Source organism: Psychrobacter communis, from assembly GCF_014836505.1.
Taxonomy (GTDB): Bacteria; Pseudomonadota; Gammaproteobacteria; order Pseudomonadales; family Moraxellaceae; genus Psychrobacter; species Psychrobacter faecalis.
On record NZ_JACSQR010000001.1, the window covers coordinates 173,014 to 230,684 of the forward strand.

At 44.2% G+C, this 57,671-nt stretch carries 46 protein-coding genes and 2 tRNA genes (2 of these 48 only partly in view); 24 read left to right on the top strand and 24 right to left on the bottom strand.

The genetic code is table 11. The features are described 5' to 3' along the window. The 3 genes from gyrA to H9653_RS00675 form a co-directional block, all read right to left on the bottom strand. A protein-coding gene (gyrA, locus tag H9653_RS00665) for a DNA gyrase subunit A (RefSeq protein ID WP_068404598.1) crosses the window boundary here: on the bottom strand, nt 1-2,364 show its 5' portion. Its footprint begins 402 nt before the window's first position; 2,364 of the gene's 2,766 nt are visible here — the first part of the coding sequence; the start codon lies at nt 2,362-2,364; its stop codon lies beyond the left edge, outside the window. A gap of 339 nt (nt 2,365-2,703) precedes the next feature. Next, a complete protein-coding gene (locus tag H9653_RS00670) occupies nt 2,704-3,405 on the bottom strand; it encodes an IS1 family transposase (protein WP_191689715.1) in 702 nt (233 codons plus the stop codon). A 146-nt stretch (nt 3,406-3,551) separates the two neighbouring features. After that, nucleotides 3,552-5,156 (bottom strand): alpha/beta hydrolase family protein, encoded by a 1,605-nt coding sequence (locus H9653_RS00675; protein WP_191689717.1) that lies wholly within the window; start codon nt 5,154-5,156, stop codon nt 3,552-3,554. Nucleotides 5,157-5,347: 191 nt separating this feature from the next. On the opposite strand from H9653_RS00675, the gene H9653_RS00680 reads away from it, so the two are divergent. Then, on the top strand, nt 5,348-6,241 hold the full coding sequence (locus tag H9653_RS00680; RefSeq protein ID WP_191689719.1) for a methyltransferase domain-containing protein: 894 nt from the start codon (nt 5,348-5,350) through the stop codon (nt 6,239-6,241). Nucleotides 6,242-6,287: 46 nt separating this feature from the next. On the opposite strand, the gene H9653_RS00685 is transcribed toward H9653_RS00680, so the two are convergent. The 8 genes from H9653_RS00685 to H9653_RS00720 all read right to left on the bottom strand — a co-directional run bounded on the left by H9653_RS00685 (nt 6,288) and on the right by H9653_RS00720 (nt 18,335). Then, entirely contained in the window at nt 6,288-7,757 is a 1,470-nt protein-coding gene (locus H9653_RS00685) for an ABC transporter ATP-binding protein (protein ID WP_191689721.1), read from the bottom strand. Between the two features lie 165 nt (nt 7,758-7,922). Continuing rightward, nucleotides 7,923-9,605: an ABC transporter permease gene (locus H9653_RS00690; protein WP_191689723.1), complete on the bottom strand. Its 1,683-nt coding sequence runs from the start codon at nt 9,603-9,605 to the stop codon at nt 7,923-7,925. A gap of 97 nt (nt 9,606-9,702) precedes the next feature. Further along, nucleotides 9,703-10,842 carry a Fe(3+) ABC transporter substrate-binding protein gene (locus H9653_RS00695; protein WP_068404606.1) on the bottom strand — a complete coding sequence of 380 codons (1,140 nt, stop codon included), beginning with the start codon at nt 10,840-10,842 and terminating at the stop codon, nt 9,703-9,705. A 225-nt stretch (nt 10,843-11,067) separates the two neighbouring features. Next, a complete protein-coding gene (locus H9653_RS00700; protein ID WP_068404609.1) occupies nt 11,068-11,835 on the bottom strand; it encodes a 16S rRNA (uracil(1498)-N(3))-methyltransferase in 768 nt (255 codons plus the stop codon). A gap of 8 nt (nt 11,836-11,843) precedes the next feature. Then, nucleotides 11,844-13,421, bottom strand: a complete 1,578-nt coding sequence (locus H9653_RS00705) for a 3-deoxy-D-manno-octulosonic acid transferase (RefSeq protein WP_068404611.1) — start codon at nt 13,419-13,421, stop codon at nt 11,844-11,846. A 157-nt stretch (nt 13,422-13,578) separates the two neighbouring features. Next, nucleotides 13,579-14,886: an RNA-guided endonuclease InsQ/TnpB family protein gene (locus H9653_RS00710; protein ID WP_191689725.1), complete on the bottom strand. Its 1,308-nt coding sequence runs from the start codon at nt 14,884-14,886 to the stop codon at nt 13,579-13,581. 203 nt (nt 14,887-15,089) lie between these two features. After that, nucleotides 15,090-16,568 carry a tetratricopeptide repeat protein gene (locus H9653_RS00715; RefSeq protein ID WP_068407418.1) on the bottom strand — a complete coding sequence of 493 codons (1,479 nt, stop codon included), beginning with the start codon at nt 16,566-16,568 and terminating at the stop codon, nt 15,090-15,092. Nucleotides 16,569-16,682: 114 nt separating this feature from the next. Further along, nucleotides 16,683-18,335: a cardiolipin synthase gene (locus H9653_RS00720; RefSeq protein ID WP_156508529.1), complete on the bottom strand. Its 1,653-nt coding sequence runs from the start codon at nt 18,333-18,335 to the stop codon at nt 16,683-16,685. A 305-nt stretch (nt 18,336-18,640) separates the two neighbouring features. Between H9653_RS00720 and H9653_RS00725 the strand changes: the two genes are divergently transcribed. Then, a tRNA-Val gene (locus H9653_RS00725) sits at nt 18,641-18,716 on the top strand. 51 nt (nt 18,717-18,767) lie between these two features. Further along, a tRNA-Asp gene (locus tag H9653_RS00730) sits at nt 18,768-18,844 on the top strand. Nucleotides 18,845-18,990: 146 nt separating this feature from the next. Here the strand turns inward: H9653_RS00730 and H9653_RS00735 are convergent. Then, the gene (locus tag H9653_RS00735; RefSeq protein ID WP_068407421.1) at nt 18,991-19,428 is read right to left on the bottom strand and encodes a CopD family protein; all 438 of its coding nucleotides are present in this window, start codon (nt 19,426-19,428) and stop codon (nt 18,991-18,993) included. 60 nt (nt 19,429-19,488) lie between these two features. Between H9653_RS00735 and H9653_RS00740 the strand changes: the two genes are divergently transcribed. Then, nucleotides 19,489-19,968, top strand: coding sequence for a hemerythrin domain-containing protein (locus tag H9653_RS00740; RefSeq protein WP_068407424.1), 480 nt, complete (start codon nt 19,489-19,491; stop codon nt 19,966-19,968). 174 nt (nt 19,969-20,142) lie between these two features. On the opposite strand, the gene orn is transcribed toward H9653_RS00740, so the two are convergent. Continuing rightward, nucleotides 20,143-20,730, bottom strand: coding sequence for an oligoribonuclease (gene orn, locus H9653_RS00745; RefSeq protein ID WP_068407427.1), 588 nt, complete (start codon nt 20,728-20,730; stop codon nt 20,143-20,145). A gap of 227 nt (nt 20,731-20,957) precedes the next feature. Here orn and rsgA point away from each other — a divergent pair, with 227 nt between their 5' ends. The 4 genes from rsgA (at nt 20,958) to secB (ending at nt 23,897) form a co-directional block, all read left to right on the top strand. Beyond that, entirely contained in the window at nt 20,958-22,061 is a 1,104-nt protein-coding gene (gene rsgA / locus H9653_RS00750; RefSeq protein ID WP_068407430.1) for a ribosome small subunit-dependent GTPase A, read from the top strand. A gap of 164 nt (nt 22,062-22,225) precedes the next feature. Further along, a complete protein-coding gene (locus H9653_RS00755) occupies nt 22,226-22,681 on the top strand; it encodes a rhodanese-like domain-containing protein (RefSeq protein WP_144297732.1) in 456 nt (151 codons plus the stop codon). Between the two features lie 294 nt (nt 22,682-22,975). Continuing rightward, nucleotides 22,976-23,239 carry a glutaredoxin 3 gene (grxC, locus tag H9653_RS00760; RefSeq protein WP_144297733.1) on the top strand — a complete coding sequence of 88 codons (264 nt, stop codon included), beginning with the start codon at nt 22,976-22,978 and terminating at the stop codon, nt 23,237-23,239. Between the two features lie 205 nt (nt 23,240-23,444). Continuing rightward, the gene (gene secB, locus H9653_RS00765; RefSeq protein WP_068407439.1) at nt 23,445-23,897 is read left to right on the top strand and encodes a protein-export chaperone SecB; all 453 of its coding nucleotides are present in this window, start codon (nt 23,445-23,447) and stop codon (nt 23,895-23,897) included. A gap of 203 nt (nt 23,898-24,100) precedes the next feature. Here the strand turns inward: secB and adk are convergent, their stop codons facing one another. The 6 genes from adk to H9653_RS00795 form a co-directional block, all read right to left on the bottom strand. Continuing rightward, nucleotides 24,101-24,757 (bottom strand): adenylate kinase, encoded by a 657-nt coding sequence (gene adk / locus H9653_RS00770; RefSeq protein ID WP_068407441.1) that lies wholly within the window; start codon nt 24,755-24,757, stop codon nt 24,101-24,103. A gap of 228 nt (nt 24,758-24,985) precedes the next feature. Then, the gene (gene ccmI / locus H9653_RS00775) at nt 24,986-26,266 is read right to left on the bottom strand and encodes a c-type cytochrome biogenesis protein CcmI (protein WP_191689727.1); all 1,281 of its coding nucleotides are present in this window, start codon (nt 26,264-26,266) and stop codon (nt 24,986-24,988) included. Further along, nucleotides 26,263-26,805 carry a cytochrome c-type biogenesis protein gene (locus H9653_RS00780; RefSeq protein WP_318242137.1) on the bottom strand — a complete coding sequence of 181 codons (543 nt, stop codon included), beginning with the start codon at nt 26,803-26,805 and terminating at the stop codon, nt 26,263-26,265. The genes ccmI and H9653_RS00780 overlap by 4 nt, the downstream gene beginning before the upstream one ends. Nucleotides 26,806-26,891: 86 nt before the next feature. Next, nucleotides 26,892-27,560, bottom strand: a complete 669-nt coding sequence (locus H9653_RS00785) for a DsbE family thiol:disulfide interchange protein (protein WP_102077371.1) — start codon at nt 27,558-27,560, stop codon at nt 26,892-26,894. A 1-nt stretch (nt 27,561) separates the two neighbouring features. Beyond that, complete coding sequence (locus tag H9653_RS00790; protein WP_191689729.1) at nt 27,562-29,571, bottom strand: heme lyase CcmF/NrfE family subunit; 2,010 nt, start codon at nt 29,569-29,571, stop codon at nt 27,562-27,564. A gap of 249 nt (nt 29,572-29,820) precedes the next feature. Then, complete coding sequence (locus tag H9653_RS00795) at nt 29,821-31,155, bottom strand: hypothetical protein (protein WP_068407450.1); 1,335 nt, start codon at nt 31,153-31,155, stop codon at nt 29,821-29,823. Nucleotides 31,156-31,747: 592 nt separating this feature from the next. Between H9653_RS00795 and mrdA the strand changes: the two genes are divergently transcribed. From mrdA to scpB, 8 genes are all read left to right on the top strand, one after another. Next, on the top strand, nt 31,748-33,730 hold the full coding sequence (gene mrdA, locus H9653_RS00800) for a penicillin-binding protein 2 (protein ID WP_191689731.1): 1,983 nt from the start codon (nt 31,748-31,750) through the stop codon (nt 33,728-33,730). Between the two features lie 50 nt (nt 33,731-33,780). Then, nucleotides 33,781-34,467, top strand: coding sequence for a 16S rRNA (guanine(966)-N(2))-methyltransferase RsmD (gene rsmD / locus H9653_RS00805; protein WP_191689733.1), 687 nt, complete (start codon nt 33,781-33,783; stop codon nt 34,465-34,467). A gap of 211 nt (nt 34,468-34,678) precedes the next feature. Next, the gene (gene rplM, locus H9653_RS00810; RefSeq protein WP_068407459.1) at nt 34,679-35,107 is read left to right on the top strand and encodes a 50S ribosomal protein L13; all 429 of its coding nucleotides are present in this window, start codon (nt 34,679-34,681) and stop codon (nt 35,105-35,107) included. 10 nt (nt 35,108-35,117) lie between these two features. Beyond that, nucleotides 35,118-35,504 carry a 30S ribosomal protein S9 gene (gene rpsI, locus H9653_RS00815; protein WP_191689735.1) on the top strand — a complete coding sequence of 129 codons (387 nt, stop codon included), beginning with the start codon at nt 35,118-35,120 and terminating at the stop codon, nt 35,502-35,504. Nucleotides 35,505-36,037: 533 nt separating this feature from the next. Continuing rightward, a complete protein-coding gene (locus tag H9653_RS00820; RefSeq protein ID WP_444428285.1) occupies nt 36,038-37,024 on the top strand; it encodes an LpxL/LpxP family acyltransferase in 987 nt (328 codons plus the stop codon). 158 nt (nt 37,025-37,182) lie between these two features. Then, entirely contained in the window at nt 37,183-38,262 is a 1,080-nt protein-coding gene (gene trpS, locus H9653_RS00825) for a tryptophan--tRNA ligase (protein ID WP_191689739.1), read from the top strand. A 126-nt stretch (nt 38,263-38,388) separates the two neighbouring features. Next, nucleotides 38,389-39,237 (top strand): segregation and condensation protein A, encoded by an 849-nt coding sequence (locus H9653_RS00830; protein ID WP_191689792.1) that lies wholly within the window; start codon nt 38,389-38,391, stop codon nt 39,235-39,237. Between the two features lie 24 nt (nt 39,238-39,261). Continuing rightward, nucleotides 39,262-39,807 carry an SMC-Scp complex subunit ScpB gene (gene scpB / locus H9653_RS00835; protein WP_191689741.1) on the top strand — a complete coding sequence of 182 codons (546 nt, stop codon included), beginning with the start codon at nt 39,262-39,264 and terminating at the stop codon, nt 39,805-39,807. Nucleotides 39,808-39,926: 119 nt separating this feature from the next. Here scpB and lolA read toward each other — a convergent pair whose 3' ends face one another. The 3 genes from lolA to rplU all read right to left on the bottom strand — a co-directional run bounded on the left by lolA (nt 39,927) and on the right by rplU (nt 41,624). Beyond that, nucleotides 39,927-40,613, bottom strand: a complete 687-nt coding sequence (gene lolA / locus H9653_RS00840) for an outer membrane lipoprotein chaperone LolA (protein WP_191689743.1) — start codon at nt 40,611-40,613, stop codon at nt 39,927-39,929. A 350-nt stretch (nt 40,614-40,963) separates the two neighbouring features. Continuing rightward, complete coding sequence (gene rpmA, locus H9653_RS00845) at nt 40,964-41,221, bottom strand: 50S ribosomal protein L27 (RefSeq protein ID WP_055123782.1); 258 nt, start codon at nt 41,219-41,221, stop codon at nt 40,964-40,966. Between the two features lie 91 nt (nt 41,222-41,312). Further along, nucleotides 41,313-41,624, bottom strand: coding sequence for a 50S ribosomal protein L21 (rplU, locus tag H9653_RS00850; RefSeq protein WP_144297745.1), 312 nt, complete (start codon nt 41,622-41,624; stop codon nt 41,313-41,315). A 752-nt stretch (nt 41,625-42,376) separates the two neighbouring features. Here rplU and H9653_RS00855 point away from each other — a divergent pair. The 5 genes from H9653_RS00855 (at nt 42,377) to hemB (ending at nt 51,734) form a co-directional block, all read left to right on the top strand. Beyond that, complete coding sequence (locus H9653_RS00855; protein WP_200661691.1) at nt 42,377-43,306, top strand: polyprenyl synthetase family protein; 930 nt, start codon at nt 42,377-42,379, stop codon at nt 43,304-43,306. A gap of 681 nt (nt 43,307-43,987) precedes the next feature. Next, nucleotides 43,988-45,382 carry an efflux RND transporter periplasmic adaptor subunit gene (locus tag H9653_RS00860; RefSeq protein WP_191689747.1) on the top strand — a complete coding sequence of 465 codons (1,395 nt, stop codon included), beginning with the start codon at nt 43,988-43,990 and terminating at the stop codon, nt 45,380-45,382. 34 nt (nt 45,383-45,416) lie between these two features. Next, nucleotides 45,417-48,665, top strand: coding sequence for an efflux RND transporter permease subunit (locus H9653_RS00865; protein ID WP_191689749.1), 3,249 nt, complete (start codon nt 45,417-45,419; stop codon nt 48,663-48,665). Beyond that, complete coding sequence (locus tag H9653_RS00870; protein ID WP_191689751.1) at nt 48,662-50,476, top strand: efflux transporter outer membrane subunit; 1,815 nt, start codon at nt 48,662-48,664, stop codon at nt 50,474-50,476. The genes H9653_RS00865 and H9653_RS00870 overlap by 4 nt, the downstream gene beginning before the upstream one ends. Nucleotides 50,477-50,726: 250 nt before the next feature. After that, the gene (gene hemB, locus H9653_RS00875; protein WP_068406053.1) at nt 50,727-51,734 is read left to right on the top strand and encodes a porphobilinogen synthase; all 1,008 of its coding nucleotides are present in this window, start codon (nt 50,727-50,729) and stop codon (nt 51,732-51,734) included. A gap of 94 nt (nt 51,735-51,828) precedes the next feature. Here hemB and H9653_RS00880 read toward each other — a convergent pair whose 3' ends face one another. Continuing rightward, nucleotides 51,829-52,806 carry a glutathione S-transferase family protein gene (locus H9653_RS00880; RefSeq protein WP_191689753.1) on the bottom strand — a complete coding sequence of 326 codons (978 nt, stop codon included), beginning with the start codon at nt 52,804-52,806 and terminating at the stop codon, nt 51,829-51,831. Between the two features lie 425 nt (nt 52,807-53,231). Between H9653_RS00880 and H9653_RS00885 the strand changes: the two genes are divergently transcribed. Next, nucleotides 53,232-54,005, top strand: coding sequence for a sulfite exporter TauE/SafE family protein (locus H9653_RS00885; protein WP_191689755.1), 774 nt, complete (start codon nt 53,232-53,234; stop codon nt 54,003-54,005). A 37-nt stretch (nt 54,006-54,042) separates the two neighbouring features. On the opposite strand, the gene H9653_RS00890 is transcribed toward H9653_RS00885, so the two are convergent. Further along, nucleotides 54,043-54,768, bottom strand: a complete 726-nt coding sequence (locus H9653_RS00890) for a GntR family transcriptional regulator (RefSeq protein WP_191689757.1) — start codon at nt 54,766-54,768, stop codon at nt 54,043-54,045. Between the two features lie 297 nt (nt 54,769-55,065). Between H9653_RS00890 and H9653_RS00895 the strand changes: the two genes are divergently transcribed. Continuing rightward, a complete protein-coding gene (locus H9653_RS00895; protein ID WP_191689759.1) occupies nt 55,066-56,355 on the top strand; it encodes an SLC13 family permease in 1,290 nt (429 codons plus the stop codon). Nucleotides 56,356-56,655: 300 nt separating this feature from the next. Continuing rightward, nucleotides 56,656-57,671, top strand: the 5' portion of a protein-coding gene (locus tag H9653_RS00900; protein ID WP_191689761.1) for a Bug family tripartite tricarboxylate transporter substrate binding protein. Its footprint extends 22 nt past the window's final position; 1,016 of the gene's 1,038 nt are visible here — the first part of the coding sequence; it begins with the start codon at nt 56,656-56,658; its stop codon lies beyond the right edge, outside the window.

Sequence of the window (57,671 nt, forward strand, 5' to 3'; positions counted from 1 at the left end):
GGTTTTGATAGCAATGACACCGCCACCGCCGCGATTTTGCGTATTAAACTCTTCGACAAAGGTACGTTTACCAAAGCCGTTTTCACAAGCAATGAGGATTTCGCGCACATCATCTTCGATAACCACCAGCGATTTGATAAATTCATCGGCGGCCAGACGCATACCGCGCACACCTTTAGCAGTACGGCCCATCACGCGCGCGTCGTTTTCATCAAAACGAATGGCTTTACCGCTCGAAGCAAATAACATCACTTCTTGACTGCCATTGGTAATACGGGCGCTGACCAATTTATCATCATCTTCTAGGCCAACGGCAATCAAACCGTTCGAGCGAATATTGGCAAACTGTTCAAGCTCAACACGCTTAACCGTACCATTTGCCGTGGCAAAGAAGACAAAATGCCCACTCACATCCGCGGTATTTTGCGGTATTGGCAATATCGTGGTGACCGTTTCATCAGCATTTAAACCAATCAAATTCACTAACGGACGACCACGCGAACCGCGGCTGGCAATCGGCACTTCAAAACCACGTAAGCTAAATACACGGCCTGTGTCGGTGAAACACAATACCGTTGCGTGCGTTGAGGTCACGACTAAATGATCGATCACATCATCTTCTTTCATCGCGGTTGCAGATTTGCCTTTACCGCCACGCTTTTGCGCGACATAATCATCAATCGGCTGCGTTTTTGCATAGCCCGTACGCGATACTGTCATCACAACGGTTTGCTCTGGGATCAGATCTTCACGATTAAAGTCCATACGGGAATCAATGATATCGGTACGACGCTCATCACCGAAGTTTTCACGAATCTCGATCATCTCATCAGAGATAATGGTCATTAATTTATCAAAATCACCAAGAATTGACTCTAAATGAGCAATTTCACGTAATAAATCTTGATATTCTTCGGTCAATTTATCTTGCTCAAGACCCGTCAGACGATGCAGCTGCATGTCTAAAATGGCATTGACCTGCTCAAGGGATAAGCGATAGCTTTCTTGATTGTCAATCAGACCAAACGGCGCTTTTGGGTCTTCGCCTTCGATAAAGTCTGGACGTACCGACTGGCTACCTGCCGCGGTTAGCATCGCAACGACGCTACCTGAACCCCATGTATTATTGAGTAAGTTTTCACGAGCAAGGCCGCGGTTTGCAGAGGCTTTAATCGTCGCAATAATCTCGTCAATATTGGCTAGAGCAACGGTTAAGCCCTCTAATAAGTGACCACGAACGCGGGCTTTATTTAGCTCAAAAATGGTACGGCGCGTCACCACCTCTTGACGGTGACGGACAAAGGCAGCGATGAGCTGGCGTAACGTCAACAGCTTTGGCTGCCCGTTATCGAGCGCCACCATGTTGATACTAAAGCTAGATTCGAGCGGCGTTTGCAAGAATAAATTATTAACGATCACTTCTGCCGTTTCACCGCGGCGCAAATCGATGGCGATACGCATACCGTCTTTATCAGACTCGTCACGAATCTCGGTAATGCCTTCGATTTTTTTATCGCGTACCAGCTCAGCAATACGCTCAATCAGTTTGGCTTTATTGGTTTGATAAGGCACTTCAGTAAAGACAATGCGCTCACGGTCACGGTTGACGCCCGTATCGCTCATTGGCTCAATGATATAGCGACCGCGTACATGCAAGCGGCCTTTACCCGTGCGATAAGCGTCTAAAATACCCGCCCGACCATAAATCACACCGCCGGTAGGAAAGTCAGGCCCTGATATATGCGACATCAACTCTTCGGCTGATATTTGCGGGTTTTCGGCATACGCTAAGCAGGCATTAATCACCTCAGTCAGGTTGTGCGGTGCCATATTGGTCGCCATACCAACCGCAATACCGGTTGCGCCATTGACCAATAAGTTTGGAATACGTGCAGGCAAGACGCTTGGCATACGCTCAGAGCCATCGTAGTTGTCTTCCCAGTCAACCGTATCTTTATCCAAATCCGCTAGCATTTGGTGGGTCAGCTTGGTCATACGCACTTCGGTATAACGCATCGCCGCCGGTGGATCATCATCAATCGAGCCAAAGTTACCTTGCCCATCAACCATCGGATAACGCAAGCTAAAGTCCTGCGCCATCCGCACAATTGCATCATAAACTGCACTATCACCATGTGGGTGATATTTACCGATGACATCACCAACCACACGTGCTGATTTTTTATACGGTTTGTTATAATCATTAGACAATACATGCATCGCATACATCACACGGCGATGCACTGGCTTAAACCCATCACGCACATCAGGCAGCGCGCGCGAGACGATCACGCTCATCGCATAATCCAGATAGGACTGCTTTAATTCATCCACGATGGCAATAGGACTGATCGAGTCGCTCATATACACTCCTTTATTTACATTCTTTTTCTAGTATTTGGCTCGGTTAAAAATGCTGATAGTTGTACAAAAATAAAGGCGCTAAAAAGCGTCAATATCCATGATGTACAGACTATAAAAAGCGTTATCAAACAGGCTAAACAATAGGAAAATGGCGATACGGTTTTTGTTAAAAATAACGTTTAATTAAAGAAGCTATTTTAACACATTTTTGTCTATTTAGGGGATTGTAGATGCTATTAAAATCAAGCAAAACAGCTGATTAGCACATGTTTTTATCTTTAGTGATAACGATAAAAACGACTTTAATAATTGGGTGGTGTTCTAAAAAGTATGCCGGCATCAGACGTAACCATAATTGATGTAAAAGAACACCATATCAAACACTTTGAAGTGATTATCAAGCTTTTTTGAGAAGCAACAAGTCTTTCTAACCGCTCGACGTAATCGGTGTCTCAAGCGACAGTTATTACCTTCTATACCTACCGTATGCTGTTTGCCAACTCGCTTATGATCTGGTTTAAAAGCCGTTATAAAGCTATCCCAATTCTCCATACTAATAGAGTCATAGCTCACTTTAAGTTGCTTAAGACGTGCTCTTAACTTCTTAGCCGTTTTTAGGTCACGTTTGCCCCAGACATAAGCGACAATCTCATTAGTAGCACGGTCATAAGCATAAATAAGCCAGACTTTACGTTTCTTGCGATACACGTAAGTCCAGAACTCATCAACTTCTAAGCGTTCATAGTAGCTCTGCTTAGGCGCAATCTTATATACGGATGAGCTTATGGTGCTTAGCACTTTACCAATGCTAACTGAGGCTATAATAGCAATGTCTCTAATGCCACAGCCTCTCACTGTCATTAGCCGTATTTTATCTTCTATTCTAGAGTGACAGCCGTTATAAGTTAAGGCATGATCACCAATGAACTGACGCTTGCAGGCTTTGCATTGGTAGTTTTGCTTGCCATAGCTTTTTTTGCCATTTTTCTTTAAACTGGGACTGTGACAGTCGGGGCAATTGATCTGTATTTGTGTCTTCATAACCTCAAATATATCATCTTGCCTCGGCTGTCACCCTTCCTTTATTACCCCAGCATACTTTTTGATACACCATCCATAAAAAAACTGTATCCAAGGGATACAGTTTTCATTATTAGTATGAATATTAGACTCAAACTTAAACAATCTTACGATTGGTTAAAATTTTGCTCAAAGAATTCACGAGTAGCCTCAGTACAAGAAGTAGCCACTAGACCACCGTGATAGCTAGATAAAAAGCTATTGCCAGCATCGGTAACACTATCGTTAAAGCGAGTTTGGATATTAGGAATAGTACTGTTCTGCAACCATGGATTAGCTAGGGCCGACTGACTCAAAGGTGCAATAGTAGGCACTCCTCTATTTGCTTCATCGCTATTATCAACATCTAATACCGTTATATTTAGATTAGCTGCTGAGTTATTATCGTTATATTGCTTTAAAATAGCTAACATTGACCCTGTATTTAAATCGTAATACACGGTTGGATCACGATGACCACCGCATAATAATGTTGGCACCTTAGGTTTATAACCACGAAGATCATTATCTTTTAATGCTTTACGAATATTACTTTTTGGATTGGCAGCGGGCATTCCCGTCGGTGTTGTCGACGTTAGACTATCAGGGTTTCGTAACGCATCTGCCATGTACATAGCTCGAAAATCAGTTTTTATCAAATATTTTTCAGCAGCGAATCCTAAAAAGGCAAAAGGCAGTTCACTATCGGGTAATTGATTTAGTAAAGGGTCACTAGTAGGTTTGGCTTCAAACAAGGCAAATCTAGGAAGTTGTCCAGCTGCGACTAACTCTTCAAAATTTAGTAAACTTGGAAATTGAGTATTAGCATAATCAGCACTGAATATCTCTGATCGACTGCTATAAATATTAGGATATTTTTTCTGTAATCCTATCGCTAATAGTGGTGCAAAACGAGTTGCGCCAAGATTGACATTACCTGCAAATATAAAATCACCAAACGCTGCTAAAGCGTAAGGGCCTGATGCTGGTGCCATGGCAGTAATAGGTTTACCTTGTTGCTCTAGCTTACGTGCGGTCGCCATAGCGACGTGCCCACCTTGCGAATAGCCACTCAAAAACAGCTTACCCGAATCATCAATTTTGCTGTAATTGGGATCATTGGCGCGTTTTTTGCGTTCGATAATGTTACGCGCGCTGTCTAGCGCATCAACCATGTCGGTTGACTGCTGCTGGGCTACCAAATAAGGATGGTAGTCAAGCTTCGACTCATCGTAGCCTGCATAGTTAGGTGCGACGACGATATAACCTTGGGCGGCAAAGTTTGCGGCGATTAAGTTTGCTTCTCCTACTGCTGGATTTTTAGCATTGCCGACTTGGGCAAAGTCATAGCCTTTATCCGTTGTCGTACCATGCGCGTATAATAAGACAGGACGATCACCTTTACATTCGGCCGCGTCGCCAGTCGGTAGCATCAAAGCGGCTGTAGCATTGGTATCTTCATCGGCAGCGCCTTTGGTATCATAAGTGACTTTTTCTATGGTAACACCGCACTTAGCAACAGGCGTTGCTGTACTTCCCAAACCAATACTGCTATTGATATCATTTGCCGTAAAGGTTTTTATAAATTTAGCGCTAGCAGACGGCGCTGAAACGTAATGATCATTATCATCGTCATTACAACCAACAAGCAATAAGCTACTGGCAATGGCGATCGATAATAGACCACGCGTCATGGCGGGTTTGTTTATAATGGATGAATTGGGTAAGACCATGATTGCTATCCTTAGCAGTAATAAACAGAAAATTGCCTAAAATCCTAGGCAATGGACAAGTGCAGCTTAGTTAAGATACTTTAATAAAAGACTATGCTTCAACCCTATTATTTATACGCTAAAACCCTATTAAAATCCAATAAAAGTTATAAACAACCCCTGTAAATATTTTAGATAAAACAGAGCACTTTATGAAACAAAAAGAGAGCCAAGCAAGCAGTCCATCCATTCATCACGCAACTAGCCAGCCAAGCAAACAAGCTATCACACCGCCCATTGCACAATCTGATACGCGCACAGACCGCAGCTTTGAAGCGATTGCCGACCACTTTGAAAAAAAAGTCTACGGCGGCTTAAAGGGCGACATTCGTCTGGCTGTATTGCGCCGTGATATTTTTGCCTATTGTGCACAGATGAGTCAGACGCTTGGGCGACCGTTACGGATACTAGATGTCGGCGCAGGGTTGGCACAGATTGCCATTGAGCTTGCCAGTCAAGGACATACGCTGGTTATCAATGATATTTCAGCCAATATGCTGGAGAAAGCGCAAGCAAACGCTGAAAGCGTCGAAAAGGATTTAGATATTAGGTGGTATATTTGTCCGTATCAAGCGCTTGAAGAAAAACTCGCGAGTAACACGGAAAAGTTTGATTTGATTATGTGTCATGCGCTGCTTGAATGGTTGGCAGAGCCTGCTGCGGTGATGGATTTTTTTGATAAGCACTTAACTGAACATGGCGCGCTCTCGCTGTGCTTTTATAATCCGGCGAGTTTTGATTATCGCAATCTTATTATGGGTAATTTTAACTTATTAGATAACAGCGAGTATAAAGCAGACAATAAAAAAAGCCTCACGCCCAACCATCCGGTCGCTAAAGAAGAAGTCGACTCTTGGCTAAATTCGCATGAGTATCAAACCATACTTGCCAGTGGCTTGCGCGTATTTCACGATTATGCGCCGCTCAAACGTGGCGGTCACAATGACCCTGAAGCCGTTATACGTATGGAGCTACGCTACTCACAACTCGAGCCGTATAAATGGCTTGGGCGCTATTTGCATATATTGGCAACGCGCCAAGTTTAAGGCTCTCGCTACGCTTAAAGAGCAGCGTTAACTTTAAAACTGCTAACTATCTGATTTCTTCCACGCGCTCGGATCTATCGTACTCTGACCAGGTGGTAGCATTGATGTCTTTTTCATCAAACACTACTACATGCTCGAGGATAGGCAAGATACCAATTTGCGAGCCAATCTCATGGTTATGATGACTGGCAACTAAGGACAATACGGTTTGACCGTCGGCAAGCTGTAAGCGATATAGATAGTTTGCCCCGCGAAAGACGCGTCCGACGACCAACGCCGTCTGCGTACTTTCATCATCATGGACGATATCATCAGGCCGTACCAAGACCTTAATCGGTGTGCCGTTTGGATAATCGTACTCGCAATATAGTGGCTGCCCTAACTCGTCATAGACTTCCATGCGCCGATAAATATCACCAAGTGCGGTTTCGACATGACCTTCTTTGATGATGCCGTCTATCATTGCCCCTTCGCCGACAAACTCAGCGACAAACGGGCTGATTGGCTCATGATATAGCTCACTTGGCGTGGCCCACTGGACCAATTTACCTTTATTCATGACCCCGACTTTATCCGCTAAAGCAAAGGCTTCGTTTTGATCATGGGTGACCAAAATAGCGGTGGTATTGGTACGTTTAAGGATATCACGGACATTCATCGCCAGTGATTCACGTAGTACCACGTCCAAATTGGAAAACGGCTCATCAAGCAGCAAGAGTTTAGGCTTTGGTGCCAATGCACGCGCCAATGCCACGCGCTGCTGCTGACCACCCGATAGCTCGTTAGGACGTTTATCGGCATGTTCCGTCAATTCGACAAGCTCTAGCATTTCTTTAACGCGGGCTTTTTTATCGGCCGCCGACCACTTATTAAGACCAAAAGCGATATTTTTTGCCACGCTTAAGTGTCCAAATAACGCATAATCTTGAAAGACCATGCCCATACCGCGCTTTGCTGGCGCGACCGCAAATTTGGTGCGCGTTGTCTGCTCGGTCAGACGTTGATTGCTTAAGCGAATTTTGCCACCGCGGCTTTGCTCTAAACCGGCAATTGCCCTTAATGCCGTAGTTTTACCGCAGCCGCTATAACCTAAAAAACAGCCAATTTCGCCTTGCTGTAAATCGAGCGTCAAACCATTAACAATAATCGTATCGTCATAGCCAACGATTAAATCTTGCACGCTAAAATAAGCGTCATCAGCGCTCGTGTTGTTAGTCGATGCTTTAATAGCTTGGTTATCTTGCGAGTGGTTTTGTTCTGCTGCTTCTTGATTTAAGACAGACTGATTTATAACGCTTTGATTTAAAGTGCCTTGTTTTGATATGCTTTGTTTTAATATATTTTGTTTTGCTGTATTTTTAGGCAAGCTTCTATCTGCTTGCAGCTTTGCTACTTGAGCTTTGGTTAATAAAGTCGTCGGTGGTTTTTTCACATGCTCCGGTCTTGGCTTGCCGCCCACCTTAACGGATTTAGACGCTGCTGGATTGGTTGAATCGTTCATCAAGTCAGTATACATAGACGGTACCAGTAAGCTATTAGTGAATAAAACCTTTTATTGACGCGGTTTTTAATAGGGCTTTTTAAAATACTTCTGTTTTAACTAGACTGTTTAACTAGGGCTTTTTGATTAAGGCTCTTTGATCATAGCGCTTTGATTATGGTTGCTTAATGATAAAGGCGTTTAACCTTGTTTATCACTTTGACGCAGCAATACCCAAACAGGGATAAGACCAACCAGCACAATCAACAAACTTGGCAAGGCGGCGCGTCCCCACATGCCTTCACTGGTCATCTCAAATACTCGTACTGCCAGCGTATCCCAGCCTTGTCGCCGCGTCATCAAAGTAATCGGCATCTCTTTCATCACTTCGACAAAGCCCATTAATAACCCAGTCAACACCCCAGGGCTAAGTACGGGTAGCATCACTTGCCGCCAGCGCTGATATGGGCTATCACTGAGTAATTTCGCTGCCGCTTCTTGATTGACGGTCAAGCGTTGTAGCTGACGGTCGACCGGCTGAAAGCTCACGGTCATAAAGCGTGTCGACAAGGCGAGCAGCATCACAATCACGCTGCCAGAAAAAAACTGCGTTGAGGTAATACCAAAAGCTATCAGCTGATTATCAAGCCACGCAATCGGAATAAAGATCCCAACCGCCAAGACCGTACCCGGCACCACATAGCCCAAATTGGCTAAGGTAGTCATGAGTTTGGTCGATTTATCTGGATATTGACGCTTGACCCACGCAATAATAATTGCCAAAAATGCGATAAATATGGTGGTCATACTGGCAACCATAAGACTATTGCTAACAAAATCAATATAACGCGCATCGAAGTCTTGCTGGAAATTTAAAGTGGTCCAATAAAGCAGCTGCAAAAACGGAATCAAAAACGCTATCGAAAACACCAGTATACAAAGTAGCGCCATGCCCCACTTCGCAGGCTTACTGGCTTCAAAACGCTTACTGCTACCCTGAGTGATGGTATTGCCACGCTTGGCTTGCCAATACTGCTCAAACAAGACGACGATAAAGACCACGCCGATTAATAACGCGGCCAACTGCGCAGCAGTGGTTAAACTAAAAAAGCCAAACCATGCTTTATAAATCGCCGTCGTAAAAGTATCCACATTAAAGACTGATACTGCGCCAAAATCTGCAAGCGTTTCCATACTGGCAAGTAACAAGCCGCCAATGACCCACGGTAGCGCTTGTGGTAACGCCAGCCGAAAAAACACCTTGCTACGACTTAAGCCGAGCATTTGCCCCGCTTCAATCGCTCGCCTACCTTGCGATAAAAACGCTTGGCGCGCCAACAAATAAACATAAGGATAAAATGCCAATGACAATACTAAACCTGCACCCCACACATTACGCACCGATGGGATAGCGGTGGTAAAGCCTGACTCTCTTAAAGCCGTTTGCAGCGGTCCGCTAAAATCAACGATACCGACGGTAACAAATGCTAAGACATAAGCGGGCATCGCTAATGGCAACATCAGCGCCCAGGCAAAAAACCGCTGTCCAGGGAAGCGGTACATACTGGTGACCCACGCAAGTGCGGTCCCGATAATGCCGGAAATCACCGTCACCATCAGCAATAGAATAACGGTATTTTTTAACACTTGCGGCAACACATATTCGCGCATGTGGGTCCAAATATCAGCGACCGGCTGCGTCCACGATAATAGTACGATTAAAATCGGTACGAGCATAAACAACGAAATCAGTCCTAAGACTGATTTTGAGAGGATACGTTTGCAGACGACATGGTCTTGACTGATAGACGGGCTATTATTGTCGTTATTAGCTTCATTGACAGTATTGTCTTGTTTAGCAGACGCTTCTGGCATTGTTATCATAAGTTGTTACCGTGTCATACGCATAATGACGCGATTAGATGCTAGATGACTAAACATCTAATCGCTAAAAACCAACCGCTTAGCGACTGACAGTCTGTTATTTATAACCCGCTTTATCCATCATTTGAATGGCTTGGGTTTGTAGCTCACCAAACTTCTGCACGCTGATACTGTCTTGTTTAAACGGACCCCAAGATCTGAGTAGCTCTGACTCATCGATACCTACTTTTACAGGATACTCTTTATCAGAACTGGCATAAAGACCTTGCGCCTCATCAGAAGATAACCACTCCATCAATTTAAGCGCGCCATCTGGATTGTCTGAGTTAGCGATAACCCCAGCGCCAGAGATGTTGACATGAGTACCAGTCGTACCTTGGTTTGCCCAAAATATTTTTACAGGGAAGTTTGGTTTTTCATCAAGCAGGCGACCATAGTAGTAACTATTGGCAATACCCACTTCACACTGACCAGCGGCAATCGCCTCTAACATACTGGTATCATCACTAAAGACGTCCGTTGCTAAGTTAGCTACCCAACCACGAATAATTTCTTCTGTTTTTTCTTCGCCCAGATTTTCCATCATGCTTGCAACCAATGATTGGTTATAAACAGCTTTTGATGAACGCAGACAAAGTTTGCCTTTCCATTTTGGATCGGCCAAATCTGCATAAGTAGATAGTTGGTCGGCGCTAACTTTGCTTGGATCATAAAAAATTGTACGCGCGCGCAAAGACAGACCTGTCCACTGACCTTTTGGGTCACGGTATTTAGCAGGAACATTGGTTTCTAAGATAGTAGAAGACACAGGCTGCAATAAGCCTTGCTCTGCTGCTTGCCATAAGTTACCCGCGTCAACGGTTAATAACATATCTGCAGGCGTGTTTTTACCTTCCGCTTGCAGACGCGCCATCAATGGACCAGTTTTATCGGTGACCAGCTCAATTTTAACGCCTGTTTTTTCGGTATATTTATCCAATAACGGTTTAATCAACTGCTCATTACGTGATGAGTAAATCGTAACCGTCTGCCCACCAGCGACCGTTGCGTCATCATTTTTCGCCACTTCTTGCTCAGCGCCAGATTGTTCAGCAGTGGTTGTAGTGTCAGCATCCACGTTTTCTTCTGGCGTCGATGAATTACTACAGCCCGCAAGACCTAACATCATGCCAAATACAGCAATGGGTAAAGTAAGCTTACTAGAAGATAGATTTGCACTGATAGCAGTTAATGACATGGCATTCCCCATAATGGTGCTACGGATAAGTGAGATAAGGCGACATTAAAATTATTAATAAATAATTGAATAGCGGGATAACGGGATTAATAAGACCTTAATGTCTAAGAAACATTATACTAATAGAAATGAGATTAATTATCAATAAATTTATCTAGCCCTGCTGTGCCGATAAACTGGTCTAATTTTTAACAAGATATCAATGATTTATGTATCTGCCTGAGCTTAATCCTGACCTTCTAGTAACCACTGCCCTAAAATGACATTGACTGCGGCTTCGGTACGTAAGATGCGTGGCCCGATATTAACTGGCGTACATCCTTGCTCAGCGAGCAGCTCAACCTCATAATCAATCCAGCCACCTTCAGCACCGATAAAGACCATACTTGGCAACAATGAATTAACTGACCTATGAGCTGGTTCAGTATTTTCTAGGTTTTGCCTATATTGGGCAAATGACAGCGCACTATAAGGATGAGCAACGATAGCGCGATTGGTGATTAAGCTTGCAAGCTCATCTTCGACAAAGGGTTTAAAGCGTTTTTGTAGACTGATGCGCGGCGCAATCGTATCAATTCCTTGTTGCAACCCTTCTAACACAAACTCGTCAAGGCGAGCTAGCATTGGACTTTGCCAATAGCTTTTTTGCGTGCGGTAGCTGTTGATAAGGATGATATCGTTAACACCAAGCGCGGTCATATCCATGATTAAACGGCGCAATACCTTTGGCCTTGGCAATGCCAACACCACTGTAAGATTAAGCTTCGCTGGCGGATTGATGGTTAGCTGTATATCACTTAGTTGAATACTATCGGAGGTAATGGCTTTAATGATAGCGCTACCAAGCTGCCCACCAAGCTGACCAATTTTTAACCCATCGCCTACTTGGGCATTCAGTACTTTATTCACATGGGCAATTTGCGCCAAATCATTGATATACGCAGACGCGTTATCATGTTGAAAGCTGGTCTCTGCCAGTAATATACAGTTCATAGCGTCACTTATATCCGCTCTTGATTCAGTTCTGGACTGAAAGGTGGTTTTGCGTATTGCTGAATCACATCTTCAATCATTGATAACTGCCGATGTAAGACTGCTTGCTGCTGCTCAGTTATTTCTGCACCCGCTTGCCCTGCTTGTTTTGCCAATTCCAAATGACTAAGCCAAAACTGTAGCTGCTGAAAAAGCAAACTATCATCATCGCTAGATGGCGGATTGCTCGCAATTTTCTGCTGCTGAGATAGCTGCTCATCAGTACCAATAGCGCTATAGAAAGCATTGTTTGGTTGATATAACGCCCCAACACTAGCGAGCTTATCAACCACGCTTTGGCAAGATTGGGTATAACTGCCCATCAATACCGGCGTCGCCACACTTGCCGGCTCAACGGGATTATGCCCACCAATATCGACCAATGAGCCACCCACCAATGCCACATCTGCAAGCGCATACCATTTCATCAACTCACCCATACTATCAGCGAGATAAACTTGGGTATTTGGACTGATTGCATCCTCATCACTACGACGCGTCATCGTTAATCCTGACTTTTCAATCAGTTCTGCTACCTCATCGAAGCGCTCAGGATGCCTTGGAACGATAATTAACAACGTATCCGCTAATAGAGGATGAGAGATGATTTGCTGCTGCCATGATAATACTGTCTTTTCTTCACCGCTATGGGTACTTGCTGCCACCCAAATCGGGCGACCTGCTACGCCTAAATCTAAGTCCAAGTCTGCGCCATCGCTTACTATTTCAGCTTTTTTGGCACCATTATCATCATTCAGCTTCGGGGTATTAATGACCCATTTCAGCGAGCCTGCCACGCGGATTTGCGCACTATGAGCGCCCAATTGCCGAAAACGTTTTGCCGATTCATTATCCTGGGCAATAATCAAATTCACATTTTTCATCATACTGGCACTGACCGCACCAATTTTTTGATAACTTTTAAAAGAAGCAGCCGACAGCCGACCATTGACCAAAATACTTGGGATATGATGCTCGGATAACTTGGTTAAGATATTTGCCCAAAGCTCCGTTTCTACAAACATTGCCGCAACGGGTTGTACATGCGCTAAAAACGTTTCAATCACCGCAGGACTATCAACAGGAACATAACTATGGCTTAAGCGACCTTGGGCAATATCATCGGCAAAGCGACTGGCACCGCGCGCAAACCCTGTCTGCGTGGTATTGGTCAACCATATCTGATAGCCTTTTGCTAATAGCGCATCAAGCAAGGGCGCGACGGTATTGGTCTCACCTAAAGATACCGCATGGCACCAAATGACTTTTTTGCCATTGCTATCTTTATAATTAGCATTTTCGTTGGCATTCGCATTAGATTTAATATTTGCATCAGGCACGGGCGGCGCAGGATAGCGCTTACCAAAACGCTGCTCCACTTCTTGCTGATAATTATCACGCTTATGCGAGCGACGCCACACTTGCATACGATATAGCGGTTTTAGCAAACCAATCGTCACCTGATAGTAAACAGGTGGCTTATAAACGGCTCGGCTTGGCTGAGTCGACTTATCAAAAGAGGGTAAGGAATTATCAGAAGATGGCATGAAGAAGCCCAGATTAGTAATGGATCGGACGATAGGAGGTGACGTTATAAAATGACAATAAAAAACGCGCCAATTCTACCTGAATTTAATGCTAAACATTGACATACTCCCACCACTTTCGCCAAGCTCAAGTGGGGAATTCTAAAAGCAAACGCTCTTAGGCGACTTTCTCACGAATGTCACAAGTTTTCTGTTTCAACGGGCGACCTTTACCGCATCCTCCCTCCGCAGACAAAACGGCATGTCCTGCCGCAAGAATATTTTTAGCTGCATTCACATCAGCATTTGCTTTATGCCCGCATTTGACGCACTCAAATTTAGCTTGAGTGCGTCTATTTTCCTTGGCGATATGCTTGCACTCAAAGCAGGCTTGGCTGGTATATTGCGGATTGACTTTGACAAGTAATCCGCCTGTCCAATGCTGCTTGTACTCAATCATATCGACCATCATACCCCAACCTTGATCTAAGATAGACTTGTTCAATCCTGACTTAGCTTTGACGTTGCGCCCATGCTGAGTAGCAGAGCCACTAGCAGATTTCGACATATTGGCTACTTTTAAGTCCTCACAAGCAATCATGGCGTGGTTTTTGCTGATTGTGGTGGTGATTTTATGCAAGTAGTCATGGCGGATATTGGCAATATGATGGTGTAATTTTTGAATCTTACGGTTCTGCTTTTTCCAGTTTTGACTGAATAAGACTTTTCTACTTAATTGGCGCTGTAATGCGGCCAGTTTAATTTGATTGGCTTTAAAGCTGTTTTTGGGTTTGATGTGCTGACCGTCTGAGGTAGTAATCAGTTTAGTGACACCTAAATCAATACCTATGGCGCTTGTAGAGGGGTGAATTGGGTTTTGATCCAGTTCTCGCTCACACCCAAAAGACACGTACCAGTGCCCTAGTTTCTTGCTAATAGTGACGTTTTTGATGGTGCCGATGATGTCTTGTGATTTTCTAAATTTCACAAAGCCCACGCCATTAGGTAGTTTGACGCGATTACCCTCAACACGGCAATATTTATCAAACTGAACAAGCCTGATTGAGTCGCAGCCATCGGATTTACGTTTAAATCTTGGCATCAGTTGTCGTAGTTGAATCTCTGTGCCATCGCTTAGCTTAAAGAACTTGGGTTTTCGGAGCTTCTTTTTATTTTCTTTGAGCCTAGCATGAACTTTAGGGTCGAAAAATCGTGACCAAGCAGAGGCGAGATCACGTACTTTTTGTTGTAAAGATACGGCGTTGGCATGGGTTCTTAAGAAGTCAAAATCAGGATTGTTCTTTAGATCCATGATTTTATTAACCAAGTTGGTGGCATTAATAAATTCATTTTTGGCAAACATCTCAAATGAGATCGCTAGTATTTGATTCCAAACAAAACGTGCAGAGCCGACAAGACTATTTAGAATAATCTGTTGCTCTGCATTAGGCTCAAGCCTAAATTTATATGCTTTATTGATTTTCATGGAATAGTCTTGGCGAGTTTATTAATATAATAATGCTTAATAAGCATACCAAATTCACGGTCAGGATTTGTAAATAAACAGTAACAATGAGGCGAAATTCACCTCCACCCTAATGTCGGATGGAGTCCTCTTTCGCGGTTTGATAGTTTTAAAGCACTCGCTATTAGAAACGAAAATTTAAAACCAGAATTTGACATAAACGGCTAGACAATAATGAATATTAATATAGCAATAACGATGATTACCGCAAACAATAACTGATAACGTTTAAGACTATGCTGCTCTTGCTTTTGTGTGCTAATCAACGCCTGCGCTTGCTGCCATTGACTGACCAAACTGGCCGCTTCTGCATGACCGTTTTCGGCCGCTTGCTCAAGCCAATATTTGCCATTGGTCATATCTTGCGGCACGCCAAATCCTTGATAGTAGAGCTTACTTAATAGGCGCTGGGCACGGCTGTCGTTTTTGCTCGCAGCTTGCTTCACCCATTCTACGCCTACTTCCATACCAGCCACTTTATCCGTATATATTCCTTCGCCAAGTAGCTCATACATCGCCAAACGTAGCATCGCCGCGCTATTACCTGCATGGGCCGCGTCTTGCAGTTTTAACAGGGCTTGCTGCTTTGCTGCCAAATGTTTTGCTGAAAATATAACTTGCGCGCGCGGTTTCTCTTGCTTAGCAATATGCTGCTCAAATTGATCCAAGACTTTACGAGCTTGCTCATATTCTGTCTTGCCAGCGCTTTGGGCGACGTCTATTTCTTCAAGCTCTATAAGCAATTGAGTAAAAATCTCTGGAGTTGGCGCGAGTTTTACTGTTGTTTTTACTGCAACTTCTTTTAACGCTGCTTGTGAAGATACTACTGACGCAGTTTCTGCCGTTATAGTTTGTACAGTGGAGCTTTCTAGTGAAGCGGTCGATAAATTAGGCTTTGCTAATACAGTATCTGCTTTAACAGGTTCAGGTGTTGATTGCAGCCCGTTATCAGAATCATTATTAACAGTATATGTCTGAATATCTTGTCTGCTATGCTGCGTCACACCTACTTCATTCACGTTTTTATCAGCAGGTGGTGCGCTGTCTACGGGTAATGTATGACTATTATCAATGGCGTTTGGTAGCCTTGCAGTTACTGCTTGGTATAGCCCACTTGCCACCTGACCGCCTTGCACTGCTTGAAACGCTCTATCAATATGACCAAACAGCCGCAGTCCTATCGGCTCTAAAGCAAAAAATAGCGAGTCAGTCGTATTAAACTGATTATTAACCTCACTATCATCGCGATAAACCACGGCCATATGCTGATAAAAATCATCGGTCAGCAGCGGCAGAGCAGGATAACGCTTACGTAGCTCAAACTCACCGAACCAATGCGGCGTATTGTGCCATTGCTGTGCCAATACTCGCCCGGCATAAAATGCCAAAAATACCATAAAATTACGATAGCGCTCATCTGCTAACAGCGCCGCTTCATCCCAGCTGCCCGACTTAACCATGTCGCGGCGTATCTGCGACAGCAAAGTATCTACGCGCTGTAAACTTGCCAGCGATTCATCGAGTGTGCATCGATGCAATTCCGCTTCATAAGCCATGCCGCCAGCGACAAAACGGCTAGCTAAGAAATCTTGCCAATAGCCTGCTGCGATGTAATCAAGCGGTGTTAAGGGCGATGCAGACATAAGGCGAGCCTATCCTTTAAAAATTGAGCGTTTTGAAAACCAACATTTCAAATCATAATAAAAATAAGATGGTAATAAAAATAAGTAGTTTACCTTAACCTAAAATCAAAAGCGCTACAATAAAGGACTAAATAAGCGCACCACATTATCAAATAAGCGCTCTGCTCCGTGGCGCTCTTGCCATTCTTCTAAACTTAAAAACCGACAACTTTGCAAGTAAACCTCTTGGCAATCCGCAACCTGAGCGACCATTTCTGGCGTATAAATCGCTAAGCTGACCTCCATATTTAAATAAAAACTGCGCATATCGATATTCACTGTGCCAAACAGGCAGTAATCATCGTCAATAACCACGGTTTTAGCATGCAGCAGTCCACCTTTAAATAAAGCAATGGTCACCCCGGCTTCGAGTAGCTCTTGATAGTACGCTTGCGAGGCATGCTGCACCAAAAATGAATCTACCTTTTCGGGCACAATAATCGTCACCTCAACCCCACGTTTAGCCGCCGTAGTCAACGCCCCTGACAAGGCTTCATCGGGGACAAAATACGGCGTAGTAATGCGAATGCGTTTATTGGCGCGATGAATCACCGTCACCAAGGTATTATAAATCACGTGTGCCGTCACTTGCGGCGCCGAAGGTATCAGCTGCGCTAACACATTCTCAACGACTGGCATACGCGGTATCACAATCGATGTCGACCCAATCTCGGGTAGCTCATCTGTATCGCTAATCTCGTCTAACACTTTAACGCGGCTATTGATATCATTGATGGTCGGATTCATGACATAAAGCTTACGCGTATAATTATTCACGCGGTGATTGAGCGCATCGAGATTGTCTTTATTTTCCGCGCCAATATCGGTGACCACTACTTTTGCCATCGCTGTGGCAATATTTATCGGTTGTTGACTGACGCTGCGTATCGCCACATCAATCCATTGACCGACATTTTTATTTTGTTTAAAAAACTTTGGATCTACCAAGTTAAAGCTACCGATATAGCCTATATGTTCGTCAATGACGATAATCTTGCGATGATTACGTAAATCTGAGCGTTTAAATAGCGTCTTAAACAAACCAACCGGTAGCGACTGGTGTACAAAAACCCCAGCCTCTTCTAACAACCGATGCTGTTTGCTATTAAAAAAGCTAAAACTGCCCACACTATCCGCCAAAATATGACACTCGACGCCGCGCTGTACCGCTGCCATCAACGCGTCCATGACGTCGAGTATCTGACCTTTTGGATAAATAATATAAAACTCCATCAGAATAATGCGCTGAGCGGCATTAATATCTTCAATCAAGCGCCCAAAGATAGCATTCGGCGTGGTCAATAATTGCATTTGATGATTAGGAAACACCCCAAACCCTGTCCAGCGTGTACCGATTTTACTGACACCGCGATAATTATCGGGTAGCAGCTCTTGACCTTCATCAAACACGAGCTTCTCACGTTTTGCCATATCATTCATCAGTAGCCGCGCCTGATTCATGCGCGCACGATAACGTCGCCCAATCATCGGCTCACCCAATAAGATATAAGCGATAAAACCAACCAAAGGCAAAGTATAAAGCACGGCAACCCAAGCAATCGATACCCCGATATTGCGCTGTACCGAGACGATACGCAGGGTCATGACGATCATCAAAATTACGTGTAATACCAAACCCAATCCCGCAAAGTCTCCTACCGACCATGTCGTAAAGTAGTCTTCAATAGACAGAGCTTCTATATTAAAATTATCTATGCTCACCTCCATGACCCTATATCACTCAAATCATTCATCTATTTATTAGTTATTGGTTATTAGTTATTAGTCCGCTGTTTTATTAAGTAGACGCCCTATAAGTAGACGTCTTGTTCGTTAGATGCAAAAAGCCTTATCAGTATAGTGACTTTTAGCAAGCACGCAATAGCCAGCAATATAGCGGCTATATAGTCTATCATCACCTTACATACGGCTTAGTTTGAGCGGTAAGTAAGTTTATTAGCCATAATTTTAAAAATACTTAAAATAATATTTGACAGCCATGTGTAAATGTATATAATACACACCCACAGCAAGGGTGATTAGCTCAGTTGGTAGAGCGTCTGCCTTACACGCAGAATGTCGGCGGTTCGAATCCGTCATCACCCACCACTCATTTAGCGAGTGGGTCTTTTAGAAGACGAAATGCTAAAGACGACCTAAGCAGCGGTAGTTCAGTTGGTTAGAATACCGGCCTGTCACGCCGGGGGTCGCGGGTTCGAGTCCCGTCCGCTGCGCCATATTTAAAACTTGGTTTTTAATTGCATTATTAAGTACAAAGTTTCAACCTCAAGTATTCATTTACTTGAGGTTTTTTTGTGTTTGTTGATTTGTATTAGCTATTAATTGCTACTTAGCCTATATCATTTTATCTAAAAACTTCTCTTTAAAATCCCGTACGGAACAGCGTACCAACCACGACGAACGCCACTGAAAATAACGTCACCAGAATAATATTGATGGCAAACCCATTCAAATTATTAGCGGATAAGCGTGGTATGACCCAAAAGCGCGCATGCATCGCGACTAGTGCCGTCAGTAATAACAAACTCAGCTTTATACCAATCAAGACACTGATGTCATTATCAAAGGCAAACCACATCTCTATGTTAGGTAATATCTTATATACCATCCATAATCCAGTGATGATTTGAATGGCTAATGCCGGCATACCAATTTTTTCAAACTGCCCCTCAAATTGTAACAATGCGTCTAAATTACGTGAAGATAGCACTTTTGGCAACACCACTAATGCTAGTATTAAATGACCACCTGTCCAAATTGCAGCCCCGAGTAAATGCAAAATTAAAAGATAGTTGAACATAGAGTATTACTCCAAATAATTAATCAATCATGACTTCTCGAAGCATTAAGGTATTTAATTATGAAACGCGCCAATCAATTGCAGCCGCTGTCACGCCAACACCATCTTGGGCTTAATCTGTCTCGCCATGCCAAAGAAAGCTTGGATGAACCCAAAGAAATTGCCAAACATTGGGACAATCTCACCTCTTATATTAACGATATGGCTTATCACTTCCAAATTGAAGACAATTTAATTGCTAATGCGCTAGAGCCGTACCGCGCTACTGAATCCGATGTGGCGTCAGTACTCAATACCCTTGATGGACAGCATAAGCAATTACATCAACTGATAAATATGGTCGAACAATCGCAAAAATCTGGCAATAAAGAGGTCAGCGTGGCACAAGTTCATGAGCTTGGCACCCTATTATACGACCATATTCGCTTTGAAGAGCGCGAGTTATACCCGACGGTAGAAAAATATTTGTCGGAAGCAGAATTAGATGCGGTTTATGAAGCCAGCCCTGATAGCATTAAGCGACCTGATGAGAGTCGCTAATATACTCTTAAAGGATTATCCCAATAAGCTTTCATTCAAAGTATCATTGAAACAAAAAGCCCGCAAAGAAACGAGCCATATTTCGGCTTTCGTTTCGTTAACGGGCTTTTTACTTGTTCTTAAATGGTTATTTCTAAAGATTGATTTTTAAGGCACCAATCTTTAAACATGACGTTAAGGCATCAACTTAAAGAAATGCTGACGATAATGTTTTAGTTCGCGAATAGAATCGCGAATATCATCTAAGGCTAAATGGCTGCCGCCTTTTTCAAAGTTCCTTAAAATATCTGGACGCCAGCGGAAACACAGCTCTTTAATCGACGACACATCAAGGTTGCGATAATGGAAGAAGCGCTCAAGCTCGGGCATTTGGCGGGCTAAAAAGCGGCGATCTTGGCAGATTGAGTTACCACACATCGGCGACTTGCCACTATCGACCCATTTATTCAAAAACTTAATGGTTTCCGCTTCTGCTTCTGCTAAGGTCACGGTACTACGGCGCACGCGGTCGACCAAGCCTGACTGGCCATGCTGCTTGGTATTCCAGTCATCCATTTTATTTAACACTTGATCGGATACCTTGATTGCGAAAACAGGTCCTTCGGCAAGGACGTTTAAATCCTCATCGGTCACTACGGTCGCAATCTCGATAATCTCATCATTTAAGGTATCAAGTCCGGTCATTTCTAGGTCAATCCACACCAACCCTTTTTTACCTTGGTTTTTGATTTTAATTTTATTGGGATGGTCGTCGGTACTCATAAAATATCCTATGGTCAATAAACTTTGGCACAACTTGTGAGCCTTGTTAATCAATTAAACTGACTCTAAATGGTCAGGCTAAAATCATATGCTTTGCACTTGGTTGGCTATAATGCCTAATAAAACGAAAACATTACAAAACCACTATCTGCTAGCGGCGCTTTAGGCTGTATGTTAGCAAATTTTCACGCTACACTTAGCAATATTTTTCTAATAGGTCACAACCCATGGCATTAATCCGGCAACGCAAACTGACTAAACAACAGATTCGTCGCATCGACAAACAACAGCTTGATAGCCAAGACAGCATCGATGACAGTTTGATGGATGGCGTGGTCATGGCGCATTATGGTAAGCAGCTAGAAGTACAAGTGACCAGCTTGCCGGCAGTAATTCCTGTGCAGCCGGAGATTGCGCCTGATGATCCTGAGCCGTTTTGGCAGGAATTAACGTTAGGCGATATTTGGCGCTGTCATGTGCGTACCAATCTGCCCATGCTAGCAGCGGGCGACCAAGTACGCTGGACTGCAGACCCTAATACCGGCTTTGGACGTATCGAATCCGTCAAGCCCCGCACCTCGCTCGTTTCGCGTCCTGACCGTTATCATAAGCTCAAACCTGTCGCCGCCAATGTTGATATTTTGGCCATTGTATTTGCACCCTTGCCTGCCGCTGCGCCGACATTGATTGATCGCTATTTGGTCGTTTGTCATCATGCGGGCGTAAAGCCACTATTGGTACTTAATAAAGCTGATCTACTGGCGCAAGAAAACGGCGTCGATACCAGTGAATTATTGGCACAATACGCGGCGCTTGGTTACGAGAGCGTACTGACCTCGGTTGCATGCCCTGAAAACATCGCTGATAGTGACGAGCAAAAAGGGCTTGATGAGCTAAAGCGCTATATCGATAAAAAACTGGTTATTTTTGCTGGTCAGTCAGGCGTCGGTAAAAGCAGCTTAATTAATGCCTTATTACCTGAATCAGCACAAAGCGTCAATATTATCTCTGAAAACTCAAAGCTCGGTCAACATACCACCACCACCAGTCGCTTATTACCATTTAATCCAGATGACTTAACCCAAGGCGGCATTGTCGACACCCCTGGTATTCGTGAGTACGGTATTTGGCATTTAACGCCTGATGATATTATCTCAGGCTTTATCGAGCTTGCGCCACTGGCAGGTGATTGCCAGTTCCGCGATTGTCGCCATACCCATAACAGTAAAGGCTGTGCCTTGTGGCAAGCGGTTGCGGACGGCGAAGTGTTGCAGCGCCGGGTCGAAAACCTTGTCACGCTAACAGAAGAGGCGGATACTAAGCCTTATTAGCAGATATGTCTAAAGGTTACTGATAAAGGAACGACGAGATAAAGTAACGACGAAGCCATCGCCCGTTTACTATAGATGACCTTATCGGTATAATAGCGCCTTGTTCACCATCGTTGGGCTGTTATCTCAGTTTGACCGAACACTTATATTTTTGGAGGTATGGTTTGGATCGTGCGCTGGAATTTGTGGGCAACCACCCGTTTTTATTTGGTATATTAGCCGTGCTTGCCGTGCTGTTTTTTGCTATTGAAAACAAACGTAGTGGCAGAAAAATATCGCCCAACACCTTGGGTATGATGGTCAACTCGCAAAATGCGCAGCTGATCGATATTCGCGCCAAAAAGAAATTTGAAACTGGTTATATCCAAGGCAGCCGCAACATACCTTTTACTGAACTCAAAGACCGCATTGAGGAAATTCGTGCGATTGAGCAGCCAGTCATCATCGTCTGTGATATGGGTATCCAAGCAGGTGCTGCTGTCCAAATGATTGGTAAAGACAATGTCTATCGCCTAGATGGCGGAATCGGCGGCTGGCAAGGCGCTGGTATGCCATTGGTTGGCATAAAAGATACTAAATCTAAAAATAAAGGTAAAGCCAAGCCAAGTTTGCATAAGTAAGACAAATCCTATTAGCTGGTCTTATTAACCAGCAGTACCAATCAAAAAGACACCTTTTTATCAGGTGTCTTTTTTTATACGCTAACTATGCTACCGTCAGCACTTTTTAACCAACACTGCTTGAATTTGCCATAGCCATCCCCACTTTATACGGAGGAGCAGCAAATATAGGGGTTATTTACGTATTGATAACGGATTATATTAATGACTACCCTATAATTTTTTTATCTTACTATTTATCCTATTACTTATAACAAAATTGCTCCCCCATAAATTTATAAATAAGGAAAGACCATGACTGTACCTGTGCAAGTTTATACCACTCCAATGTGCCCATACTGCTCAAACGCTAAGCAATTATTACAATCTAAAGGTGTTGATTACGAAGAAATCGGCATGCATGACATCAGCCGCGAAGAGCGCCAAGCTTTGATGCAAAAGACCAACAACTATCGCACTGTGCCGCAAATTTTCATCGGTGATATCTTTGTCGGTGGTTTCGACGAGCTTAACCAAATGAACCAACAAGGCAAACTTGACGAGCTATTAGCCGGTTAATCTGCTATTGTCCTTTTCTGTCTATTTTTATTGGTGTAAAAATAGACAGCGTTAAGAATAAAGCTTTGTGATAAAAAACATTTAAAAAAACTGCGTAAAAGACCTTGAGATAAATCTCAAACCTTAGTTTGCATTTATATTACAATGATATGTTGTTACAATGACAATCTGCCCTATTATTTGATTAACTTTTAGAGGAATGACCATGGCTGAAGAGCAAGCACAACCACAATTGGCACTAGAACGCATTTATGTAAAAGACATGTCACTTGAAGTCCCAGGCGCCGCTGTATTTACTAAAGAGTGGAACCCTGAGCTTGATATCAATCTATCGAGCAACGCTGAAAAGCTTGATGACGATCATTATCAAGTGGTATTAACGGTCAGTGTCAACGCTAAAAACGCTGAAGAAGCGGCATTTATCGCTGAAGTGCATCAAGCGGGCATTTTCTTATTAAAAGACATCCCAGAAGATCAAATCGGTCAAATCTTGGGTGCTTACTGCCCGAACGTATTGTTCCCGTATGCGCGCGAAGTGATCAGCGACATCGTAACGCGTGGTAGTTTCCCGCAGTTATTGCTTGCACCAGTCAACTTTGACCAAGCATATGCGCAAAGCCAACAGCAAGCGCAAGTTGATGCCCAAGGTAACGCGTAACTTTTTGCTAAAGCATTAGCTAAGCTGCATTTAAACAATAGTAGCTAAAAGCCGTTTACTGAATTTAAGTAAGCGGCTTTTTTATTGGTACTGGTTAGCATTTATTTTTAAGCATTAAAAAACCCTGCTGCTATTAATAACAAGCGGCAGGGTTTTGAATATAAAGGTTAATCAACACGTCTATCGGCGACGTTTAAAAAGTTTTAGCCTTTTAGTGCCGATAAGATTTGCTGTTTAACATCATCAATGCCTTGGGTGCCATCGAATTTGTCATATTTAGGGGCATCGCCGCCCTCAGCTGCTTTTTCTTGATAGTAACCAACCAAGGCAGAGGTCTGCTGTTGATAGGTCGCTAAACGATCACGAATGGTCGCTTCTTTATCGTCCTCGCGCTGAATCAACGGCTCACCCGTCACATCATCGATACCTTCGACCTTAGGTGGATTGTGGTCGATATGATAAACACGACCAGAACCAGCATGCTGACGACGGCCTGATAGACGCTTGACGATTTCATCATCAGGCACGCTAATTTCAATCACATGGTCGATTGCTACGTTGGCATCAGCAAGCGCTTGGGCTTGTGGAATGGTACGCGGAAAACCATCTAAAATGCAGCCGTTGACACAGTCAGGCTTGGCGATGCGTTCTTGCACGAGGTTAATGATAAGATCATCAGAAACCAAACCACCAGCGTTCATCACATCTTTTGCTTGTTTGCCAAGTTCAGTACCTTCTTTGATGGCGGCACGCAGCATATCACCTGTTGAGATTTGCGGGATATCATACTCTTTAGAGATGAACTGGGCTTGGGTACCTTTACCGGCGCCTGGTGGACCTAGCAAAATAATACGCATCATTATACGACTCTCCTTAATAGATAGGATTTTGGGACTAATAAAACTTAGGGATTGGTGGGTTGCAGAGCTTACCTTACCTTGTGGCTTTCAAAAGCTCAAGTATTTTTAGTCTTGATGCGGCAAGTTACGATGACTTATCTGTTCATCAGATAAGATTGTGCGGGTTGTGCGCCGCCAAAAATATGACGGCGCGCATTTATTAAGTATTCAGTTTTTACAATATATCTATCAAGGAACTTGTTGATTAATAGCCACATTGACCTGATTTTGGTCGGCGCTAATCACCACAGGATTGCCGGTTAAATCACCGGATTCAGCATCGGCGGTCCCGCTATGGCTAATACGCGCAATGACAGCAAGCTGGACTTTATCACCGCGAGCAGACGCAAGCGTACGTTCAGGCATCATGGCGTCTAAATCACTTAGACTAATAGTCGCCTCTCCTTGTTTAATGACGCTAATCGGTAAACGCTTGGCAGCGAACGGTGGCCCACCTTTGACATCACGAATAGCGACAAACAACACATCGTCTGCTTTTACTAATGGTAGTAAACTTGCATTAATAGAGACGGTGACCTCAACGCCCTCAGATGCCTGCTGCTGCTGCGCGCTGACGTTGGCACTCAATTCATCAAGGCTTGCCAGCGCTTGGCTATGGTCGCCCGGTTTGGCAGCAATACTGGCGCGCAAACGCTTAATCCAGCCTTGTGCCTGCTCAAAGTTATTGCCACGCGCCTCGCCCATTGCCATCAACATTTGAGCGCCTTCATGCTTTGGATTTTTTGCTAGTACGTCTTGTAAGACGCGGCGGCTATTGGCATCGAGCTGGCCTTTATTGGCAAAAAAACTGATTTGCGCATAAGTGGTGGCGATCTCTTCATTGCCTGGCGACAAACGATAAGCACGCGATAAGGCTTCAAGCGCTGAGTCGGTTGCTTCTAATGACAAAAACAGCTCAGACAGACGCATCCAGCGATCAGGATCATCAGCATGACGATAGACGTTGGTCTGCATCGCACTGATTAGCTGCGTACCATCTTCAATCGCCCAAGCAGGCGGCTGATCGATTTTACCAGTCAATAAGTCATCTGCCACTTGTCCGACTTTATCTTCAGCTACCCATAAGTCAAATACTGACGTACGGTCACTGATTAAAAAATAAGCCAATCCTGCCAATACCGGCACCCATATCATGATAATCAAACGACTTTTGTAACTTGGCGCTACCATGGGTGTGACTGTGCGCTGCGCGTCCAGTAATTGGCGCTCAAGCTCGAGCTTTTGATTGCGGTAATGGACGTCATCAATGGTGCCGCTGTCTTTATCGGTTTGCAGCTCTGTTAGACGCTCACGGAATACAGCAACGTTGATGTCTAGCAGTTGGTTGTCAACGGGCTTGTCGCGCAAGCGTGACGCGCGTAGCCATGGCATGATAGCAATAACGGCCAGTAACAGCGCAATAAATAAGCTTAGGGCAATAAATAAGCCAAAAGTAGAAAATAGGGTCATTTTTTGTCCTCTGTACTGGTGATAACAGCTTCGCTTTTAGCATTGCTATTGCTACGAGACAATAAACGATCAAGCTCCGCTTTTTCTGCCGCCGATAACGCTGCGGCGCTGTCTACATTAATCGCACTTTCACCGCGCGCCACGCGCTGGCTACGTTTACTTTGCCAAAACCAGCCAATGATTAGCACAATCAATAATAATGGCGGAAAAAACCACAGTATCCAAGTCGATGGGCGCACAGGCGGCTTGTAAGTAATAAAGTCGCCATAACGCTCTTGCATATAAGCGCGTATCTCAGCATCACTACGACCCTCTTTGATCATGTCGTACGTTTTTTGCTTTAAATCTTGTGCGATGGGCGCATCAGAACCTGCCAAATTTTGGTTTTGGCATTTGGGGCAACGCAGCTCCTCGATAAGTCCGCGATACTGCGCTTCTTGCTGCGGCGAATCGAAGTCATAAACGTCAATGGCAGCATGCGCACTGAAACTGAGGATAAAACTAAGCAAGCACGCAAGCATTAAGCCGGCTAACTTTATTATAAAATTTGCTGGTTTTATGCTTTGTGCTGACAGGCTTTTTGATGACGTGCTTTTTGATGACATCACTGTTAAAGGTATGGCGTTCATTTACACACCTCCTGAACCTGACTAGGATCGGGACTGACATTTTTCTTATCCGCTTCATTGAGCACCATCAGACAGGGCATGATGCGGCTTTGCCAGTTGCTTTCATTAATCTCACCAACAATATGCTGACGAATAATACCTTGCCCATCAACCACAAAGGTTTCAGGCGCGCCAGTTAAGCCTAAATCTAAAGCAAATTGCCCAGATAAATCCTGAATAGACATGGAGAATGGATCGCCGCCACGATTTAAATATCCTAGCGCATCACCGATGTCATCTTTGTAATTAACGCCAACCAAATTGACCCCGCGTTCCTCTAATTGCATTAAAAAAGGATGCTCAATGATACAAGTTGGACACCACGAGCCCCAAATATTCATCAAAAATGGTTGTTCGGGCAAATTGTCATTGGTCATCATACGGCTAGTATCGGACAATAATGGCAACTCAAATGACGGTACCGGCCGCTCAAGCGCAGTATTGGTGACGATATCCGTCGGCTGACCCAAACGCAGGTACAGCATAATAATAAAACCAACAAACACAATCAGCGGAATCAAAAACCATATCTTTATTTGGCTTTTTTTCATGGTCTTGGTCGTTTTGTGGTTTGCATCACCTTTATTGTCAGGCGCTTTTTGGGAAGAATTATTTGACTGACTCATGTTACTTCTCCCCTACGTGAGCTTCGGTAATAAATCCTGCTTTGTTGGCTGCCGTTTGCGTTGATGCCTTAGCCTTTTTAAAACGATAACGGCTATCGAGCATACTTAGCAGACCGCCTAAGGCCATGATAATCGCCCCAAGCCATATCCAGCGCACCAGCGGCTTGACATAAATACGTACCGCCCACTTATTACTGTCTTCTGCGATAGGCTCGCCCAGCGCTATATAGACATCACGCATGAGACTGGCATCAATTGCCGCCTCGGTCATTGGCATACCACTAATAATATAAGTACGTTTTTCCGGATACAAAGTTGTCACCGCGCGACCTTCTTTGGTCACCTCAACCTGTGCTTGCATACCATCAAAATTGCTGCCCCTGACTTCATGAAAATCTTTGACCTCAAAGTCGTAGCCTTGTACGTGCACAGTTTCATTTTCACCCAATGCCACATCGCGCTCGACACTCAAGGTGCTGGTAAACGCCACCCCGATGACGGCGACGATTACGCCAATATGAGCAGTTTGCTGCCCCCAGTAGCTCAAACGTAGCTGACGTAGTCCTTTAAAGAAACTTTGGGCGTTTTTGGTTTTGTCTTTAAAATCGACTGCCATCCAAAGTAAAACCCAAAAGCTAACCGCCAGCGTCACGCCAATATTTAACATATCAGACGGGCTAACAAAGTAGGCAATAATCGCTGCTAATAATAAACTGCTGACCGCAATGACCATACCGGCGCCTAAGAGCGGACGGCTGTCTTTTTTCCAGCGAATATTAGAACCCATGCCCATCGCTACTAATAACAGCCAAGCCAAAGGTACAAATAGCGCATTAAAGTACGGAGGACCAACAGAGACCTGACCTAAATTAAAGGAGTCAGCGATGATAGGATATAGCGTACCAAGCAGTACGACTAAGGTTGAGATTAAAATAATCACGTTATTAATGACTAAAAATGATTCACGCGATATCAGCTGATACTGACTTTCAACCGTCAGACGCCAACCGCGTACGGCAAACATCAACAGCCCGCCACCGACGATAATACCCAGAATGACTAAAATAACCAGACCGCGCGTTGGGTCGGCAGCGAACGAATGCACCGAAGTAATGACGCCTGAGCGCACAAGGAAGGTGCCCAAAAGACTCAAGGCAAAAGCAAAAATGGCCAGCATAATGGTCCACGCTTTAAAGACCCCGCGCTTTTCGGTCACGGCTAATGAATGCAGTAAAGCTAAGCCAGCTAACCAAGGCATCAATGAGGCGTTCTCTACTGGATCCCAAAACCACCAACCGCCCCAGCCAAGCTCATAATAAGCCCACCAAGAACCAAGTGCGATACCAACAGTCAAAAAGCCCCACGCCGCCAGTGCCCATGGACGCGACCAGCGGGTCCAGACAGCGTCCAAACGTCCTTCCCATAATGCTGCCATACAAAATGCAAATGGCACAGCCATACCCACATAGCCCATATACAGCATCGGCGGGTGGATAACCAAACCAAAATCCTGTAGCAGAGGGTTTAAATCGGCGCCATCGACGGGTAAATTTGGTAAAGTGCGATCAAACGGTGATGAGGTAAAGATTAACATCGCCAGCATCATCACTTGCACGCCAGCCAATATTACCAGTACGCGGGCGCGCATGGTCAATGGTAAGCCACGGCTAAAGTAGGAGACCAGCGCACACCAAGTGGCCATAATGGTCATCCATAGTAGCAGCGAACCTTCATGTCCGCCCCACGTCGCCGACAATTTATAATACCAAGGTAACAAGGTATTAGAGTGCTGGGTGACATAAACCAAGCTAAAATCATTAAAATAAAAGCCTGCCATCAATGACCCAAACGAGACAATCATGGCCGCAAACTGCGCCCACGCTAAACTCGGAGCAAGGCGCTGCCAGGCAACGTGGTCGTTCATGACACCCATGGTTGGTAATACCACCTGCAAAATCGCCAATACAAAGGCGGCCAGCAAGGCAAAATAACCCAATTCTGTGATTAACATACGGTCTAACCTTGTTTACCTTAATACGGTCATTGTTTATTTTAGAAAGCAGTATTTTTAATGCGTCTGAGAATAGTCAATAGTCGTTACTTTTAGACATTACGCCGTCATTGTCATGCTTTTTTCTGCATCTGTAGCTATCAGCCATTGTAGCTTAGAAGACTTACAGCATGGTACATTAGCGTCAACTTGTCACGTTTCTGTATCCACTCTGTAGGCGATATGTGTAAAGAACATAAAAACCCTTTCTCACTGCATGGCAGGGAAAAACACCAAGACCAGATGCAACCAACCTGCCAAGAAACCTGTCAAACCGCCGAGTATAATCAGCGTCATCTCATCTTCGCGAAAAGCGGGACGCAATAGGTTTTGAAACTCATCAGGGGATAGCGCGCGAATACGATCGCGAAATAGCCCAAATATTTTACTGGCACGGCTTTCATTAAGTTCAGGGTCTCGCAGTGGCACCATAGTCGCGACGATGGATTTGTCGATAATGGTATTTTTCAATTGCCCAAACTCGCGGCGACCCAGTCCAACCCGCAATGTGGTACTAATGACCGGCGATTCTAACACTTTATACAAATGCGATTTCATCAACTCACGCGTTTCGGCGGCGCGGTCACCATACATCATCTCATTCATGATGTTTTCTAAAGTGACCAAATCTTTGACCACAATCTCAGCAAAAACTTCAGACACTTCCTCTTGGCGCTTCATAAAACCGCCTTGGAAACGGTACTGCGCGATATGCGGCAGTTGCGGCTTAATAAATGGGAAACGGCTTTGTAGCACAAAAAACTTCACATACGGAATAAAACGTGGCTCAACTGGGTTAAACACCATCCAAATCGCAATCCAGTTGGTCAAAAATCCCCAAATAGCGGCAAAAAACGGTACCGTCCAATGCTGCGGTACCACCAAAAATATAAACATTTGGATAATACCGAATACAAGGCCAATCAAAGCACTGATATGCCAGATAAAATCAATCTCTTTTTGCCCAACTTTTAAAAACATATTGACCATCAAACGCCGGTCACTTTCCATTTTATTGACAATCATTTTGCGCATATCGACCAAGTCTTCGACGTGATAGGTCAAATCGGTCACCAAGGATTGCATGATATTTGGCAACTCTTGATGCGCTTGGGCATAGACGCGGCGCTTTAACGCATAAGGCAGATTGCCCCACAGCGCTGGCGAATGGTCAAGCATAATCTCATCAATCAAACTCTCAAGGTTTTCATCGACCGTATCGGTGATAAATACCGCCATCTGTTCTGGCTCCATCGCCTGAAAAAACTCATCGAGCGAACCCAGCTTTGAGAGCGTCTGATCAACAATCACGCCCGATATCTTGCCTGCCTTACGTGGCACAATCCCTTGCCAACCCAATCCCGGCAAACCAAAGAATGGAAAGTTTGGAATCCGAATACCCCAAAATTTAATCGGATAAAATAGCATCTTGAGTGCCATCCACACGTGTATCCAAGTGACAAATGCAGTCACTGGTGGAATGGTCAACATAGCAAAAAACTCGGGGTGTTCCGCTATCGTCTGCCACAATGAATTTGCATCCATGACTCTAATTATCCTTGAGGTGATGATGGTCGTTGTTAAGCAAATATCCTTAGTCGATTAAGAACGCTCAATAAAAACGCTCTATCCTCAATAACCACTAAATTAAATAACGCTATAGATGCGATAAGTGGCTAAAATAAATCGCCTGATTTTAGCATACTTGCTATTTATTAGCACATATCAAGCCTTGGCAAGTTGTGACTAGCGATGACACGTTTTGCGCCCTACTCACCACCCTAAACCTTTACTATCATTTAATGATGTTAAAAACACCTAAAGAACACTGTCGATCATGGCAATAACGATCCTCACAAAATAGACGACTGCCTACTGCGCGCAAGTGTTTGTTCTGTTATAATTTGCGGTTGCTTAATGCTACTGGCTAGCTGAAGACGGTAAGTAAATTATTTGACCTTTTTATTGATAAATCATCGCGCTATGTTATTGAAATACTTTGTCTTATCCTTTATGCTCACCCCGCTTTAGATAAACAAAAAAATGACTGTATCTTTCTTGGCTTTATTTATCTGTGCTTAATCAACCATCACTTTATCAACGACCGTTTTACTGATCGTCTGGGTACTGACTTTATATGAACAAACCGCTCGCGTCCGATACTGAACAGGTCAATCGTATTTTTACCAGCCGCATTATTATCCTTGGGCTGTTTATGTTTGTGGGCTTGTTGGGTTTGATCGCGCGGTACGGTTATCTGCAAGTGTATGCTCATGATAAGTACACTACCCAAGCCGATAACAATCGCATCAAGCTCATCTCTGCGCCGCCCAGTCGCGGTTATATTTACGACCGTAACGGTGTGATTCTCGCTGACAATCAGCCCGTATTTACCGCTATGCTCAGCCCTGACGAAGTCGAAGATCCAGAGCGCACGCTAAATCTGCTCGCGCCCATTTTTGATCTTACCGAAAAAGACATTACCGATATTTTGGCCCGCGTTAGCAAAACCAAAAATGACCCAGTGACAATCAAAATTGATTTGACCGAAGCGCAATTGGCGCAGTTTAGTGAACGTCAGCCTTTTTTTCGTGGTATCAGTATTCAGAGTAAACTCACGCGCTCGTACCCTTACGATGAGCTATTTGCCCATGTGATTGGCTATGTCGGACGTATTAACGATAAAGAATCCAAGCAAATTAATAAGGATCGCTACGCAGGTACTGATCTTATTGGTAAAATTGGTATTGAAGATTTTTATGAAGATATCTTGCTCGGACAGCCCGGTTATCAGTCAGTAGAGACCGATGCTCATGGCAATATTCTACGTCAACTTGATACCAAAGCGCCCATTGCGGGCAATGACATCACGCTTAGTCTAGATTATGGCTTGCAAACCATTGCGCAGCAGCAGCTTGATGGTCGCCGCGGCGCGATCGTCGCTATCGACCCAAAAAACGGCGATGTTTTGGCTTTTGTTAGTAACCCAAGCTACGATCCCAATCCTTTTATTTCGGGTATCTCTTTTAAGGACTACGGCGCTCTGCGTGATGATGTCGATCAACCCCTTTATAACCGCGCGCTACAAGGGATGTATCCGCCCGGCTCAACCATTAAACCTTTTGAGGGTTTGGGCGGTATTCATTACGGCCTACGAGATTGGGAAACGACCATTTATGACCCGGGTTATTTCAGTCTACCCGGCGATTCGCATCGTTTTCGCGACTGGAAACGCGGTGGTCACGGCACGGTAGATTTAAAGAAATCCATCATGATGTCGGTAGATACCTATTATTATAAGTTGGCGTATGAGATGGGGATTCAGCGCCTTCATGACTGGATGGTGCGCTTTGGTTTTGGTGAGCAGACCGGTATTGACTTACCCAATGAAAAATCAGGCGTTATGCCGTCACCAAAATGGAAAAAAGACACCTATGATAAAGGTTGGTTACCAGGTGAAACCATCTCTGTCAGTATCGGCCAAGGGTATTTTTTAGCCACGCCATTACAGATTGCCAATGCCACCGCCATGACCGCTAATAAAGGCTATCACATCACCCCGCATTTATTAAAAAGCAGCGATGGCGCGGCGGCCGTTAACGTGATTAGCAAGCCTGATGGCAAAATTGACTACAATGGTAAACCGTCAGATTGGACGCGTATGCACGATGCGATGGAACAAACGGTTAAGGCAGGTACAGCGCGTGGCATTTATACACCGCGCTATCGCATCGCTGGTAAAACCGGAACGGCGCAGGTCAAATCTATCGCTCAAGGTAAAAGCTATAATAAAGCGGCACTCGATAAACGTCACTGGGATCATGCTTGGTTTAATGGTTTCGCGCCTGTAGAAGAGCCAGAAATCGCCCTGTCGGTCTTGGTCGAAAATGGCGGCGGCGGTAGTGCCGTTGCAGCGCCTATTGGTCGCGCCTTATTTGATTATTGGATGCTACAGCGTAAAACCGACCCTATTTTGCCACCAACTGCCGATGAGCTAAGGGCCATCAAACGCCAAAAGGCTTTTGAAAAGGCCATGCGCGACGCCTTACGTGATAAAGAGCAAGCGCTAGCGGAAAACGCCGAGGCGCAAGCTGCCGAGAACGCAGCCACATCTGAATAAAATATATAAAACAAAATGCACCGAATAAAAGGCTATAGATAAGAGACGCTATGAAGAAACTCTCAAATTGTCGCGAACAAAAGAAAAATCATAAAGCAAAAAACGCAGTAGCGGGTGATGTGCGTATCATTGGCGGGCAGTATAAACGCCGTATCGTCAGCTTTATCGATGCCGAAGGCTTGCGCCCGACTCCTGACCGCCTGCGTGAGACCTTGTTTAATTGGTTAATTGCCGATATTCATGAAGCTAAAGTACTTGATAGCTGCGCCGGTAGCGGCGTTTTAGGCTTTGAAGCCTTATCACGGGGCGCTGCTCATACCACCTTTATCGAAGTAAGTCCGGCGCAAGTCACTATGCTGCGCCAAAGCGCCGAGCAATTACGCTTAGATGCCAGTGACTATCAGATTATTCAAGGCACAGCTGAGCAGGTTTTGACGCAAAATCAAACAATACAGCGGCATTTTGATATCGTCTTTATCGATCCGCCCTATGCGCAAGATTTATGGCAGCCGATTTTGACAGCACTCATTAAACAGTCTCTAATCACCACAGAAACGCTGATCTATTTAGAAGCGGATAAAGATTTAACCCTACAACTGGACCAACTGGTAGCAAGCATTAACGAAAGCGCTGAGCCGCCCGCAGAGATAACGCAAGGCTTGATACGTTTTGAATGCCTAAAACAGACCAAAGTTGGGCAAGTTGTCGCTGGACTTTATCAGCTTTCAGCGTCATAATTGTCGGGTTAATAAAAGCCATTAACAAAATTTACAAATGTTTAAAACCGCTAAAAAACTGGCCAACGCTGCAGTTTAATGTATATAAGGCGAAAATAAACCCCAATGCAGCTTGCAAGCGTAGGCGCTACTGCTTATAATGTGCAGTCTGTTTTTTGAGAGCCCCGTTCCCAGCTAAACTCTCAACGAATTCTAATTTTAAGGTTTTATCATGAAAACACTTAGTGCAAAACCAGCTGAAGTGACCCATGACTGGTATGTCGTAGATGCTGACGGCAAAACCCTTGGTCGCTTAGCTACTGAAATCGCTAGTCGCTTACGTGGCAAGCACAAGACTTGTTATACGCCGCACGTAGATACTGGTGATTTTATCGTTGTTATCAACGCAGAAAAAATCGCGGTAACGGGCAAAAAAGCGCAAGACAAAAAGTACTATCGTCACAGTGGTTACCCAGGTGGTATTAAAGAAACCAACTTCACCAAGCTGATTGCACATAAGCCTGAAGATGTTCTACATAAAGCGGTTAAGGGTATGCTTCCAAAAGGTCCTCTTGGCTACGCGATGATCAAAAAGCTGAAACTATATGCGGGTACAGAACATCCACATGAAGCTCAGCAACCTAAAGAACTAGACATCTAAGGATATACTTATGGAACGCAATTACGGAACTGGTCGTCGCAAAACTTCTACCGCTCGTGTCTTTTTAGCGAAAGGTACTGGTACTATCGTTGTTAACGGCAAACCACTTGATGAGTACTTCAGCCGCGAAACATCGCGCATGGTTGTTCGTCAGCCTTTAGAACTCCTTGAATCACCTACTGCTTATGACCTATACATCACTGTAAAAGGTGGCGGTATCAGTGGTCAAGCGGGCGCAATCCGTCACGGCATCACGCGTGCATTGATTGAGCTTGACGAAGCCAACAAACCTGCTCTAAAAGCAGCTGGCTTTGTTACTCGTGACTCACGTCAAGTTGAACGTAAGAAATTGGGTCTACGTAAAGCACGTAAACGTCCACAATTCTCAAAACGTTAATCAAAGCTATCTCTTTGGCTTTTACTGCTGGCGTCTTTTTCTCAGAGTCGCTGCAGCCGTATTAAGCAAAAGAGTAGATTTGCAAAACCTTATAAGCTGGTCACAGTTTATAAGGTTTTTTTATGGCTGTTTTTTAGCGCTGCTGTTTTAATTCTATAGTGAGTGAAAAGTAATATCGATACATCATGCCCTGCTGATATCAATTTTTCTTGCTTGCTGTGCCTGCGCAGACAGAGGCTAAAAAAAATTGATATCAGCAGTACCGTAGTGTTTTTAGGATATTTTGACTATATTGTTTAAATGCCTAATAGTTTAAAAGTCCTTAGCTCTCGTTGTCGTTAGTTTATTAAAACTTGCTTGCAAACTTGGACGCGCTCCCCCATCATAATAATAACTTTTATTACACTGTGCTCATTATGAAAGCCCCCGAACAATACGATCCTAGTAACCCATCAAAAATGGGTATGCCGCCGCCTACAGGTAAGCATGATAAACAAAACGACATGGTTAAGTCGCCCGCCATTCCTGCTGGCATGCCTACAATTACGCAAACGCATAAGCAAACAGCGCAAGCAGAAAAAAAACCCTTTCAGTGGCAGTTTTTATTGCCGCAATATTGGGGCATCTGGCTGTTATTGGCAATTATCATGCCGATGATATATCTGCCGCTGCGTTGGCAGTTTTGGTTGGGTCGTAAACTGGGTATTTCAATCTATAAACTGGCCGGCTCGCGCAGACGTGATACCTTAATTAATTTAAGATTGGCTTTTCCAGAAAAGACCGAAGCTGAGCGCGAGTTGATGGCAAAGCAAGTTTTTGTCAATCAAGGTATCGGTGTGTTTGAAACCTTGTGCGCTTGGTATCGTCCCAATATTTTTACCCGTACGGTGTCTATCTCGGGCTTACAGCACCTAGTGAATGCCCAAAACCAAGGTCGTCCAGTGATTTTACTTGGGGCGCATTATACAATGCTCGATCTTGGCGGCATGCTCTGTACGCAGTTTTTTGCCACCGATTGTATGTACCGGCCGCAAAACAATCCGCTTCTTGATTGGTTCATTTATAACGGACGTACTAAGATTTTTGGCAAGCAGATTGCCAGCCGTGACATGCGTAGCCTTGTTAATTCTATTAAAGCTAAGCACGTGATTTGGTACTCACCTGACCAAGATTATGGTTTAAAACAAGGTGTCATGGCGCCGTTCTTTGGTGTGCCCGCTGCTACTATTACCGCATCTCGGCGGATGGCAAAATTGGGTGACAAGCAAAACCCACCCGCACTCATGGCGCTGCATACTTATCGGCAAACACCTGATAACCTGCCCAAAGGCAAACGTCCGCATTATCATCTGACCATCACACCAGAGCTAGACAATTATCCAAGCGATGATGAGGTTGCTGACGCGACCCGCGTTAATGAGGTGCTAGAAGGCTTGATTCGTATCGATCCTACCCAATGGATGTGGTTCCATCGTCGCTTTAAAAACGGCCCTAACGGTCGTACCGATATTTATAAGTAGGTTTTGATTCCCCAAAAAATAGCTGCGAAATTTGCTATACTTTGCAGCTGGTATTTTATCAGCCCTATTACTTACCTCGATAACTTATTAATAACTCACTCATATCAATAACTCATCTGCATAAATAACGATGTGAGAAATAAAATAACGGATTTTTCATGAGTACTCAAACTGACGCAGCTGTAGACAGTTCTAAACAAGAAAGTAAACGTATCCTAACCGGCATCAAACCGACGGGCATTCCTCATTTAGGTAATTACGTTGGTGCTATTCGCCCAGCCATTCAATCTATTCAAGATAGTAATGATGAGGCGTTTTTCTTTTTGGCCGATTATCATGGCATTATCGGCTGTTATGACCCTGCTGTCATTCATGAATCGACCAAAATCATTGCCGCGACTTGGATTGCTTGCGGTCTTGACCCTGAACGTGTGACCTTTTATCGTCAGTCAGATGTGCCAGAGATTCCAGAATTGGCTTGGATTTTAAATTGCTCATGCGCCAAAGGGCTGATGAACCGCGCGCACGCTTATAAGGCGGCAGTCGATATCAATACCGAAAAAGCCGACGTTGATCCAGATCAAGGTATTAATATGGGTCTATTTGGCTATCCAGTGCTGATGGCGGCTGATATCTTGATGTTCAATGCGACTCATGTACCCGTCGGTCGTGACCAAGTACAGCATATCGAGATGGCACGTGATATCGCTGGTACATTTAACCATCGTTATAAACCTCTCTTTACGTTACCGTCAGCGGTTGTTGATGAAGATATCCCACTATTAACAGGGCTTGATGGCCGTAAAATGAGTAAGAGCTATGGCAATACCATTCCTTTATTTGGTGAGCCTAATCCGCAAGTCAGCCCTGAAAAGCAGATGTATAAAGCCATCATGAAAATTGTGACTAACTCGCAGTTGCCTGCTGAGCCAAAAGACCCTGATGATTCTGCCCTCTTTGAGATTTATAAAGCTTTTGCGACGCCTGCAGAGATTATTGATATGCGTGATCAATATGCAGCTGGCATTGGCTGGGGTGATGCCAAGCAAGCATTGTTTGATAAAATCAATAGCGAGATTGCCCCATTCCGTGCTCGTTACGAAGCGCTAATGGCCAATCCAAAAGAGCTAGAAGAAATCTTACAAATGGGCGCAGAAAAAGCCCGTCGCCATAGCCGTAAACAGCTCGATAAAACTCGCCGTGCTATTGGCATTCGCCCCCTCGCTAAGCTTAAGTAAGTCTTTGATTGCTTTTACTCACAGTAATCAGGGCGGTTGCTAAAGGTGCAGACAGTATTGAAAAATAAAACAGCGGCTTTACCAAAGGCCGCATTTTCCGTAAGCGTGGATGAAAACGCTAAGTTTATGGATAACAATAGCAAACATCGTATTTCAATCAATAATGATATGGCGCTGCGTATTTATCAGACGCCGGTGCAGCATCTACCAGAAGATCTCTATGTACCACCGCAAGCCTTTGCCATTTGGCTTGAGCAATTTGCTGGACCCTTAGATTTTTTATTATATCTGGTCAAAAAGAACAATGTCGATCTCACCCAAATGCCGATATTGCCGATTACTGAGCAGTATTTGGCTTATATCGGTGAGCTGGATACCGAACATTTTGAATTGGCCGGTGACTATCTGCTGATGGCGTCGACCTTGATTGCCATTAAAACCGAGCTGCTGCTACCAAAGCCTGAAACGCCAAGCGATGAGCGCGACCCAAAAGCTGAGCTGATTGAACGCCTTGAAGAGTATGCGCAAATCAAAGTGGCCAGTCAGCGTTTGGACAATCTCGTGCGTCTTGAGCGCGATGTATTTTTAGCGCTGGTCAGTATGCCAAGTCAAGACGTTATGAATGCCGAATTACCCAATTATTCGCCAAACCTTTTGATTGATAGCTTATTTAAAATGCAGCTACAGCCCGACTATCAAATGCATACCATTAAAGTTGATGCCGTACCCCTTTCTGATCGTATCGCCAGTATTAGCAGACAACTAAGCACGGATGGTGCGCGCTCGTTTTATGAGCTACTGGATAAATCCCAAGGTAAAGTAGGCGTCGTAGTCAGTTTTGTCGCGGTACTTGAGCTAATGAAACGGCAGTTGGTTGGTGTCGTGAATAATAACCCAGAAAGCCAATCAGCTGCCCATAATGAAACCGCAGCAGACCGCCATATAGGACAATTAACGTTACAGTGGCTAGCTTAATGGTTTTAACAGAGAATACGTGCAATGACAGATAAGCAAAATCAAGATTTAGAAGAAATCAGCAAGCATATCGAAGTACTCCTGCACGCTTCAGAAGCGCCTCTGACTGCCAGTATTTTAAAAAAATATCTGTCATTAAACACTAAAGAGCTTACGCAAGCGTTAGCGCTATTACAACAACGTTTAGATACTGGTGTGCTGACCTTACATGAAACGGCTAGCGGCTATCGACTGCAAGTTGCCGACGACTATAGTGCATTAATCCAGCGTGTCTTTCCTCAGCGTCAAGAGCGCCTGAGCCAAGCCCTGCTTGAAACCTTGAGTGTCATCGCCTATAAGCAGCCGGTGACCCGTAGTGACATCGAGCATGTGCGCGGTGTGACGCTATCAAGTAATATCTTGCGTCAACTGTTTGATAAAGGCTGGATTGAAGAGAAAGGTTATAAAGAAACCTTGGGACGCCCTGCATTGCTACATACCACAGCGCAATTTTTAGATGCGTTTGGATTGACCAATTTAGATGAGCTACCGCCACTGCCCGATATGGAAGCCATCAAAGCTTTGTCTTAGTAGCAAGTCGTTATTTCTTATCGATTAAAGTAAAATCTGTATATCTTGGACTTATAGCAATAAAAAAGGACAGGCTTTATAAGCGTGTCCTTTTTTTATAGGCTCAATCAGTAAAAGAATTATTGATTAATAATATCAACGCCCTTTGGCGGCGTGAATTTAAACTGACTGCTATTGATACTTGGGTTCATTTTAATACCGCTAAACTTAATCGTCGTGGTTTGTCCTAGCGTATCATTCAGCACCATCATCACAGGTTTGCCGCCGCTAAAACTCATCGATAAGCTCTTAAAGCTGGCGCTATCTGATTTTGGATAGAGCACATAGTAGTTTTTATTGGCATAAGGCTGGGTGATTTTAAAGTTTTTATCAATCTTACTTGGATCACCCGATAACAATAACGCTGGCGTGTTACCTACTTGGCTATCGACATTTTGCTTTGTCGCTTGTTCCAAATCTTTGTCATAAATCCACATTGAGCTACCATTCGCCACAATGAGCTGTTCTGACGGTGATCTGGTTTCCCAGCGGAAGTTATTTGGACGCTGGACGCTCATGGTACCGCTAAAAGTGCCACTATTCGCGCCTTTGGTGGTTTGGCTAAAATTAGCGGTCATGCTTTTGGTGTTGCTTAACAGCTTATTTAAACGTTTAGCGGCCGTTAAATTATCCGCAGGAGCAGCGCTTGCCGTTTGGGTCAATGCCACCATCGGCGCTGCCACCCCAAGTGAGGTCATCAATAAGCCTGTTAAAGCGCCACCCATTAATTTTTGTTTTAAAGTAGTTTTTTTTGATAATACAGTCATTATAAATCCTCTCTCAAATGCAAAATAGCATAAAGATAAAACGTTTTAATTAAAGTTTTTGTTTTCAATAAGTGCTTATCTCGCGCCAAAAAATCGACGTCAGTAAACAATGCAGACAGTGTGCCAGTTTTTTTATTACGCGCCTAGTCATGATTTGCAATCATTACTACCGTTGCCATACGCGCTTGTAACCGACAGCGTTACACGGAATATGGCGCTGTTTATTCTTTGCTTTAGCTGTTTTTCATGTAAATGAGCGCCATAAAAAAGCCCTTACTACCAAAGGGTAATAAGGGCTTTTTTAGTCATCGGATTATGTTAGTTAATAACTAAATAATCTAGATGGGCAACTATGCGCTTTCAACCATAACATAACGGCGGTTGAATTTACCTTTGGTCGCAAACTTTACCACACCGTCATTTAGTGCAAATAAAGTATGGTCACGACCCATGCCAACGCCTTCGCCTGCGTGGAATTCTGTACCACGTTGACGTACGATGATGTTACCAGCTGTGATAGCTTGGCCACCAAAGATTTTAACGCCTAGCATTTTTGGGTTTGAATCACGACCGTTACGGCTCGAACCGGCAGCTTTTTTATGTGCCATGAGAAAATCTCCTTGTTAATGTGACTTATCGCTAATGCGACAACTCTTAAGCATTTAGTGCGCTATTTAGCAGTCATTGCTAAGTGAATAATTAGGCATTAATCGCTTTGATTTTTAACAAGGTATACCATTGGCGGTGACCTTGCTCTTTGTGATAATGCTTACGACGGTTGTGTTTGATGATACGGATTTTTTCGCCGCGACCATGCTCAACTACTTCAACTTCTACGCTAGCGCCTTCAACGACAGGCTGACCGATTTTGACAGTTTCACCGTCAACAACCATCAATACGTCTTCAAATTTGATTGTTTCGCCTTTTTCTGCTTTTAGTAATTCAACTTTTAAAAGCTCATCGACCACAACACGGTGCTGTTTACCACCAGTTTTGATTACTGCGTACATTGTCTGACTCCGTTTAACCCGTGTGCCGTGGCTGATGTTATATCAACGCTTCAATAACGAACACGACAGGGAAAAATTAAAGGCAAGATTTTACGGCTTTTTGCTCATAAAAGCAAGCCACGCCTCTTGTTTTTGCAAGGTGGTAATAACAATCATAGCGATTGATATAATTCTCAAAAAAAGCGATAGATTTCACTGACAAAGGTAGTGACTACCGATGTTAAGATAAACCGCTCTATGTAGATATACTATAACGAACGCGAATGGGTTAAAATCCAACAGCCGCTATTATAGCTTATATTATCAGTGACTTACAGTTTTTTGTAAATATAAACCTTATTAACGACTATTATTAATAAAATGTTGCTAACATAAGTGACTAATTAAAAAAATCTAACCAGTTAACTTTTAAAAATGATAGAAATCAAAAGGAAAACACGTCGCTATATTAAAAGTCCTCACTTACTTTCTGCTATACTTAAATCAACCATTGACCTAAACAGCTATGCTATTATGCGTCAAACGCTAGCCTAACTATTATTTGCTGCAAGCATTATTATAAATAGACCGCTATCTAAACTCATTTTTCATTTTTTTCATTGGTATGACGACTCATTATGACCAGTAATTCTTTATCGAACGCCGCCGCAACCTCGACCACGCCATTAAACGTTCTAACCAGTACGCCAAGCTCTGCCGATACGCTAAGCTATGCTGATATCCAAAGTATCGTTGCTAACGATTTTGAGATTATGGATAAGCAAGTCTTTGGCAGCTTGAATTCTAAAGTCCAATTGGTGATGAGCGTTTCGCAGCATGTGATTAATGCTGGCGGCAAACGTATGCGCCCGCTGATTACCTTATTGTGCGCGCGCATGTTTAGCGACGAGCCATCGCAACAAGCGATGCATCTGGCGGCGATTACTGAGATGCTGCATACGGCAACCTTGGTACATGATGATGTGATTGATGAGTCAGGTCAGCGCCGAGGCAAACCAACGGCTAATGCTACTTGGGACAACGCCACTGCCGTGCTGGTCGGTGACTATTTAATCGCCCGCGCTTTTAATCTGTTGGTTGGTTTTCAGAGCCTGCCGTTATTGCAGGTATTCTCCGATGGCACCTGTGATATTGCCGAGGGCGAAGTCTTACAACTTCAGCATCAGCATAACCCTGCAGCCACTGAACAAGACTACCTCAATATCATTGATGGCAAAACCTCACGCTTATTTATGATGGCGACCCAAGGCGCGGCTATTTTGCAAAATAAAACCGAGCACTTGCAAGCATTGGCTGATTTTGGTCAACACTTCGGTAACGCTTTTCAAATCGTCGATGATGTACTCGACTACAGTGGCGATAGTGAAGTAATGGGCAAGAATTTGGGCGATGATTTGGCAGAAGGCAAACCTACGCTGCCAACCATTAAGGCACTTGAACTATTAAAAGACAGCGATAAAGCAGGCTATGAGCAATTACGCCTTGCGGTGCAAACGGGTAAAACGCCAAACGCTGAGCAGCTTATCGAGCTCGTCCGTCAGTCAGGTTCGCTTGAATACTGTAAAAAGCGTGCTTTGGAAGAAACCAAACTGGCACAGCAAGCGCTAAGCAGCTTACCTGATAACCGCTACCGTCAAGGGCTATATCAGCTGACTGAGCTTGCTAGCGCGCGGTTAGTGTAAATATTGCTAGCCTATATATTATAGATGCTTAAAAATATTATTGATGCTTAAAATGTTTAGGCATCAATAAAAAAGTATGTGACCATTTAATTTTTAGTTAAGTTGTACTTTATAATAATGAAATAAATAAAATGAGAAAATAAGGTTGCTATACACGCAGCTTTTTCATTACCCATCGCTTTCTTCGTTCTATTGTTCTTACTCTTCCCTAAAATTTTAGCGTTCACACTTAAGTATTGCTAAAACACCGTTTTTCTGTACATGCCATTTTCTACTGTATTTTTATATGGTTTTCTTGCTACTATCCTTAAATCGTATTTAAAAAAACAAAATTTAACAATATTTTGGCACGGTATTCATTACCAATCTTACGAAGTATTTAGATGGTTACGCTTGTATTATCAATGGTTGTTAAATCTTTATTGAGAAATGAGCTTATCACAAGGTAGATGAAGGTTTTTTTGCATCTTGACTGTGGGGTATACCCTATAGTTTATAATCATGCATTACTTTAAATCTGCTTAGCCGATTGTTGTGTGTTTAGTTATGATATTATCTATTTAGTAATGAACTCTAACAGCGGTAAAGACATATTACGTTTCATATTTACTTCGTTAAGATTTATCCATAAACTTTTTAAACTGTAATTATTATATGATATTTATATTGCCGAGGACATTGATGAAGCACTCTACTCTTGCGCTTGTAATAGCATCTGTACTATCTGGCGCTGTATTGGTCGGCTGTGATAAAAATGAGGACGCAGCTGGGGCAGCGGCGCAGCAGCAGATGCCACCTGCCGTCGTTAACGTTCAGACTGTCACTCTAGATACCGTACCGCAAGTACAAACCTTTGCTGGACGTACCGCCGCTTACCAAACCGCCGACGTTCGCCCACAAGTAAACGGAATTATTGACGAGGTGTTGTTCCGCGAAGGCAGCAACGTTAAAAAAGACCAACCTTTATACCGTATCAATACCGATAACTACGCGACGTCTATCACCAGTGGGCAGGCGGCCATTCAACAAGCTGAAGCCAATTATCAGACGGCGTTAGCAAACAACGCCAATGCCAAAGCTGAGCTGGTCAGTCGCCAAGCGTCATTATCACAAGCGCAAAATGACTTAAATCGCTTGCAAGGCTTGATCGAAATTGATGCCATCTCAAAGCAGCAATACGACCAAGCAGTTACCCAAGTTCGCACCGCACAAGCAGCAGTCGAAAGCGCGCGTGCGGCGATTGGGCAAACAGAAGCAGGTATTGAAAGTGCTAAAGCTGGTATCCAAACAGCAAAAGCAAACTTACAAGCCAGTACACTAGACCTTAATCGTACTATCGTACGGGCACCGCTCGCAGGTCGTACTGACCGCTCTAGCGTTACTGCTGGTACCTTGGTTAGCGCCGGACAACCAGATCCTTTAGTGACTATCTCGCGCTTAGATCCTATCTATGTCGATATCAGCCAGTCATCCTCTGAGCTGCTTAAACTACGCCAGCAAATTTCTGCTGGTAAAGCACAGGCGGGTATGAATTCGGTTGAGTTGGTATTAGAGGACGGCTCAACGTATCCGGTACGTGGCGAGCTGGCGTTATCAGAAGCAAAAGTTGATGAATCAACAGGTGCTGTGACCTTACGTGCAGTCTTCCCTAATAAGAATAATATCTTGTTGCCGGGTATGTATGTCAGTGCGCGCTTGACTCAAAGCGTCATCAGCAATGCTGCATTGGTACCGCAAAGTGCGGTAATGCGGACACCGAAAAGCGAAACGCAAGTTTATATCGTTGATGAAAATAACAAAATCCAAGTACGTCCTGTCACTATTAATGGTACCTACAAAGATCAGTGGGTCGTCACTGATGGCTTAAAAGCAGGGGATAAAGTGGTGGTGATTGGTGGCTCAAAAGTCAAACCTGAGCAAGAAGTCGTTGCCAAACCTTTAGAAAATCCAAATGCTGCCCCTGCTAAGCCGGGCACGCCAACTGCTCAAACGCCGCAGCAAGCTGCAAAAGCGATGGATAAGCCAGCTAGTAAAGATACCTCTGCTAAAAAACCAGCAGAATCTACCGCTAACTAATTCCATTCAAAGATAGGAAGACTAGGAATATACTATGTCACGTTTTTTTATTGATCGCCCTATTTTTGCTTGGGTGATGGCTATTTTGGTCATGCTCATCGGGGTAATATCGGTTATCAACCTACCGATCGAACAGTATCCACGCATTGCACCGCCAACCATTTCGGTGAGCGCAAGCTATCCTGGTGCGAACGCGCAGACCGTTGAAGATTCAGTGGTTCAGATTATCGAACAACGTATGAAAGGGCTTGATGGCTTGATGTATATGTCATCATCGAGCTCGTCAAATGGTGGCGCATCTGTAACGCTTACCTTTGAAAACGGTACCGATCCTGATACCGCACAGGTACAGGTACAGAACAAACTGCAAGCCGCGATGAGCTCACTCCCTGAGTCCGTACAGCGTCAAGGCGTCAACGTCAATAAATCCTCCAGTAGCTTTTTGATGGTACAGGGTTTTATCTCCGAAGACGGTAGTATGGATCGTGCGGATATCGCCGACTATATCAACTCAAACGTCGTCGATCAGCTAAGCCGTGTCGAAGGGGTAGGTGAAGTACAGGTGTTCGGTTCAGCGTATGCCATGCGTATATGGCTGGACCCTGCGCGCTTGCGTAGCTACAACATGGTGCCCTCTGATGTGGTCAATGCGGTACGCTCACAAAATGCGCAAGTCTCAGCCGGTCAGTTAGGGCAAGCACCTGCTGACACCGATCGACAAGTCATCAACGCCACGGTTACCGTACAGAGCTATCTACAAACTCCTGAAGAGTTTAAAGATATCTTGCTAAAAACAGACACCTCGGGCGCGCAAGTACGACTCGGCGATGTCGCTGATGTCGAAATCGGTAGTGAAAACTATAGCGTCATCTCCTTGTATAACGGTCAAGAAGCGGCAGGTCTAGGTATCTCATTGGCTGCAGGCGCAAACGCGCTTGAAACTCGTGAAGCCGTCGGCGCACGTATGGCTGAGCTAGAAGCCAACTTCCCAGCAGGCCTTATCTCTGTTGTGCCTTATGACACCACGCCATTCGTACGTTTGTCTATTGAGCAAGTGGTTCATACACTGATCGAAGCGATCGTGCTGGTATTTATCGTCATGTTCATTTTCTTACAGAACTGGCGCGCGACCATTATTCCAACGCTTGCTGTACCCGTGGTATTACTAGGTACTTTTGCCGTCTTATATATTGCTGGCTTTAGTATCAACGTATTAACCATGTTTGCCTTGGTATTGTCCATCGGTCTACTGGTCGATGACGCCATCGTTGTCGTCGAAAACGTTGAGCGTATCTTGGAAGAAGACCCTCATATTTCCATTAAAGACGCGACGATACAATCGATGGGTGAGATCAGTAAGATCGTTATTGGTATTGCGCTGATTTTGTCTGCCGTATTTGTACCGATGGCCTTCTTTGGCGGCTCGACAGGTGTTATTTATCGTCAGTTCTCAATCACCTTGATTACCGCCATGGTACTGTCGGCACTGGTCGCCCTTATCTTTACCCCTGCTCTATGTGTGACCTTACTTAAACGTAGTAAAAGTCATGAAAAGGGTACGACTGACAATCAAAAAGGGTTCTTTGGCTGGTTTAACCGCTCTTTTTATAAAGTCAGCCGTAAATATGAAAACTCGGTTGGCAAAAGCTTCCGCTTTAAGTGGTTGTACCTGATCGGTTATGCCGCCATCATCGGTATCATGGCAGTGGTGTTCTTGCGTATTCCAGGTTCGTTTTTGCCAGAAGAAGACCAAGGTATTATGTTTACCTTAGTTCAGCTTCCTGCTGGCTCCACGCTAGATGAAACACAAGACGTGCTCGATAAAGTCAGTAACTATTACGACACCCAAGAAGGCGACAATATCGCCTCTGTCTTTACCATTGCAGGCTTTAGTTTTGCTGGACAAGGTCAAAACATGGGTCTGGCTTTCGTACGTTTGACAGACTGGGCGGAGCGAAGCGGCGATGAAAATACTGCTCAAGCGGTCGCTGGTCGAGCGATGGGATATTTCTTTACCCAGCTAAACGAAGCACAAGTCTTTGCCATCGTTCCACCAGCGATTACTGAGCTGGGTAACGCCAGTGGTTTTGACTTGATGATTCAGGATACCGGCAACCTCGGCCACGAAGGCCTGCTCGAGGCACGCAATATGCTGCTTGGTATGGCCGCGCAAAACGATCAAGTAACAGGCGTGCGTCCAAACGGACAAGAAGATGCGCCGCAGCTCAAAGTCAATATCAACCAAGAGCAAGCCGCCGCTTATGGCCTATCGCTTGGTAGCATCAATAGTGTTATTTCTACAGCTTGGGGCTCAAGCTATATCAACGACTTCGTCGATCGTGGTCGTATCAAGCGTGTCTATGTTCAAGGTGAAGCCAGTAGCCGTACCAATCCTGATGACATCGGTAAGTGGTATGTACGTAATGATACGGGCGACATGATTTCATTTGATGCGTTCTCAAGCAGTGAATGGCAATCAGGCTCACCGCGTCTGACCCGTTATAACAGCTTACCGTCAATGAATATCCAAGGTAGCGCCGCCCCTGGTCTTAGTACGGGTGAAGCGATGAGCTCAATGGAAGCGATGATGCAAAAGCTACCTGAAGGTATTGGCTACGAGTGGACAGGTATGTCACTTGAAGAGCAAAAGTCAGGTGCCCAAGCGCCGATGCTTTATGCGCTTTCAATCCTCGTCGTATTCTTGTGCTTGGCGGCACTATATGAGAGCTGGTCTATCCCCTTCTCTGTCCTACTGGTGATTCCACTTGGGGTATTGGGTGCGGTGATATTTACGTGGTTACGCGGTTTTGCTAACGACATCTACTTGCAAGTGGGTCTACTCACCGTCGTTGGTCTGTCTGCTAAAAACGCGATTTTGATTATCGAGTTTGCCAAAGAACACCAAGAAGAAGGCTACAGTCTCAGAGAGGCCGTCATGACAGCGGCGCGTCAACGTCTGCGTCCAATTATCATGACCTCACTTGCGTTTGGACTTGGTGTTGTGCCATTATTCATCGCCACAGGTCCGGGCTCAGGCAGTCAAAACGCCATTGGTACCAGCGTGGTAGGTGGTGTTGTCACCGCGACGTTATTAGGTATCTTCTTTATTCCAATGTTCTTTATTTGGGTACGTAGTTTATTCCCTTACAAATATGAGAATAATAAACCCAACAATAAAGATGATGGCAACGACGGCACACCTGGCCCGCAAAATCCAACGCCTTCTGACCCAATGCCTTCTGATAGTTATCAGCCTGCAAGCTTTGGAGATAATATACAATGAGTGCTCAAAAAAACTTTACTTTAAACTCAGCAGCGGTAGTCTCTATAGCTACCACTGCCCAACCAGCGCTAGCAGTACTGCGTAAAAATAGCGGTCGGCTCATTGGCCTCACAGCCTTAGTACTGAGCATGGCTGCTTGTAACACCATTCCAAAAGCGGATATGCGCCCTGTGCTTGCTGAACCAAACGTGCCTATCGAGCAAACCTATGGCGCGTTCGACAAAGAAACGGTCAGCAGCGCCAATCAGGCCAGTATCGCTGGGCAGCGCTGGCAGGAGTTTTACAGCGATGAGCGCTTAAAAGGTCTGATTGCGTTAGGTTTAGAGAATAACAAGGACTTTGAAAGTGCGCGTTTGGCTATTGAGAAAGCACGCGCGCAATATCAAATTACTGATCTCAATGACTTGCCAAGTATTAATGGTGAGGCAGGGTATTCTCGTAGACGTACCTCAGGACCAACAGGTTCAAACACTGGTGATAATTATAGCGTCAATCTTGGCCTTGCCAACTATGAGTTAGACTTTTGGGGTAAAATCGCCAGCTTAAAAGAGCAGGCGTTACAGAACTTTTTAGCGACTACCGCAGCGAAAGACACCACCCAAATCAGCTTGATTAGTAATATCGCTCAAAGCTATGCCAATTTGAGCTATAGCCTTGCGCAGTTAAAACTGGCTGAAGCGACGGTCGAAAGCCGTGAGAAGTCTCTATTTATCGCTGATAAACGCTTTGAAGCGGGTATAGATCCCAAACTGCCGTCTTTGCAAGCCAGTGCGTCACTAGAGAATGCCAGACTTGCCGTTTTACAGGCACAAAGCAGTATTTTAAGATCGCGTAATGCGCTGCAGTTTTTGGTCGGTGGACCCATTCCAACCAATCTTATTCCAGCGCCTGCGGTCAGCAATATCACAAGCCAGCAGATATTTAGCGCCGGCTTACCAAGTGAATTGCTGCGCTATCGCCCTGATGTATTGGAAGCAGAGTACAATCTAAAAGCGGCTGGTGCCAATATCGAAGTGGCTCGCGCCTCTTACTTCCCATCTATCAGCTTAGCCAGTAGCGTGGGTGTGAGTAGTGGCAGTTTGGATGACTTATTCAAAAGTGGTTCGGTTGGCTGGTCATTTGGTCCAAGCATTAGCGTGCCTATTTTTGATGCGGGACGCTTAGATGCCAATTATGATGTGGCGAAAATTGAGCGCGAACAGACGCTAGCAAACTACGAGCGCTCTATTCAAACCGCGTTCCGTGAAGTATCAGACGTCCTAGCGACACGCGCGACATTGGGCGACCAGTTGGCGGCGCAGTACCGTCTGCAAGATAACTTTGAACAAACGTATCAGATTGCCGATGCGCGCTTTAAAGCGGGTATTGCCAACTACCTAGACGTACTCGATGCGCAGCGTTCGCTATTCTCAACGCAACAAGGTATCTTGGACTTAGAGCTACAAAAAATCATCAGCCAAATCGAGCTTTATCAAGTGCTAGGTGGCGGTGCTAATCTTGATGTGCCAACGGTCATTCCTGTACCGCATAAAAACTTAGTGCAATTGGTCAATCTACCGGCAAATAGCAATAAAGCCAAAGCGGTCGATGCTATCGAAGCTGCCAGCTCAGCTCGCGTGGCTTCTGCACAAGAAGCGCAAGCGATTAAGCAGGCACAGCCAATAGAGAAAGCAACTTTTAACCCAACGGCTGTTGTCGATGTCAATAATGATGGCAAAACAGACGCTGCCGTCGGCGTGGTCACTGAACAGACTATTACGAAAGAGGCCAAGGTTGAACCAGTACCGGTCACACAGATTAATGAGCGTTAAGTAGCTCTAAAGGTTGCGGGAAAATTCTCCTCACCTTGATAGTCGATAACTATAATCAGCCCTACCGACTTGGTAGGGCTTTTTGCTTTCGATAGTCACTATTGGTTATAGTAGTGCCAGTTATCGTGCAAATTATACTAACGACCTTTTTACTCTCTTAACCATACCAATCTTATAAAAACCAGTCTTAAAACAGCTGTTTCCATAAAGCTGATAGATAACCATACTTAACAACAAATAAGGAAAAATCATGACTTATACTTTTAACCGTCAATTCCCTGAAACTCGTCTACGTCGCTTGCGTTATAACGATAACGTGCGTTCGATGATTCGTGAAGTTGAGCTGCATCCCAAGCATTTTATCGCCCCTGTTTTTGTATTAGAAGGTGAAAACAAGCGTGAAGCAATCGCTAGCATGCCCGGCGTTGAGCGCCTATCGATTGATCTGTTGATTAATTATGCCAAAGAATTATTAGCAGAGGGTGTTACCACTATCGACATCTTCCCTGTCATTGATAATTCATTAAAAACGCCTGATGGTAAATCGGCTTATGATGAAAATGGCTTAAGCGCGCGCGCCGTCAAAGCGGTCAAAGATGCCGTGCCAGAAATGGTGGTAATGACTGATGTGGCGCTAGACCCTTATACCTCTCACGGTCAAGACGGTCTGCTCGATGACAGCGGCTATGTGGTCAATGATGAAACCGTCGAAGTCTTGGTCAAGCAAGCACTCGTCCACGCTCGCGCAGGCGCTGATATCATCTCGCCAAGTGATATGATGGATGGCCGTATCAAAGCTATGCGTGATGCCTTTGAAGCTGAAGGCTTTGTCAACACCGCTATCATGGCCTATTCTGCCAAATATGCTTCTGCTTACTACGGTCCGTTCCGTGATGCCGTTGGTAGCGCCGGCAACTTAAAAGGTGGGCATAAAAAACAGTATCAGATGGACTTTGGCAACCGCGCCGAAGCGCTGCACGAAGTTGCCATGGATATCAATGAGGGTGCTGATATGGTGATGATTAAACCGGGTCAGCCGTATTTAGACCTGATTCGTGAAGTTAAAAACACCTTTGGCGTACCAACCTTTGCGTATCAAGTGTCTGGTGAATACGCCATGCATATGGCCGCTATTCAAAACGGCTGGCTAACCGATGCGGTGATTTTGGAATCCTTGATTGGTTTCCGCCGTGCGGGCGCTGATGGGATTTTGACTTATTTTGCCCTAGAAGCGGCTCGTCAGTTGAATAACGCTTAATATAAATTAAATCGTTTTATACAAAGAACCGCGCCAGCTTCTATAGAAGCTGGCGCGGTTTTTTCTTAGCTTAATTTAAAAAGCTCAATAAAAGCTAGAAACGCGTACGGTCATGAGGTTCGTTAAAGTCAAGCAGTGGACCGACAGGAATAATACGCGTGGGATTGATATTGGCGTGACTGGTGTAATAATGCGCCTTGATATGCTCGATATTCACCGTCTCGGCGATACCGGGCACCTGATATAAGTCACGCAGATAGCCCCAAAGGTTGGGATAATCAACAATACGGCGGATATTACATTTAAAATGCCCAACATATACCGCATCAAACCGTACTAGCGTGGTAAATAAGCGCCAATCGGCTTCAGTAATCGTATCACCAAGCAAGTAACGTTGGTTAGCTAAGCGCACATCTAACGTATCAAGCGCATCAAATAACATTACTACCGCTTCTTTGTACGCAGCTTCGGTTGTGGCAAACCCTGCTTTATACACGCCGTTATTCACCGCTGAATACACGAATTCATTAATCGTATCGATTTCTGCGAGCAACGCTTTTGGTAAAAAATTAACGTCCGTCGCCCCTGCTTCATCAAAAGCAGAATTTAACATCCGAATAATCTCAGACGATTCATTACTGACGATGGTATTGGTTTTTTTGTCCCATAATATTGGCACTGTGACGCGTCCGGTATAATCAGGCTTGGCAGCGACATATACTTCATATAAATAGCTGGCATTGACAATAGGGTCAGCAATCACGCCAGCACCTTCTGCAAACGTCCAACCTTTATCGCCCATAAAGGGATGCACGACAGACAGCGAAATCATATCTTCCAAGCCTTTGAGCTTGCGATAAATCGTGGTGCGGTGCGCCCACGGGCAAGCAAGCGACACATATAAATGATAGCGATTGGCTTCGGCTTTAAAGCCACCCACGCCGGTTGGCCCTGCGCTACCGTCCGCTGTTACCCAGTTTCTAAAACCAGCATCTTCGCGTACAAAGCGTCCACCGCTCGCCTCGGTGTCATACCACTTATCCTGCCATTGACCATCGACCAATAAGCCCATGTTTTGCTCCTGTTTATTTTAGTTTTAAATGAATGGATACTAAAAACGACTGCTAGCAAACAATCAGCATTAAATAACTGTCATCGTTATTAGTTTTAAGAGTTATAGTAACATTTCTATGTTGCCTAGCCATTAAGCTTTGTTCGTCTCTCAAACAAAGCTTAATGGCTAGCAGGTCTAGCGGAACAACAATGAGCAAGCGTTGGTGCCACCATACTTTATCAAAGATAAAGATAATGTAAGTCTCTTTCAAACAGCATTAAATACCCGTTATTTTGAACTGAGCTATTATTAGTTTTACAGGCTATTGCCGCGATTTGCATTTTAGAGGCCTTAATAAAGTAGATTACTAGATTAAACACCTCGACTACTCATACTATCAGTCATTTAAGATACTTTAGAATTTGATGGAATAGGATTTTATAGTGACCAGTGTTTTAGAGCTATTGCACACCATCCCGAATTGGCACTTGGCAGGCTTATTTGTCGCTGGCATGGTCGCTTTTATCATCTCTACGGTGTCTGGCGGCGGCGGGGCCATGCTATTGATACCTGTCACCTCTTCAATGATAGGAACAGCCGTTACGCCTCCCGTGATCAATTTGGCCACGCTTATTAGCAATGCCTCACGGCTCTATCTATTTTGGCATGACATTGATTGGTCCTTGACCAGATACTATGTTCCTAGTGCCATTGTAGGGGCATGGCTTGCCGCCTTGGTATTTAGTCGCTTGGATGCAGGGTGGATTCAGTTATTGGTTGGCGTATTTTTGGTATCGACCATTTTCCAATATAGGTTCGGTAAAGTCGATAAAACCTTTGATATGCCAAAACTCGGCTTTATACCTTTGGGTTTTGTCATTGCTTTTATGAGTACTTTGGTCGGTGGTCTCGGCCCTATACTCAACCCTTTTTATATGAATGCTGGGCTAGAAAAAGAAAACCTGATTGCTACTAAAACTGCCAACTCCTTTTTTGTGGGTATCATGCAAATCGGCAGCTACGCTTTCTTTGGCGTATTCCCTGCCAGACTTTGGCTATATGGACTGGTACTAGGGTTAGGTGCGGTCGTCGGCAATATCATTGGTAAGCATTTTTTAGCGGGAATGACGATTAGTCAGTTCAGAATAATGCTACTCATACTCATGGTTATTAGTGGGCTGATAATGATAATAAGAAACGTCAATGTGCTGTTTTAATAAGTTATTTGGTTTTATTGACGGTCTATCATAATGATTAAATGATATTGATTTCATAACTAAATTTCCCTGCCAGTCCATATGACTCTCTATACTCGATAGGGTCACCCTCTAAATTTTTGGCAATACGGCATACTTTAACCAAACTTTCTTGTTTATTATTGCCTAAATAAGGGTCTATATGATTGGTTATAAAAAATAGCGTCTCGACGGCAGACGACACAAACTGTCCACACTTTGTATAATAAAAAGGATAAAGAAGATTCTCAAAATCTTCAGGCGCCAAGTTGGCAAAGGCTTCGTAACAGCTTTTAGGAAGCCATATCTTTTCACTCAGTAAGACTTTGTCTTCGACGATACGAACCCGCTCTATATAAATGAGCGCTTCATGTTCATCTATATCTAATTTTTGGTTAATATCATCAATCGCGTCTATCACTGAGATTTTTTTAATTATTCCTGTTGGCGTGACATAACCAGATTCTTTATCACGAAATTTAAAAAATCTTAATAATGAGCTATTAAAATCTGGACGCTTTAAAAACGTCCCTCTGCCCTGCTGTTTTATTAAAACCCCTTCCTCCACCAGTTTTTCAACCGCTTTACGCACGGTGCCTACCGATACCTGATATTTATCAGCAAACTCTTGCTCGCTAGGTAAAGGTGTGTTTTCATCCCACTTGCTCTCTGTCAGTAAGGTTTGTATGTGCCATCTTACCTGCTCATATCGTGGCATTTTAAAGTTTTTGAAATTGTCTATCATTGTTTCACCGTCATGGAAAATTTTTAATAACTCGATTTTTTTAAGCGACATTATTGCCGTAAAAGTAAGACTATTCTAATCGTTTTAATAGGTATTTTTGATCCGCTTGTTATTATCAACCTTATCTAATTCATATGAGTTTTTTTGCTATCATTCTACTTAATTAGAGGCGCTGCTAAGGCTTATTTGACTTATCGTTTATAAAGTTATTTTTCGATATTAGCGTACTGCTTTTTACTCTATAAAAGCTGCTATGGCTTTTTATAGAATTCATACCGTTAAAATCAAGGGGCAGTTGTGACACTTTATATTCTCGCAGCCATCGTAATATGCATTATTTTAGGCTATACCACCAAAATCAATATCGGCTTGTTTGCTATTGCGTTTTCGTATCTGATTGGTTGTTTCGGTATGGGTCTAAAGGCTTATGAGATTATTGAGCTATGGCCGCTAAAAATCTTCTTTGTTATTTTTGCTGTGACGCTTTTTTATAACTTCCCTCTCGCAAACGGTGCGTTAGAGAAATTATCGAATCATTTAATCTATAGGTGTCGTCATTTTCCAGCATTTTTGCCATTGATTATCTTTTTTGTTGCTACAGTTGTCGCAGGCTTAGGCGCAGGCTATTACACCGTTTTGGCGACAATGGCACCGATGATTCTGCTTTTGTCTAAACGTACCAATTTAAACATCGTTATTGCCACCTTATCTGTCAATTATGGCGCGCTCGCCGGTGCTAACTTTATTACCTCACAAAGCGGCGTTATCTTTAGAGAGCTGATGCGCGGCGCAGGCGTTGCCAATGATAATAGCTTTACTTATATTTTAGGGGTTTTCGCTGCTACTTTTGTCATACCTGTAATTCTCTTGGGTGGCTATAGCGTGTTCAATGCCAAAAATAGCAAAATCTCGATTGAAACGACAATGCCAGAGCCTTTTGATAGTAAGCAAAAACAATCTATTATGCTGATTTTTATCATGATGGCGACTGTGCTGATTGTCCCTATTTTAAATCTACTCATGCCGCAAGTATCAGCGATTGAGTTTTTGAACGCTCGGATCGATATTGGTTTTATCGCGGTTATTTTTGCTTTAATCAGCCTATTTTTAAAGTTAGGCGACGAAAGAGCAGTGATAGCACTCATACCTTGGAATACGCTTATTATGATTTGCGGTGTCGGTATGTTGATTCGCCTCGGTGTAGAGGTAGGGGTCATTTACGAGCTCACCGAATGGCTCAGTACCAACGTCCCTATCTGGTTGATACCGACGCTAGTCTTCGTTATCAGCGCAATCATGTCCGTATTTGCCAGTACACTTGGCGTCGTCGCCCCTACTTTGTTCCCTATAGTATTACCCCTAGCCGTTGCCTCTGGCATAAGCCCTTTATTACTCTTTACCTGTATTGTTGTGGGCGCGCAAAGCTCATCACTGTCACCTTTTTCATCAGGTGGTAGTCTCATGTTAGGCGCCTCTCAAGTCGTTATAGAAAAAAATAAGCTCTTTACTGCTCTGTTATTCAAAGCTGTGCCCTTAGACATCTGTGTTGGGATAATAGCAATCTTAGTGATCCAACTTATCTTTTAATGCCTTATAAATAAGAGAAAGCTATAAAAGTGTTTGTTATTTATAACTGAAAGCTAAGCATAAGAATAATAGTCAATACCCTTATGCGTCTCTATAGTATAATAAAATTCATACAGACATACATATGTTTCTTGTCATTTACAAAATATTCTGTTACTTTTATACAGTGACAAAAAAACATATTTTGATGAAATGCAGAAACTTCGTTAGTCTGATCGTAGCTTCAAACATTAATAACGGGTTGCGCCGATCAGAATTCTATTGAAACTTTAGTACAAATATACACACAAGGAGTGTCGTGTGAAAAAACTTTCCTATCTGGCTCTTGGCCTATCTATTCTATCTTTGACTGCCTGTAACAACGCTAATGAAACGACCAGTACAGATGCAGCCGCGACAGATGGCTCAAGTGAGCTGACTGCTCCTTCACGTCCTGAATGTATCGCACCTGCCAAGCCAGGCGGCGGCTTTGACTTGACTTGTAAGCTTGCTCAAGCGGGTTTGAAAGACACTGGCATCTTAAAAGATCCTATGCGCGTGACTTATATGCCAGGCGGGGTTGGTGCGGTTGCTTATAACAAAATCGTTGCCAATGATCGTGATAATGGTGATGCCATTATTGCCTTCTCAACCGGCTCTATTCTTAATTTATCACAAGGTAAATTTGGTAAATTCACTGAAAAAGATGTGAAATGGCTAGCCGGTGTCGGCACAGATTATGGCGCTGTCGCCGTCAATGCGGATTCAGACATCAAAACTTTAGATGATTTGGTTAAGGTTCTAAAAACAAATCCAAAATCAGTCAGCTTCGGCGCGGGCGGTAGTGTCGGTGGTCAAGATTGGATGCAAACTGCCATATTGGCCAAAGCCGTTGGCGTCAATCCTAACGACATGACGTATGTGGCGATGGAAGGTGGCGGTGAAGCAATCACAGCGGTCATGGGTAATCACATCACCGCCGTTAGTGCTGGCATTGCCGAGCTTATGCCGCAAACCACTGCTGGCAAATTGCGCGTCCTAGCCGTATTTGCCGATGAAAGGTTGGATGGCACTATGAGCGATATTCCTACTGCTAAAGAGCAAGGCTATGATGTCACGTGGCCGGTCGTTCGTGGTTACTACATGGGTCCAGATGTGAGCCCAAGTGCTTATAACTGGTGGAAGGATGCCTTTGATAAGATGCTTGCCGATCCAAAATTTGCTGAGCTACGTGAACAGCAAGAATTATTGCCGTTCTCTATGACCGGTGAAGAGCTACAAGAGTATGTTTATAAGCGTACGGGCGAGCTTCGTAAGTTGTCTGCTGAATACGGTCT

Bases quoted from the DNA above. Each gene is read 5' to 3' on its own strand.
- mrdA (WP_191689731.1), top strand. From the start codon at position 31,748: ATGAACAAACCGCTCGCGTCCGATACTGAACAGGTCAATCGTATTTTT.
- H9653_RS00830 (WP_191689792.1), top strand. From the start codon at position 38,389: ATGGATAACAATAGCAAACATCGTATTTCAATCAATAATGATATGGCG.
- H9653_RS00820 (WP_444428285.1), top strand. From the start codon at position 36,038: ATGCCTACAATTACGCAAACGCATAAGCAAACAGCGCAAGCAGAAAAA.
- H9653_RS00865 (WP_191689749.1), top strand. From the start codon at position 45,417: ATGTCACGTTTTTTTATTGATCGCCCTATTTTTGCTTGGGTGATGGCT.
- H9653_RS00735 (WP_068407421.1), bottom strand. From the start codon at position 19,428: ATGTTCAACTATCTTTTAATTTTGCATTTACTCGGGGCTGCAATTTGG.
- trpS (WP_191689739.1), top strand. From the start codon at position 37,183: ATGAGTACTCAAACTGACGCAGCTGTAGACAGTTCTAAACAAGAAAGT.
- H9653_RS00705 (WP_068404611.1), bottom strand. From the start codon at position 13,421: ATGCCATCTTCTGATAATTCCTTACCCTCTTTTGATAAGTCGACTCAG.
- scpB (WP_191689741.1), top strand. From the start codon at position 39,262: ATGACAGATAAGCAAAATCAAGATTTAGAAGAAATCAGCAAGCATATC.
- rsgA (WP_068407430.1), top strand. From the start codon at position 20,958: ATGGCATTAATCCGGCAACGCAAACTGACTAAACAACAGATTCGTCGC.
- H9653_RS00710 (WP_191689725.1), bottom strand. From the start codon at position 14,886: ATGAAAATCAATAAAGCATATAAATTTAGGCTTGAGCCTAATGCAGAG.
- H9653_RS00740 (WP_068407424.1), top strand. From the start codon at position 19,489: ATGAAACGCGCCAATCAATTGCAGCCGCTGTCACGCCAACACCATCTT.
- rpsI (WP_191689735.1), top strand. From the start codon at position 35,118: ATGGAACGCAATTACGGAACTGGTCGTCGCAAAACTTCTACCGCTCGT.
- H9653_RS00790 (WP_191689729.1), bottom strand. From the start codon at position 29,571: ATGTTAATCACAGAATTGGGTTATTTTGCCTTGCTGGCCGCCTTTGTA.
- H9653_RS00890 (WP_191689757.1), bottom strand. From the start codon at position 54,768: ATGATAGACAATTTCAAAAACTTTAAAATGCCACGATATGAGCAGGTA.
- H9653_RS00795 (WP_068407450.1), bottom strand. From the start codon at position 31,155: ATGGATGCAAATTCATTGTGGCAGACGATAGCGGAACACCCCGAGTTT.
- H9653_RS00785 (WP_102077371.1), bottom strand. From the start codon at position 27,560: ATGAGTCAGTCAAATAATTCTTCCCAAAAAGCGCCTGACAATAAAGGT.
- H9653_RS00695 (WP_068404606.1), bottom strand. From the start codon at position 10,842: ATGTCATTAACTGCTATCAGTGCAAATCTATCTTCTAGTAAGCTTACT.
- H9653_RS00680 (WP_191689719.1), top strand. From the start codon at position 5,348: ATGAAACAAAAAGAGAGCCAAGCAAGCAGTCCATCCATTCATCACGCA.
- H9653_RS00675 (WP_191689717.1), bottom strand. From the start codon at position 5,156: ATGGTCTTACCCAATTCATCCATTATAAACAAACCCGCCATGACGCGT.
- rplU (WP_144297745.1), bottom strand. From the start codon at position 41,624: ATGTACGCAGTAATCAAAACTGGTGGTAAACAGCACCGTGTTGTGGTC.
- H9653_RS00880 (WP_191689753.1), bottom strand. From the start codon at position 52,806: ATGGGCTTATTGGTCGATGGTCAATGGCAGGATAAGTGGTATGACACC.
- rsmD (WP_191689733.1), top strand. From the start codon at position 33,781: ATGAAGAAACTCTCAAATTGTCGCGAACAAAAGAAAAATCATAAAGCA.
- H9653_RS00720 (WP_156508529.1), bottom strand. From the start codon at position 18,335: ATGGAGGTGAGCATAGATAATTTTAATATAGAAGCTCTGTCTATTGAA.
- H9653_RS00700 (WP_068404609.1), bottom strand. From the start codon at position 11,835: ATGAACTGTATATTACTGGCAGAGACCAGCTTTCAACATGATAACGCG.
- rpmA (WP_055123782.1), bottom strand. From the start codon at position 41,221: ATGGCACATAAAAAAGCTGCCGGTTCGAGCCGTAACGGTCGTGATTCA.
- adk (WP_068407441.1), bottom strand. From the start codon at position 24,757: ATGATGCGTATTATTTTGCTAGGTCCACCAGGCGCCGGTAAAGGTACC.
- grxC (WP_144297733.1), top strand. From the start codon at position 22,976: ATGACTGTACCTGTGCAAGTTTATACCACTCCAATGTGCCCATACTGC.
- secB (WP_068407439.1), top strand. From the start codon at position 23,445: ATGGCTGAAGAGCAAGCACAACCACAATTGGCACTAGAACGCATTTAT.
- H9653_RS00685 (WP_191689721.1), bottom strand. From the start codon at position 7,757: ATGTATACTGACTTGATGAACGATTCAACCAATCCAGCAGCGTCTAAA.
- lolA (WP_191689743.1), bottom strand. From the start codon at position 40,613: ATGACTGTATTATCAAAAAAAACTACTTTAAAACAAAAATTAATGGGT.
- orn (WP_068407427.1), bottom strand. From the start codon at position 20,730: ATGAGTACCGACGACCATCCCAATAAAATTAAAATCAAAAACCAAGGT.
- H9653_RS00855 (WP_200661691.1), top strand. From the start codon at position 42,377: ATGGATAAGCAAGTCTTTGGCAGCTTGAATTCTAAAGTCCAATTGGTG.
- H9653_RS00690 (WP_191689723.1), bottom strand. From the start codon at position 9,605: ATGATAACAATGCCAGAAGCGTCTGCTAAACAAGACAATACTGTCAAT.
- H9653_RS00870 (WP_191689751.1), top strand. From the start codon at position 48,662: ATGAGTGCTCAAAAAAACTTTACTTTAAACTCAGCAGCGGTAGTCTCT.
- hemB (WP_068406053.1), top strand. From the start codon at position 50,727: ATGACTTATACTTTTAACCGTCAATTCCCTGAAACTCGTCTACGTCGC.
- ccmI (WP_191689727.1), bottom strand. From the start codon at position 26,266: ATGACCCTATTTTCTACTTTTGGCTTATTTATTGCCCTAAGCTTATTT.
- H9653_RS00860 (WP_191689747.1), top strand. From the start codon at position 43,988: ATGAAGCACTCTACTCTTGCGCTTGTAATAGCATCTGTACTATCTGGC.
- rplM (WP_068407459.1), top strand. From the start codon at position 34,679: ATGAAAACACTTAGTGCAAAACCAGCTGAAGTGACCCATGACTGGTAT.
- H9653_RS00670 (WP_191689715.1), bottom strand. From the start codon at position 3,405: ATGAAGACACAAATACAGATCAATTGCCCCGACTGTCACAGTCCCAGT.
- H9653_RS00715 (WP_068407418.1), bottom strand. From the start codon at position 16,568: ATGTCTGCATCGCCCTTAACACCGCTTGATTACATCGCAGCAGGCTAT.